The sequence below is a fragment of the Paenibacillus sp. FSL R5-0923 genome, assembly GCF_038009145.1.
Classification (GTDB): domain Bacteria; phylum Bacillota; class Bacilli; order Paenibacillales; family Paenibacillaceae; genus Paenibacillus_AQ.
Window position 1 is genome coordinate 5419537 of record NZ_JBBPAT010000001.1, and the last position, 57671, is coordinate 5477207.

General features: G+C 44.4%; 51 protein-coding genes and 1 tRNA gene (1 of these 52 running past the window's edge). 7 read left to right on the plus strand and 45 right to left on the minus strand.

All coding sequences use genetic code 11. The features are described from left to right. Window positions 1–8: 8 nt before the first annotated feature. The gene (locus tag MKX35_RS24440; RefSeq protein WP_076298556.1) at window positions 9–770 is read left to right on the plus strand and encodes a class I SAM-dependent methyltransferase; all 762 of its coding nucleotides are present in this window, start codon (window positions 9–11) and stop codon (window positions 768–770) included. 87 nt (window positions 771–857) lie between these two features. Here the strand turns inward: MKX35_RS24440 and MKX35_RS24445 are convergent, their stop codons facing one another. After that, window positions 858–2081, minus strand: a complete 1224-nt coding sequence (locus MKX35_RS24445; protein WP_076283203.1) for a CynX/NimT family MFS transporter — start codon at window positions 2079–2081, stop codon at window positions 858–860. Window positions 2082–2349: 268 nt separating this feature from the next. Between MKX35_RS24445 and MKX35_RS24450 the strand changes: the two genes are divergently transcribed. Further along, complete coding sequence (locus MKX35_RS24450; protein WP_076298557.1) at window positions 2350–4065, plus strand: ABC transporter ATP-binding protein; 1716 nt, start codon at window positions 2350–2352, stop codon at window positions 4063–4065. Window positions 4066–4772: 707 nt separating this feature from the next. Here the strand turns inward: MKX35_RS24450 and MKX35_RS24455 are convergent. From MKX35_RS24455 to MKX35_RS24470, 4 genes are all read right to left on the minus strand, one after another. Beyond that, window positions 4773–5198: a MarR family winged helix-turn-helix transcriptional regulator gene (locus MKX35_RS24455; protein ID WP_076298558.1), complete on the minus strand. Its 426-nt coding sequence runs from the start codon at window positions 5196–5198 to the stop codon at window positions 4773–4775. Window positions 5199–5204: 6 nt separating this feature from the next. Next, window positions 5205–6161: a quinone oxidoreductase family protein gene (locus MKX35_RS24460; protein ID WP_076298559.1), complete on the minus strand. Its 957-nt coding sequence runs from the start codon at window positions 6159–6161 to the stop codon at window positions 5205–5207. A 491-nt stretch (window positions 6162–6652) separates the two neighbouring features. Then, a complete protein-coding gene (locus MKX35_RS24465; RefSeq protein WP_076283207.1) occupies window positions 6653–7057 on the minus strand; it encodes a VOC family protein in 405 nt (134 codons plus the stop codon). A gap of 73 nt (window positions 7058–7130) precedes the next feature. Then, on the minus strand, window positions 7131–7415 hold the full coding sequence (locus MKX35_RS24470; protein WP_081382748.1) for a WYL domain-containing protein: 285 nt from the start codon (window positions 7413–7415) through the stop codon (window positions 7131–7133). A 208-nt stretch (window positions 7416–7623) separates the two neighbouring features. On the opposite strand from MKX35_RS24470, the gene MKX35_RS24475 reads away from it, so the two are divergent. Beyond that, on the plus strand, window positions 7624–8040 hold the full coding sequence (locus MKX35_RS24475; RefSeq protein ID WP_076298560.1) for a hypothetical protein: 417 nt from the start codon (window positions 7624–7626) through the stop codon (window positions 8038–8040). Window positions 8041–8191: 151 nt separating this feature from the next. Here MKX35_RS24475 and MKX35_RS24480 read toward each other — a convergent pair whose 3' ends face one another. The 4 genes from MKX35_RS24480 to MKX35_RS24495 all read right to left on the minus strand — a co-directional run bounded on the left by MKX35_RS24480 (window position 8192) and on the right by MKX35_RS24495 (window position 10831). After that, window positions 8192–9691: a stalk domain-containing protein gene (locus MKX35_RS24480; protein WP_076298561.1), complete on the minus strand. Its 1500-nt coding sequence runs from the start codon at window positions 9689–9691 to the stop codon at window positions 8192–8194. A gap of 1 nt (window position 9692) precedes the next feature. Then, window positions 9693–9860 (minus strand): hypothetical protein, encoded by a 168-nt coding sequence (locus MKX35_RS24485; protein ID WP_179086649.1) that lies wholly within the window; start codon window positions 9858–9860, stop codon window positions 9693–9695. Window positions 9861–10132: 272 nt separating this feature from the next. After that, window positions 10133–10393 carry a hypothetical protein gene (locus MKX35_RS24490; protein WP_076283210.1) on the minus strand — a complete coding sequence of 87 codons (261 nt, stop codon included), beginning with the start codon at window positions 10391–10393 and terminating at the stop codon, window positions 10133–10135. 114 nt (window positions 10394–10507) lie between these two features. Continuing rightward, complete coding sequence (locus tag MKX35_RS24495) at window positions 10508–10831, minus strand: DUF2834 domain-containing protein (RefSeq protein ID WP_076298562.1); 324 nt, start codon at window positions 10829–10831, stop codon at window positions 10508–10510. A gap of 460 nt (window positions 10832–11291) precedes the next feature. Here MKX35_RS24495 and MKX35_RS24500 point away from each other — a divergent pair. Further along, window positions 11292–11378 (plus strand) — tRNA-OTHER (locus tag MKX35_RS24500). A 387-nt stretch (window positions 11379–11765) separates the two neighbouring features. Next, window positions 11766–17711, plus strand: a complete 5946-nt coding sequence (locus MKX35_RS24505) for an endo-beta-N-acetylglucosaminidase (RefSeq protein WP_076298563.1) — start codon at window positions 11766–11768, stop codon at window positions 17709–17711. A gap of 262 nt (window positions 17712–17973) precedes the next feature. Here the strand turns inward: MKX35_RS24505 and MKX35_RS24510 are convergent, their stop codons facing one another. The 8 genes from MKX35_RS24510 to MKX35_RS24545 form a co-directional block, all read right to left on the minus strand. Then, window positions 17974–18414 (minus strand): GNAT family N-acetyltransferase, encoded by a 441-nt coding sequence (locus MKX35_RS24510; protein ID WP_076298564.1) that lies wholly within the window; start codon window positions 18412–18414, stop codon window positions 17974–17976. 773 nt (window positions 18415–19187) lie between these two features. After that, window positions 19188–19637 carry a hypothetical protein gene (locus tag MKX35_RS24515; RefSeq protein WP_076298565.1) on the minus strand — a complete coding sequence of 150 codons (450 nt, stop codon included), beginning with the start codon at window positions 19635–19637 and terminating at the stop codon, window positions 19188–19190. A 287-nt stretch (window positions 19638–19924) separates the two neighbouring features. Next, complete coding sequence (locus MKX35_RS24520; RefSeq protein WP_076283214.1) at window positions 19925–20365, minus strand: hypothetical protein; 441 nt, start codon at window positions 20363–20365, stop codon at window positions 19925–19927. Further along, entirely contained in the window at window positions 20365–20652 is a 288-nt protein-coding gene (locus MKX35_RS24525) for a hypothetical protein (protein WP_076298566.1), read from the minus strand. The genes MKX35_RS24520 and MKX35_RS24525 overlap by 1 nt, the downstream gene beginning before the upstream one ends. 5 nt (window positions 20653–20657) lie before the next feature. Beyond that, on the minus strand, window positions 20658–21131 hold the full coding sequence (locus tag MKX35_RS24530; protein ID WP_081382749.1) for a glycoside hydrolase family 73 protein: 474 nt from the start codon (window positions 21129–21131) through the stop codon (window positions 20658–20660). A gap of 386 nt (window positions 21132–21517) precedes the next feature. Then, window positions 21518–21955: a hypothetical protein gene (locus tag MKX35_RS24535; protein WP_076298568.1), complete on the minus strand. Its 438-nt coding sequence runs from the start codon at window positions 21953–21955 to the stop codon at window positions 21518–21520. Window positions 21956–22132: 177 nt separating this feature from the next. Next, window positions 22133–23578 (minus strand): DEAD/DEAH box helicase, encoded by a 1446-nt coding sequence (locus MKX35_RS24540; protein WP_076298569.1) that lies wholly within the window; start codon window positions 23576–23578, stop codon window positions 22133–22135. A gap of 85 nt (window positions 23579–23663) precedes the next feature. Beyond that, a complete protein-coding gene (locus tag MKX35_RS24545) occupies window positions 23664–24317 on the minus strand; it encodes an HD domain-containing protein (RefSeq protein WP_076283219.1) in 654 nt (217 codons plus the stop codon). A 353-nt stretch (window positions 24318–24670) separates the two neighbouring features. Here MKX35_RS24545 and MKX35_RS24550 point away from each other — a divergent pair, with 353 nt between their 5' ends. Further along, a complete protein-coding gene (locus MKX35_RS24550) occupies window positions 24671–25951 on the plus strand; it encodes a histidine--tRNA ligase (RefSeq protein ID WP_305953472.1) in 1281 nt (426 codons plus the stop codon). Window positions 25952–26102: 151 nt separating this feature from the next. Here MKX35_RS24550 and MKX35_RS24555 read toward each other — a convergent pair whose 3' ends face one another. The 4 genes from MKX35_RS24555 to MKX35_RS24570 all read right to left on the minus strand — a co-directional run bounded on the left by MKX35_RS24555 (window position 26103) and on the right by MKX35_RS24570 (window position 31186). Next, window positions 26103–28136 (minus strand): methyl-accepting chemotaxis protein, encoded by a 2034-nt coding sequence (locus MKX35_RS24555; RefSeq protein WP_076298571.1) that lies wholly within the window; start codon window positions 28134–28136, stop codon window positions 26103–26105. 215 nt (window positions 28137–28351) lie between these two features. Continuing rightward, complete coding sequence (locus tag MKX35_RS24560) at window positions 28352–29377, minus strand: bile acid:sodium symporter family protein (RefSeq protein WP_076298572.1); 1026 nt, start codon at window positions 29375–29377, stop codon at window positions 28352–28354. A gap of 175 nt (window positions 29378–29552) precedes the next feature. Beyond that, the gene (locus tag MKX35_RS24565; protein WP_076298573.1) at window positions 29553–30500 is read right to left on the minus strand and encodes a radical SAM protein; all 948 of its coding nucleotides are present in this window, start codon (window positions 30498–30500) and stop codon (window positions 29553–29555) included. 269 nt (window positions 30501–30769) lie between these two features. Further along, window positions 30770–31186, minus strand: a complete 417-nt coding sequence (locus MKX35_RS24570; RefSeq protein ID WP_076298574.1) for a hypothetical protein — start codon at window positions 31184–31186, stop codon at window positions 30770–30772. A 132-nt stretch (window positions 31187–31318) separates the two neighbouring features. Here MKX35_RS24570 and MKX35_RS24575 point away from each other — a divergent pair, with 132 nt between their 5' ends. Beyond that, entirely contained in the window at window positions 31319–31867 is a 549-nt protein-coding gene (locus MKX35_RS24575) for a hypothetical protein (protein WP_076298575.1), read from the plus strand. Window positions 31868–31922: 55 nt separating this feature from the next. On the opposite strand, the gene MKX35_RS24580 is transcribed toward MKX35_RS24575, so the two are convergent. The 24 genes from MKX35_RS24580 to MKX35_RS24695 all read right to left on the minus strand — a co-directional run. Next, window positions 31923–33176 (minus strand): stalk domain-containing protein, encoded by a 1254-nt coding sequence (locus MKX35_RS24580; RefSeq protein ID WP_081382750.1) that lies wholly within the window; start codon window positions 33174–33176, stop codon window positions 31923–31925. Window positions 33177–33337: 161 nt separating this feature from the next. Beyond that, on the minus strand, window positions 33338–34288 hold the full coding sequence (locus tag MKX35_RS24585) for a nucleoside hydrolase (RefSeq protein ID WP_076283227.1): 951 nt from the start codon (window positions 34286–34288) through the stop codon (window positions 33338–33340). Between the two features lie 42 nt (window positions 34289–34330). Further along, the gene (locus MKX35_RS24590; protein ID WP_076283228.1) at window positions 34331–34639 is read right to left on the minus strand and encodes a hypothetical protein; all 309 of its coding nucleotides are present in this window, start codon (window positions 34637–34639) and stop codon (window positions 34331–34333) included. 117 nt (window positions 34640–34756) lie between these two features. Continuing rightward, the gene (locus tag MKX35_RS24595) at window positions 34757–35938 is read right to left on the minus strand and encodes a MalY/PatB family protein (RefSeq protein ID WP_076298577.1); all 1182 of its coding nucleotides are present in this window, start codon (window positions 35936–35938) and stop codon (window positions 34757–34759) included. 125 nt (window positions 35939–36063) lie between these two features. Next, a complete protein-coding gene (locus MKX35_RS24600) occupies window positions 36064–37134 on the minus strand; it encodes a dihydrodipicolinate synthase family protein (RefSeq protein ID WP_076283230.1) in 1071 nt (356 codons plus the stop codon). Then, window positions 37134–38150, minus strand: a complete 1017-nt coding sequence (locus MKX35_RS24605; RefSeq protein ID WP_076298578.1) for an NAD-dependent epimerase/dehydratase family protein — start codon at window positions 38148–38150, stop codon at window positions 37134–37136. Before MKX35_RS24605 ends, MKX35_RS24600 begins: the two co-directional genes overlap by 1 nt. A gap of 579 nt (window positions 38151–38729) precedes the next feature. Then, a complete protein-coding gene (locus MKX35_RS24610; protein WP_143759322.1) occupies window positions 38730–38858 on the minus strand; it encodes a dihydroxy-acid dehydratase in 129 nt (42 codons plus the stop codon). A gap of 295 nt (window positions 38859–39153) precedes the next feature. Next, a complete protein-coding gene (locus MKX35_RS24615; RefSeq protein ID WP_076298579.1) occupies window positions 39154–40923 on the minus strand; it encodes an IlvD/Edd family dehydratase in 1770 nt (589 codons plus the stop codon). A 50-nt stretch (window positions 40924–40973) separates the two neighbouring features. Continuing rightward, complete coding sequence (locus tag MKX35_RS24620) at window positions 40974–41813, minus strand: amidohydrolase family protein (RefSeq protein WP_076298580.1); 840 nt, start codon at window positions 41811–41813, stop codon at window positions 40974–40976. 12 nt (window positions 41814–41825) lie between these two features. Then, window positions 41826–42725, minus strand: a complete 900-nt coding sequence (locus tag MKX35_RS24625; RefSeq protein WP_076298581.1) for a fumarylacetoacetate hydrolase family protein — start codon at window positions 42723–42725, stop codon at window positions 41826–41828. Between the two features lie 20 nt (window positions 42726–42745). Then, on the minus strand, window positions 42746–43516 hold the full coding sequence (locus MKX35_RS24630; RefSeq protein ID WP_076283235.1) for an SDR family NAD(P)-dependent oxidoreductase: 771 nt from the start codon (window positions 43514–43516) through the stop codon (window positions 42746–42748). Between the two features lie 17 nt (window positions 43517–43533). Next, on the minus strand, window positions 43534–44427 hold the full coding sequence (locus MKX35_RS24635) for an SMP-30/gluconolactonase/LRE family protein (RefSeq protein WP_081382751.1): 894 nt from the start codon (window positions 44425–44427) through the stop codon (window positions 43534–43536). A gap of 21 nt (window positions 44428–44448) precedes the next feature. Continuing rightward, entirely contained in the window at window positions 44449–45210 is a 762-nt protein-coding gene (locus MKX35_RS24640) for an SDR family NAD(P)-dependent oxidoreductase (RefSeq protein ID WP_076283236.1), read from the minus strand. 24 nt (window positions 45211–45234) lie between these two features. Next, the gene (locus MKX35_RS24645) at window positions 45235–45891 is read right to left on the minus strand and encodes an RraA family protein (RefSeq protein WP_052404229.1); all 657 of its coding nucleotides are present in this window, start codon (window positions 45889–45891) and stop codon (window positions 45235–45237) included. 42 nt (window positions 45892–45933) lie between these two features. Continuing rightward, the gene (locus tag MKX35_RS24650) at window positions 45934–46938 is read right to left on the minus strand and encodes a Gfo/Idh/MocA family protein (protein WP_076298583.1); all 1005 of its coding nucleotides are present in this window, start codon (window positions 46936–46938) and stop codon (window positions 45934–45936) included. Then, a complete protein-coding gene (locus tag MKX35_RS24655) occupies window positions 46938–47936 on the minus strand; it encodes a Gfo/Idh/MocA family protein (RefSeq protein WP_081382752.1) in 999 nt (332 codons plus the stop codon). The genes MKX35_RS24650 and MKX35_RS24655 overlap by 1 nt, the downstream gene beginning before the upstream one ends. 32 nt (window positions 47937–47968) lie before the next feature. Further along, window positions 47969–48874, minus strand: a complete 906-nt coding sequence (locus MKX35_RS24660) for a Gfo/Idh/MocA family protein (protein ID WP_076298584.1) — start codon at window positions 48872–48874, stop codon at window positions 47969–47971. Window positions 48875–48921: 47 nt separating this feature from the next. After that, complete coding sequence (locus MKX35_RS24665) at window positions 48922–49989, minus strand: glycosyltransferase family 4 protein (protein ID WP_081382753.1); 1068 nt, start codon at window positions 49987–49989, stop codon at window positions 48922–48924. A 31-nt stretch (window positions 49990–50020) separates the two neighbouring features. Beyond that, complete coding sequence (locus tag MKX35_RS24670; protein WP_076298586.1) at window positions 50021–51889, minus strand: hypothetical protein; 1869 nt, start codon at window positions 51887–51889, stop codon at window positions 50021–50023. Further along, window positions 51886–52950: a zinc-dependent alcohol dehydrogenase gene (locus MKX35_RS24675; RefSeq protein WP_076283241.1), complete on the minus strand. Its 1065-nt coding sequence runs from the start codon at window positions 52948–52950 to the stop codon at window positions 51886–51888. The genes MKX35_RS24670 and MKX35_RS24675 overlap by 4 nt, the downstream gene beginning before the upstream one ends. 64 nt (window positions 52951–53014) lie before the next feature. Next, complete coding sequence (locus MKX35_RS24680) at window positions 53015–53893, minus strand: carbohydrate ABC transporter permease (RefSeq protein WP_042126182.1); 879 nt, start codon at window positions 53891–53893, stop codon at window positions 53015–53017. Between the two features lie 48 nt (window positions 53894–53941). Then, window positions 53942–54907 carry an ABC transporter permease gene (locus MKX35_RS24685; RefSeq protein ID WP_081382754.1) on the minus strand — a complete coding sequence of 322 codons (966 nt, stop codon included), beginning with the start codon at window positions 54905–54907 and terminating at the stop codon, window positions 53942–53944. A 109-nt stretch (window positions 54908–55016) separates the two neighbouring features. Further along, on the minus strand, window positions 55017–56675 hold the full coding sequence (locus tag MKX35_RS24690; RefSeq protein WP_042186709.1) for an extracellular solute-binding protein: 1659 nt from the start codon (window positions 56673–56675) through the stop codon (window positions 55017–55019). A gap of 568 nt (window positions 56676–57243) precedes the next feature. Next, window positions 57244–57671: the final stretch of an extracellular solute-binding protein gene (locus MKX35_RS24695; protein ID WP_076298587.1), read on the minus strand. 982 nt of this gene lie beyond the right edge of the window; the window shows 428 of its 1410 coding nt (coding positions 983–1410); its start codon lies beyond the right edge, outside the window; the stop codon is at window positions 57244–57246.

A 57671-nucleotide genomic window follows, 5' to 3' on the forward strand; every position in this document is an offset into this window, starting at 1 on the left:
GAATACGTATGAACCAGCAGTGGAATACCGGAACCTATGATACTGATATGGCCTTTGTGTCTCAGTTTGGAGAGTCTTTGATTGAACTTCTTCGCCCCCAGCCTGGCGAACAAATTGTTGATTGGGGCTGCGGAACAGGTGATTTGGGAGAAGCCATCGCTGCTAGTGGTGCCACTGTAACAGGTATTGATGCTTCAGCCGAAATGATTCAGACTGCCCGTGACAAGCATCCCCAGCTAAACTTCATCTTAGCAGATGGGCAAAACTATGTGGCGGAACAGCCAGTCGATGCCGTGTTCAGCAACGCTGCTCTACACTGGTTGACCGACGCGAACGGAGCAGCTGCTTCTATCACAGCTAGCCTACGAACAGGCGGACGTTTTGTTGCCGAGTTCGGTGGGCAGGGCAATATCGCTTCTATCGTTACTGAGCTTCCAAATGCTTTTACCGCTATAGGGTGTAGTGATAAACTTCAATTACCTTGGTATTTCCCTAGCATCGGACAATATACAACACTACTAGAACAACATGGACTGACTGTTGACCTCGCCCTTTGTTTCGACCGTCCAACCCCACTAGAGGCTGGAGAGCAAGGGTTCCAGTCCTGGCTGAACACTTTTGCTAATGGAATCTTAAGTGTCCTAACACCATCTGAACGAGAAGAAGTCCTCTCTTATATGGAACAAAAACTTAGACCGACATTATTTCAGGATGGCCGCTGGGTGATGGATTATCGAAGAATCCGGGTCGTCGCTTACAAACGCGTCTAACAATGAAGGGCGTGGCTTCTTCCTATGCAACAAAAAAAAAGAGTGTACTGGCGCGTGTCCGCACCAATACACTCTTTTTATGACCATCTATCTTCTATCTCCCACATATCGATCGCTACCAGCACCAAGTCCGACAACCAGCAGCAATACGCTTGCACCCAGCAATAAAACAAGCGGCATCGTCCAGCTATTCGTTACATCATGAAGCCATCCGAATAATGCCGGGCCCATTGCTGCAAGCACGTAACCTACGGATTGGGCCATTCCCGACAGTTCCGCTGCTTCTTGAGTGCTTCTGGTCCGTAGACTGAAGAACATCATCACAAGTCCGAAGGCAAATCCTCCGGCAATCCCAAAACAGATCGCCCAGACAGCCATTAAAGCACTGCTTCCCAACCAAATGCCACCGATTCCGATGAAATACAAAATAGCCGTGATGATTACTAGAATACGTTGGTTCTTCATCCGACCTGCCCACAACGGCACGAAGAAAGTAAACGGCAGCTGGGCCATTTGCATTAGTGATAGTAACCAACCTGCATGGCTTGATGACATCCCTCGCTCACCAAGGAGAACAGAGAACCAAGCTATGAAGACATAATAGAGCAACGACTGTAAGCCCATAAAAATCGTTACCTTCCAAGCAAGCGAAGAACGCCACATATTTCCACTAGAGATCGACCCCTTGGCCCCAGTCCCTTGATCGAGCTTGCGCATTTGCGGAATCCAGAACAGGGTTGCTAGCGCAGCGATCATAAACCAAATCGCCAAAGTCCCTCTCCAGCCAAATCCAGCATGACTAGCTAGCGGTACACTAATACCTGAAGCGACGGCTGCACATAAATTCATCGAGACGGTGTAGACACCTGTCATTAACCCAATTTTGTGAGGAAACTTCCCTTTAATCAGACCCGGAAGCAATACATTACATACTGCAATAGAAAGCCCGAGTATCGCCGTACCTGTGAACAACAGTCCCGTTCCAGATCCCGACCGGATTAGAATCCCCATAGCAAGCATAACCATAGCAATTAATAACACATTAGCCAAGCCGAAACGGCGAGCTAGCTTTGGAGCAAACGGGGACAAAATGGCAAAAGCCAACAATGGTAGAGTAGTAATAGCTCCTGCTAAAGTGTTCGATAAGCCTAGATCATCCTGAATCATTTGTACCAGTGGACCGACGGATGTGAAAGGCGCTCTAAGTGCCGCTGCGATAAACACAATCCCCAACACTAGCAGCCAGCGATCATATTTGGTATCCGTTAAACCTCTATTCTGAATGTTTCCTTCTCGTTGCGATGCTTTCATCATGTATCCTCCTAAATTGCAACAAGCATAAACGCCTTTGACATTCCTGTAAGGACGGTGAGCGATTACGCCAGAAATATAAAAATGTTTATTACATGGCATTAAGACCTATCATCCACTATTATTATAAAAGTTACAAGCCTTAAGTAATTTTATAACCCTATTATTGACAAAATCGAATGACATCTTTAGTATCCATATAATCAAGACAATTGAGAATCAATTTCATTCGATCTCCTACATATTCTTATAGAAAAGAGTGAACAGAATGCTTCGAAGGTTTTTTTCCTACTATCGTCCGTATAAAAAACTATTTATATTGGACTTCTCCTGCGCTGTTTTTGCAGGTCTTCTAGAACTAGCTTTTCCGGTAGCTGTCAATAAATTTATTGATGATTTGCTTCCGGGTCAAGATTGGCCGCTAATTCTTATTGCGTGTGTCGCGCTCCTAGCTATTTACGCCTTGAATACAGTTATGCAGTATATCGTTACATACTGGGGGCATATGCTTGGCATTAATATCGAGACCGATATGCGTAAAAAAATGTTCGATCACATCCAGAAACTGTCCTTCCGATTCTTCGATAACAATAAAACAGGTCACCTCATCGGGCGAATCACCAACGATTTAAATGATATCGGCGAGGTGGCGCATCACGGTCCTGAGGATATATTTATCGCCATCATGACACTTGTCGGTGCTTTCCTCCTTATGGCTGATATTAATCTGAAGCTGGCCATTATTACTTTTATTATCGTTCCAATTATGGCTTGGGTGATCATCTACTTCGGACGCAACATGACTTCCACCTACCGCCAGCTTTTTGGAAATGTAGGTAGTTTCAATGCCCGTATCGAAGATAATGTCGGTGGTATCCGGGTTGTTCAATCTTTTGCCAATGAGCAGCATGAACAAGAGCTATTCGCAGTAGATAACCAAATGTTCCGTAAAACTAAGCTTCTCGCTTATAAAATCATGGCCAAAAGCTTATCCGTCAGCTATATGATGACCCGCCTCATTACGATCCTTGTGATGATCAGCGGCGCTTGGTTCTTCATCAATGGCGAGTTGCAAATCGGTGAGTTTGTGGCATTTATTCTGTTGTCCAATATCTTTTTCCGTCCGATCGAGAAGATCAATGCCGTTATCGAGAGTTATCCAAAAGGAATTGCCGGCTTTAAACGTTATCTAGAAATTATTGATACGGAGCCAGATATCAGCGATAAGCCGGATGCCGTAGAGGTAAATACTTTACACGGTGATATTACCTTCCAGAATGTCTTTTTCGGATACGACGAAGACCGTCCGGTTCTACAAAATATCAGCCTAAAAGTTAAGGCTGGCGAAACGATTGCCTTTGTTGGACCTTCTGGCGCAGGCAAAACAACTATTTGCAGCCTGCTCCCTCGTTTCTATGATGTCACAGGCGGGGCTATCACCATAGATGGCATCGATATCCGTGACATGAAGCTGGAGTCGTTACGTAAGCAGATCGGGATCGTACAGCAGGATGTATTCCTATTCTCCGGTACGATTCGTGAGAATATTGCCTACGGAAAGCTGGATGCGAAGCTGCCTGAAATCTGGGAAGCTGCTCGGCGTGCCCATCTGGAAGATCTCATTCAGAATCTTCCAGATGGCATGGATACGGTGATCGGCGAGCGCGGTGTGAAGCTGTCCGGTGGACAGAAGCAGCGCCTAGCGATCGCCCGCATGTTTCTGAAGAATCCGCCGATCCTGATTCTGGATGAAGCTACTTCCGCACTGGATACAGAAACGGAAGCAGCGATTCAGCAATCGCTGGCGGATCTGTCCGTGGGTAGAACCACACTCGTCATCGCCCACCGATTGACGACGATAAAGAATGCCGACCGGATCATGGTCGTGAACGAAGAAGGCATCGCCGAGCAAGGCCGCCATGAAGAGTTAGTCCATGCCGGTGGCATATACAGCCGGCTGCATCAGGCACAATATAACGCTTAGGGACGTTATCTGGAGCTTCTGTAGAATGATTGATTCAGCTGCTGAGATTTTCAAGAATAACAAGCCTAGTCTCCACGTTATTGGCGACTAGGCTTGTTTTTTCGTGCTTCTCATCTATTTCCAGCATGAGAGGCTGCACACCACATGAGTCGGGTCCAGTGACCTAGGTACCTACTATCATTTTTAACATCGCTGCTTCTACATTGACGTTCTTTCATGACCACGACCAAAATGTACATGCTCTAATGAGTGAAGTATCTGTGTCCCAATAATTATTATACACTCTATAAAAAAGTTCACCCGGATGTAGAATGAGCTTTTTTTAGTTTCAGGAGAGCTGAATATACGAATCTTCAAAACCCAACAAGACTTCATTACGCTGCCCCCAGCTAGCCTCTTCCCTTCCCAACTCCGAGACGTAACCGTACAGGCAATCGTCTCTTTGTACTAGACAGATACGGCCACTAGGCTTGCTGTAAACACAGGCTCCTGTGAGTTTTTCTTCAAAAAACTTGCCTCTACTTGTGATACGGTTCACCGTAACAGGGCTAACGGCGAAAAATGCGAAAGGAGCTGCCGTGGCAGCTCCTTTCTTGGTCGTAGAGAAACGTCTATTGAACTTATGAGTTTGGATGATTAAACAACACAACACAAGAGTCGCATTCGAACATGGAGAGAAAAAGTTGCAACAACAGTACTCAGTCGAACTATTGCAACGATTCGAATAAACGCTTTAAATTATTTAATAATGCGTTTTTTTCATCCCAAGTCCAATCAGCTAAAGCTTCATGCATATTGCGCTCACGGGCGAGGTTAATCATTGTATTGATTTCCTCCCCGTATTTTGTCAATTCAGACACACGAATTCGAGAGTCTGAACTTGATGGATAAGTATAAACCAACCCGGCGGTCTCTAACTTATCGATTTGCCGACTAACACTCGAATAGTTTTTCCCCATCATAGCAGCCAAATCACCAACACTAGTCGGTTGGAGATGCTCGATACCAACAAAGACGCGAAAGGCTGCTGCCTCCAAATTTACACCAGCATCAGCAATCATTTTCTTATCACGGTCTGGCCGATTGATAATGGAAACTAAATCAATTAGCGCTTTAAAAATTTCATTCTCCATTTCTTTTTATCGCACCTTTACTACTGGACGTGGTGTAAGCGGAGCATTCCAATCCTCTTCGATATTTTCTAGAGCAAACTCTGTTGTGTCAATCTTTATCTTCCCCTCGGCGGCCATCTCAAAAACACCTTGAACAGCGGATAACATATCAGCTTTAGAAACACTCTTATCTCCACTACCTACCAGTTCAATTGTTGATGAGCGTAAAATAGATGAAGGTAAATTTATGTTTTCTTGTCCAGATGAAGTCCCAATGCTTACAAAGCGGGTTACACGATCCGTATTATTCTTAGAAAGAGCTGCCATGATGGCAAATGCGCTATCACCCCAAAGGTAATCCAATATAACATCAACACCTTCAGCAATAACTGGCATTAGGCCGTTTTCAAACATTTTTTGTCCGTAGTCAGCTGTTATATCAAATGCAATGGCCTCATCGGCTCCAAGTGAATGTAGCTTCGATTCATTGCGTCCCGTTACAATGATTTTCTTGGCCCCAAGGCCCTTAGCAATCTGAACTGCTAAGCTACCGGATGCCCCAGTGGCGCCGTTAATCAAAACCGTTTGGCCGGATTTGAAGCCAGCCCGAAATACCAATGCAGCCCATGACGACATAGCTGGGTTGGCAATAGCGGCAGCAGTGAGATCATCAATACCATCTGGTAAACGGACAACTAGCTTCTCGTTGACAACGGTTTGCTCAGCCAAACTACCATACGGTGCCGTTGGCAGTGCAAAGTAAACTCGAGACCCATCTTCCAAAGTTCCAACACCGTCAATACCAGCTACAATTGGAAAATTAACTTCTGATGAGTAGTGCTTACCCATTGAACGGAACTTGCTAACTCGACTCAAGGCTGTTGCCGAAACGTTAATTATAACTTGCCCACCTGTCGCAACAGGGGAATCAAAATGACCCATTACGGGAATGGTCCCCTTCTTCTTCACTATTGCTGCCTTCATAGTTATTACACCCAGCTCTCATTCGAAATTATGTGCATCGCACAAATTATGTGCACAATGCACATTTTATTTCGAACCATTCCTTGATGAATATACTGAGGTCAAAGGGTTAGCTAAATTCGTGCTTCACCGTCGCCAATTGGACACGGTCTTTCAGCTGGACTATCCATATGCAAGGCAGGTCGGTCTTTCTGCATCCAGACTAATTAAGCAATAACTTGCCGTTACTTATGATACGGTTCACCGCGGCCGTCCAGTCGTTCCCTGTTGAACTGATTATGGAGGCAAAATCATGGAAGATAATCTCGTACACAACAGGTTGACCGTCAATGGCTGGAGCAGGTGCTGCGGCAGCAGAGCAAGTCTGTCTCCGATGGTTCTATGCCGTGAGAGGTACGCAAAATTAGTTATATTTTGACTACTATCAGGACCACATGACAAACCTATTAATTAGATACGACCTCGACATGACCCTCATGAAGATCAGTTAATCAATGCCTGCCACTAAACCGTTTAATCGCTTCCTCGGTCACCGGCTCGAAGAGGTTTACAAGGTTGCCGTCGGGATCACGGAACAGCATAGAACGGTTTCCCCACGGCATCGTGGTCGGTTCTTTTACCCAATCATAGACAATTGGCTTCAAGCGTGCATATTCGGCTTCGACATCGTCGACGCGGAACTCGATGATGACAGTGTGATTGCTCGCTGCCACTACGGAACCAGCGCCGAATAGCTGCGCCGTTTGGGAGTGGCCGATTGCCAGGGTACATGCTGGCATAACGAGTTCGGCAAAAACAGGCGCGGGGTGCACCGCCGAAACACCCAGAACTTTTTCATAGAACTCGACGAGACGATTCACATCGTCGGTAATGATGCGTACAGAAGCAAAATTCACAAAATACCATCCTTTCTATACTCCTTTATGTTTACATACCCGATAATAAAACAACGCTACTGACAGCGTTATGTCAGTAGCGTTCTGAAATTTTTCGGGCTTCCTCACGAATCTTATTCCGGAATGATTCAGGCTCCAATAAGATTACACCCGCTCCCCAGCCGAGTACCCATTGCAGTAATTCATCCAGTTGGCGTACGCGTAAAACCATATCTAATCCAGCTTGATGCTCTTTCATTTCTTCAATGTAATGATAGTTGGATTCCTTCACCTTATCTGCGAGATCATGATTAAATCGAAGATGAACTCGCAAGTGGCGATCATCCGGAGGGGTATACTCTCTTAAGTCAAAATGCACAGGAAGCTCGAATCGCGATTACGCCTGTTTCTTCATTTGAAACAAACGAGGGATAACGAAGCTGATTGACAAGCGGAAGGGGCTTTTCCTTTGTCAGAGAAAGCCCCGAAATTGAATCACAGGCTTACCTTCGTCATTTGATGTAATAAGCTACCCATATATTTCCGATACAATTTATATCTGAATATGAAAGGTTGGGTTGTTTTATATGGCGAACGGATCAAATGAAATAAAAACACTTGATGTTACACAAGTTCTTGACCTAGCTAGTAATAAACATATTATCGACGCATTTGTAACTGATGAGAACAATGAGCAAGAAGTGGTTGTAGCAATAGTTGCTAGGATACGGATTGCTGATATTAAAAACAAGCAAGGTTGGAATGCAACTGTTGTAGATGCAAAAAGAAGTCGCTTTTATGACAGTGTAGAAATTAATACAGAACCTACAAACCGCGTGGCATCAAACGCTGTAAATCTACACACATCTTCAGGAATTTTCTATGGTTCCTATAAAGGATATAATGTTAGAAAGCAACGAGACTATGTCAAGAAGAATGGTAAGAAATTGTTGGAACGATATCAACAGTTCTACTCTGAACCAGTCACCCCTAAAGATCAATAATTTGTTGTAGACAGTTGCTTAACTATCCTCGTTAAAGAGTCCTATTCAAAAATAGAGCCAGACATTCTACCAAAGAGAATGGCCCGACTCTATATCTGTTAAGATGTGTTTCTATTACCAAAGGTTCAACTTCACCTCATGCAACCTTGTATTAGGATAGCCGATGAATCGACCATACTATATCCGTACTGAAACCAAGGGTTAGACCGTCAGCTTCGTAATATAATCCAACTTCCTCACCTGCTTGCAGCTCTACATCACCGGATAGCGTCACCGTCGCACTACTTAGTACGGTCCTTATAGTTAAAATTAACGCTATATTGACGTCCAAGATAGGCATATAACCTTTTATTAAATCAGTGCTGCCATTCTTCTTTACGGTAAAAAATGGATCAATGCCACTTCCTAAGCTTATACTAACTGGAACGTTAGTCTTATAGTTAACAGTTGCATGTATAGCATACTTGCCAGTGGCCGGTGCCGTAAATATCCCTGTAGCAGGATTAAATGCAGGGCTTGCGTAATAAGGGGACGCCTCACTCCAATTCGTAAATAGCGTGCTACTAGCGATTGAGTATGTCGTACCCGTAACAGAAAATCCTTCCGAGGTAAAAGAAGTCCCCGCTGGCCCTGGATCTCCTTGTGGTCCCGCCGGTCCTGATGGGCCTTGTGCTCCCGCTGGCCCCGGATCTCCTTGTGATCCCGCCGGTCCTGCTGGGCCTTGTGCTCCCGCTGGCCCTGGATCTCCTTGTGGTCCCGCCGGTCCTGCTGGGCCTTGTTCTCCCGCTGGCCCTGGATCTCCTTGTGGTCCCGCCGGTCCTGCTGGGCCTTGTGCTCCCGCTGGCCCTGGATCTCCTTGTAGTCCCGCCGGTCCTGCTGGGCCTTGTGCTCCCGCTGGCCCCGGATCTCCTTGTGATCCCGCCGGTCCTGATGGGCCTTGTGCTCCCGCTGACCCTGGATCTCCTTGTGATCCCGCCGGTCCTGCTGGGCCTTGTGCTCCCGCTGGCCCCGGATCTCCTTGTGATCCCGCCGGTCCTGCTGGGCCTTGTGCTCCCGCTGACCCTGGACCTCCTTGTGATCCCGCCGGTCCTGATGGGCCTTGTGCTCCCGCTGGCCCAGTCGCTCCGGTATCGCCTTTATCACCCTTGACTCCATTGCCTTTAGAATTCTGCGATTCTTGGTCAACCGATGGCTGAGTACTGATGGTGATGGTTTTCATGGTGGAATTCCATACTACTTTTGCACCGAATAATTCGGCAATAAAACGTACCGGTACCATAACCCGGTTCTGAATGATCTTAGCAGGTTGATCGAGCGTGACCTTCTCCTCTACATCACCGACTTTAATGCTGGCGGTCGGGTCGCCTATAATCAGCGTACCCGATGCATCTCCTTTAAAAACCGCTATTGTTTGTGTAGAACTGTTCCAGTTAAGAGACACGCCGAGCGAGTCTTCAAGGACCCTCAAAGGCATAAGCGCGGTTCCTTTATGGACAACGGGTTCGACGTCACTCGGGATTACGCTATCATTAACGATAATAGAAATCTCGGCCACTTGGCCGACCGGAGCCGCCTGAGCAACAGGGACCACAAACAACGTCATTACAAGCACAAGTACAATAGATAATTGCAGTCTTTTTATTTTTATCACTTTACTTTCCCCCATATTTAGTCAATTCGAAGTAGATACCAGCACCTAAATAATTACGAACAGCATTCAATTGTTCGGCGGTTGCAATCTGATAGGGATCACCTTCAAGTCCCGTTCCTCCAGCAAAGCTCACTGCCGCATATGCCTTACCTTCATCTGTCGCGAACAATCCGGGTATACCACTTAGCACCACTAGCTAGATCTATTATAATGGAACTAATTGTATTTAATAGTGACCGCTGTCATCAGTATTGTCACATGACAAATTAATTTAGTAGTCATTTACCGAAGCCGACAACGGAGATTGTGCGAAGATTCATACTCAAAAGCATAATAATTCGCCCTACTTATGATAAGGTCCTCCACTCAGTCTGTTCCGGCAAGCTTTCATACTAAAACAGATTATAGTGGACAACCCTTCAATTCATTTGCAGGAAGCCTTTAGCCTGGTACCGCTGGTACGTCAACTTCAACATCAGGCCCATCGTTTACGATGTACACTACTAAAGAACCATTAAGTTCTATTGTCGGACGTTTCGTTTCCCAATCTTCTAAACGCAGCTTTAATTCTGTTGATGACTCTGAAAAAAGTGTAAGGGGAGATGCCTCAATCTGAGCAAGCAAACGCCCCACGCTATCTGTTTCAATAATGAATTGAAAGGTGATCATGTGTTGGAGAACGTTTTGAAGTCTACGATCCATGCCTCTGCATCCGAGATTACATTCTTTGCTGCGTCGATGGAAGTATGACGTTCAAGAAATGCCGAACATTTTAAACTGATTCGTTTAACCATGTTTCCGTTCCCATCTTTGATGCTATTTTAGAATGTTTTTCTCCAAGTGTAATTGTCGAAGAAACAAAAACAAGGGAAGACCCAGTGAAGGACCTACCAGTAGCGTACCTGCAATCGGCAGACATAAATATTTCATTTTCTTTCTGGTGCCTTCTAATAGAATAAATCCCATAAGCACGATCGCGGTAACTAAAACATCCATCCATGCAAAAGCTCCGATACGCGTACTGGTTATGGCTTCAAATAGGAGAGACAAATCGAGGCCGTTGCGCACGACCCAAGGGATGAATTGCGAATAGGGCAAGACGAGTCCCAAAAAAGATAATACTCCGTAAAAGTACTTCATTTATAACCCTCCATTATTTTGTAATTTGCAACTCCAAAAAGCTCGCAAAAGTCCGTTTGCTCCATCTTCGCTGCTGCGCGTGACCGCTCTTCAACCCATATCCTTCAAGGCTCCGTTCCAAGCCCTCAGCGCGATTTTCCAAAAAAACTTGCCCCTACTTATGGTACGGTTCACCGTGCTGTCTGTAACGGCAAGTTTTAGGGCCATTACTCTGGCAACCAGCGCAACTGACTTAGAGACGTATAAGCGAAAGAACTATTGAAAACTTTGGTCAACCCTATAGTTTTTTGACTACTTTCTATTGTTTGTACAGTAGTCTTAAAATCCACGTATTTGCTAGAATGTAACTAATGAATTTTTGAAACCGCTTTCATTTGGCGTGATGGGCAAGATGTATGTGCAATGGTTTAGTGCCTTCAGTTGCTCTCGCGAGTTCAAATCTTGTTTTGTCCTCCATTATGGGTGAAGTGGCAGAGTGGTTGATTGCAGAGGGGAATCCCTTGTGGTACGGCAGTATCACCGAGAGTTCGAATCTCTCCTTTACCCAACTTAATAAGGTAAGGTGACAGAGTGGTCTAGAGTACTTGCTTGGAACGCATCTGTGGCTGTGAAGAGCCGCTTGAGGATTCGAACCTCTCGCCCTTCACCATAGCTTACTAGTTTGGTTCAGAGACCGAATGATTTGCTTATGTACAGATATTCTAAGGTTTATTGCACTCGAAGCCCACTAGATAATATCTCATAAAGGGGTTGATACAAACACTCAGAAGGCGGTACTAGGTAAGATGTTGGGATATGAATACGTCCCACGAAGTCTAGTCATTTGCTTTGATTAGCGTATAGGATGAAGAATTAAATAGTGTCTCTCAACTCCTAATAGGAGTAAATAGCAGCACGAAATCTTCAAAAAATACACAAAGTAGGAGATAATCAGATGAAAAAACCTCTTATTAAGAAAGCGTTGAGCTGTGTTCTTGTTGGCTCCACTCTTTCTACTGTTTTGATTACAGGGCAACCAGTACAAGCTGCCTTGGGGTATTGGCCTGAACCATTGCCGATATCAAATGAGTACTATTTGCATAATGAAACATTGCAGCCTTATGGGGCAGCATTCCAAATCGACGAATTGAAAAATTGGACTCCTGATAATGACCCCGATGCCCGATATAATCGGAGTGCTGTTCCTCTGGCAAAAAGGTGGATGGGACCATCCGTCAATCCTAATGCATCACGCGATGCAAGAATAATCCCTCTTAGTGGTACAAGTGCACGTGCAAGCCAATCACCGTCACAGGGTGGCGATGGCGCTTACACATATGCAATGACAAATTTCCAATACGTTGATATCAACAATTATTGGGGAGGCTCGTCAGCTGAGGGGCCAATTGCTATACCGACACCAGAGCATATAGACTCTGCACATAGAAACGGTGTAAAGGCAACTGGAACTATTTTCATCCCTTGGGGTGACAGTGCATATGGTGGTAAGTTTATTGATCAGTTGGTGGAACAGGACGCTAAAGGTAATTTTGTTGCTGCCGATAAATTAGTTGAAATTGCTCAGTATTATGGATTTGATGGTTTTACCATTAATCAAGAATCAAGTTCAAGTCCAGAGAGCATGGCAAAACTTAAAGAGATGCTCGCATATATTCAGGAGAAGAAGCCAGATAACTTTACTATGGCTTGGTATAACGGGAAAGGTCAATTAGGTGAATCTGACGTTAAAAATTGGATGCAAGATGGGGATACACGCTTAAATAACGACTGGTGGCTTGACATGAGCTGGAGAAATATTAATGCTTCAATTAAGTCAGTCGTAGACGCTGGTAGAAGCCCTTTTGATATCCATGCGACATGGGAGAACTTCCCTTATACCGACAAAGGTGCTGATGTTACTAATCTAATTGGTCCCGATGGGAAATTAAAAACATCTCTCGGTATTCTAGGGCCTAACGCAACACTCATTAGCTCTAAGAGTATCGATGATTTTATGAACCATGAAGACCTACGTTTGTGGACAGGTCCAGCATTCGATCCTAGAGATAAAACACGTACTCTCGGTGTTTTTCCTGGATTTTCAAATCTTGTTGCAGACCAAACACCAATTATAGGAAATGAATTTGCAACAAATTTCACAGTTGGTAACGGTAAGAAATTCTATGAAGACGGTATTGTTACTGGTAAGGAAAAGGGTTGGTATAACCGTTCACTAACGGATATAACACCAACTTGGCGTTGGATTGTTGATAGTAAAGGTTCTAAGCTAGCTCCTAATTTTGATTATGAAGATGCTTGGTGGGGAGGATCATCGTTAAAGTTATCAGGTAATCTAGACGCAAATCAAGCAAATCACATAAAGCTATACAGCTCACAGTTAGAGATCACTGATAATAGTAAGATAAGCATCACATATAAAACACCTGCTTCAGATGTCGATGTGTATGTTGGTTTATGCTTTGGCGATACTTATGACGATAGTAATTTCGAATTCTACCCTGTTCCAGCTGGTACAGAGAAGAATGGTTGGACAACCTCTACTATCGACCTATCAAAACACGATAAAAAAGCAATTGCGATATCATTGAAAATAAATGCAAATGAGGATGTTAAGGACTATTCTATAAATATCGGAAGACTTGCATTTACAACAAATGAAGCTGCTCCTGCAGCAACATCTGCAATTACACTTGATGATTCAATATATGTAAATGATACAACAGCAGAAGCAAGAATATATTGGGATAAATCTGCCAATGCGTCACTATACACCATCCATCGCGTATACGCTGATGGGACAAAAGAATTCATTGGCGCAACACCAAGTGATGCTTTTTATTTAGGTAGATTTGTAAGAGACAATGAAGAAGCACAGACTACTTTCGAAATTACATCATACAGCGCTAATGGAACAGTTGGCGGGGTAAAAACATTCAATTTCAACTGGCCAGCTGTTACGGGTGGTTTCGAAGTAGCGCAAGTAGAAGGTACTAATATTGCGTTGAACGTCCCGGTCGTTGATGATGGCTCTTTTGACCCTGGGGGCAAGGTTGACAAAATTAACGATGGTGTTATTCCAAACAGTAAATGGGCTTCAGGTAAAACAATTGCATCTGCTTACTTCGACTTGGGCAAAGATATGGATATTAGCCGTTGGGTTGTTAAGCATGCTAACGTTGCCGGTGCAGGTGAGGGCGTAGATTTTAATACCGACACGTTTGATTTACAGTATGCGAAAGATGATAGACAACCTATTTTAGATCCTAATGACCCTACTAGTAAGCAGAGAGTTATAAAATTAAATTACACAAAAGTCGATGAGGTAATCGGAAACCGTCAAGACGTTACCGACCGTGTACTTGATACTCCTATTACAGCACGTTATATTAGGCTTCACGTTACAAAAAGTGATAACTGTCCTTGGCATGCAATTCGTATCTATGAATTTGAATTGTATGAGAATCCTTATGTCCCTCATTCCACAGCCTTGCTAGACCGCAATGTAACAGTGAAAAATAATGTTGGAGCAACTGATTCTGTAGTTTTAGACAATGTTGCAATGCCTATCGGATCAGGGGGAACGGTTGCAGATGATACAGGTATCGTGAAAATCTATGACAGCCTGAAGTCTGACCAACCAATTGCAGAGGTAAAAGCTACACAACCAAACAATAAATACAAGCAGCTTAATCGTGGAGTGGCTTCTTTTGAGAATTTAACATTAATTCCTGAAGGCGGCAGATTGTATTACACAACTAATGTAAATGGAGTGGTGAGCTTACGTTCTAGTATTGAATATGCGCCTGAAGTTGGAACGGAAATTAAGCTACCAACATCAATTAAGCTGGAGCATTCTTTAATGGGTAACCAAACACGTAGTAAGTACGGTGTGTTTACCTTAGAAGGATTAGATGTTGGGACTTCTATGAAGATTTATGAAACTGCTGATTCACAATCACCTATTTTACATTCACAGCAAGTAGAAGAAGGCCAAGATTTCATTAGGCAGGCAAGAGTTCCGTTGTCCAAAGATGGTGGCACGCTGTATTATGAACTGAAACAATATGGGAAACCTAACTCAGGACGACTAGAATATACTTATGATCCTACTAATGAGCTTTATGTTGACCAAGCTTCTTTGAAGGATTTAGTCAATCGTTATAGTAATTTGCATGAAGCCAATTATGTTCCCGCTACATGGGGGCCATTCTCAATAGCTTTAAACGCTATTAAAGCAGCACTATCAACAGCAGTTACAGCGAGTGACGCAGAAGGATATAGAGCTGCATTAGAAGAATCGGCCTTAGCACTTCGTAGTATTGGAAATATTCAAAGACTTAAAGAAGTCTGTAACGAATATGAAAAAACATACACTGAAGATCAATATACAGCTGATAGCTTTAAACTCTTTAGTGATGTTTTAGAAAAAACTAAAGGTATTATCAGTGGAGTAGAATCTTCTACAATAGCTGTAACAAAGACTGAACTTGAAAAGTTAAGGTTTGATCTTGATAATGTGGTAAGTCGTTTGGTAGAGGGTGGAGACCACGTAGTTGATTCTGTAACCATAACCCCTAACGATGTGGATGGAAAGATCGGAACTACACTAACATTTAAAGCTAAAGTCGCAGGTAATGCTGGTGATACCGTTATTTGGGATGTGTACGGTAACTCAAGTCAATATACTACCATCAGTGACGGGGTACTCCGTGTTGCTGCTGACGAAGAAATTGGTGGTGTACTGACAGTTAAAGCAACTTCAACGTTTGATACAACAAAATCAGGAATAGCACAAGTGTTAGTAGTAAATGAACTACTTCCAAAAGTAATCAGTGTTACAATCCCTGACCAAGTTGACTTCGTTGAGGCTGGTAAGATTCAGCAATTCACTGCTAATGTGGCAGTAAAAAATGACGCATCAACATCCGTTACATGGGCTGTTTATGGTGCTGAAAATGTCGATACTAAAATTTTCAACGGATTGCTGATGGTTAACGAAAATGAAACAGCAGATCAGCTTACAATTAGAGCAACATCTGAAGTTGATTCGACGAAGTTTGCTGATAAAACGATTAGAGTAGTAAAAGATACAGATGAACCTTACACGATTACAGTTGGTGTTATGACTAATGGTTCAGTAACATCAGATCTATCGACAGCAAAACCAAGTCAAACTGTAAAATTGACAGTAACACCTGATGCTGGATATCAACTAAAAACAGGTTCTCTGAAAGTAAATGGCAATGTGATACTCGAAGATACATTTACAATGCCAGCTGAAGATGTAATAATTACTGCTGAATTTGAGAAGATTCCTGGAATAGAGCTTGTAAGCATTCAAGCACCGACAGCGATAACCGGATTGCCTAACGGAACTCTAAAGACAATCGCTGATCTTAAGCTACCTGCTACCGTTGTATTAGTAACTAATAACGGAAAAATGAATGCAGTTGTAGCTTGGGATGTGAATTCTGCTGATTACGATCCTTCAGTCAAGACAGAACAAACGTTTACAGTAAATGGCGAAGTAATATTGCCTTCTGACTTGGTAAATACCAATAGTATTTCATTGAAAGTAAGTATCGGAGTTACCGTATTAAAGAAACAAGTGGTTTCACCTCCAGTTGTCCAACCTCCATCAGGTGGTGGTGAAGTTACAACAAAGCCCGTTCCCGTTTATGAGACAACTGTTTCTCAAGGCAAGGTAACAACTGTAACTTCTGTGAAAACTACAGATGAAAATGGAATAGCAGTTACTACAGTACCTGGCAAACTGATTGATGATGCTATCACAACAGCTGTATCAAAAGCTGCTGATCAAGGTGTAAATACTGAAGTAGCAATTAAACTGGATGTGGACGCTCCATCAAATGCTAAAGCAGTCAAAGTTACATTATCAAATGAATCCTTGATGAAATTCACATCTAATACGGCGGTTACCTTAACAATATCTACGCCAATCGGAACAATGACATTTGGTCGAAATGCGATATCAAGCATCTCCGATCAAGCAACAGGAACTGTTACCATTACTGCTACGAAGATGGAACCATCAACATTAGATGCTGATTATCAGCACAAAGTTGGAGATAGACCCGTTGTGAATTTCGATATTACTAGCGGTGACAAGACGATATCGGAGTTTAGTGGAAACATAACAGTAACAATACCTTATGCACTTAAGTCCGATGAGAAGCCAATTGCAGTTGTAGCTTACCATATCAATACTGCTGGCCAACTTAATGTGGTGAAAAATGGTGTGTATGATGTGACAACCCAAACACTAACATTCAGTGTACCTCATTTCTCGCAATATGCTGTAGGGTACAACAATATTGAATTTACCGATGTTGCAGCCAACGCTTGGTACAATGATGCCGTAAGCTATTTAGCAGCAAGAGACATAACCAATGGATTAGGTAATGGGAACTTTGGTCCTGAAACAAAAGTTTCCCGCGCACAATCTCTGGTAATGATAATGAAAGCTTTTGGTATCAATCCAGATCAAAACTCTGAAAACAACTTCGGTGACGCTGGAAACACGTACTATACTGGGTATCTAGCAGCGGCAAAGCGGTTGGGTATAACAGATGGTGCGGGCAATAACATGTTTGCACCTGAAAAAGAAGTTACACGACAGGAAATGTTTGTATTGACATATAATACGCTTAAGAGCATTAATGCATTGCCGACCGGAACTACTCCAAATGAACTGAAAAACTTTAAAGATAGTGATACAGTATCTGCTTATGCAACTGCTGCCATGACATACTTTGTGAATAATGGAGTTATATCTGGATTAAACGGTAACCTCTTACCAGTAGATAAAGCAACCAGAGCGGAATTTGCTCAGACACTCTACAATATTATGACAAAGTAAATTGCAATGACTAACAGAATAGACTAATACAAGCTATGACAAGCACACCTAATCTTAATTGTGAAGGTGTGCTTGTTTTCGTTTGCTAGTACTTGACGCTAACGTATATACGGGGTCTCTCTCTAAAACCTTATGTAATCTCTTAATTACTAGCTTTTTCATAAATTTCGACATTACTTGTGATAGGGTTCTCCGCGCTAGCTGAAACTGCAAGTTTTAGGGCCATCCCTTGCGGAATGGCCCTTTGCTAGATAGCAGCACGTTACGCCAAGTGCATAAAAATAGTCTCCATTGCCCCCCAAGGTGCCTCTTTCTCATCTACCTTCTTGAAACCATATTTTTCGTACAAATTAACATGATCACTGACAAGGTATACTTTATCGAATTCAAGTTCCTTAGCGTATGCCAAGGCAGATAAAATCAACTTTTCACTTAATCGATCGCCTCTGTACTGCTCTCCCACAAACACAAACCCGATATAAGGTGTATAGGAAACATCAGGTATGCAGTCTGTTTTTGCTAAAGTGCAATAGCCAGCAATACGATCACCATCTAATGCTGCAAAAACTCTTTCCCAGTCTGAAAAATGGAATTCTTTCATTTGTTTAGCTAAAGTAGTTCCTGCTTTCCATGAACAATTCAGCGCATACTCAGCAACGACTTGCCATAACTTATCGCTAGAATTAAGCGATTCTATTTGCATAAATACTCCCTTTCTTATAGGCAACTAGTCGCTAAATTACCTTTTTTCTTTTATTTTACTAGTCGCTCTCCGTTATCCAAACAAGCGTTCCGTTCTTATTCATAACTGTACAGTATAACACTTGATATGAACTAACATGGTAAAATATGATTATATTTAAACACAACTTCCTGTAAGCCTAAAACTGATTCAAGCAAACTTTAATACATATAGGGAGCCAGATGACTCATCCTTCTGTGAACCAAAAAAGCTCTCAACAGCCTGTTGTTTCCGACTTGCCTAATACGTAGCCAATCCCAAACCCATACCCTGCAAAGCGCCCTACCAAGCCTACTTCCAGATTTCCCGATAAAACTTGCAGTCACTTATGGTACGGTTCACCCTGATTTATCTTCACCGCGGTACATCTGTTCCAAGCTCTAAGTGAATGAACCATAACATAATTCACATCAGTTGTATGGTTGTTATTAAGCAGATTGCGGGGACCATTTATACAGCACGTTCTCTCATACACTTTCGTCCTGCATAATAACCATAAATAAATATCATTACAAAGACGAGGATGCCTCTGAACCATGCGTCAGTAAAAACCATCAATGATGGCATCCCAAGTGCAAATATTAACAATAAAATCCAGTTTATATAGGAGCGTTGGAATCGTCTTTTAAGAAAACCTTCAGAAATAATATTATATAGAACCATAAGGTAGGACAATGAAGCGAAAATCAAGGAAATCAAGAAAATTTGTTCCGTTACTGTCGCGGCGCTATCAATTAAAGCGATGAGCAGTATAAGTAATAACAAAAATACAAAATTAAGTAGGTATAAATAAAAGGAATTCCAAAAGGTGCAATCTTCGTTTTTATGTAGTATTCAACACTTGCGGCTATATTTTTATCACTCTTGAATGTTACTGGATCAACTTGTTTAAATTTCAAACTATAGATTTCCTTTTCTATATCTTTATGTAATTCAAGCAACATCTCCCTTTTTAAAGACTCATTAGTTGTCTGTTTAAACTTAATGAATAATTTTAGTAAATCATAAGGAAGGAGCGAAGAGGCTTTAGATATCTTTTCAGCTACTGTAAAAAGGTCACTTTTTTCATTGAGGTATTTATATATTCCAAATTCAATGTCAGAGTAGATATCAAGAGCCTTATCTACCCGTTGTTGATTAGATTTACTGTTTTCAAGAAAGTTGCTTCTTAGCTCCTTATACATCCAAAAAAACTAATACTGTAACTATAATTGATATTGCAGCGGGTGTTGAATCAGGAAATAAGGTTCTTAAAAACTCGATAAAATAACTCATTAAATCACTCCTTTTATTTACAATTACGCTTGATATATCATTTAGTTCCGTTGATACCATACCGACTAAAAGAGCGTATTTTAATATTCCACTATTTTATTGAAAGGTATCGACTAACAAAAAAAGCCTTCTTTCGAAGGCGGTGTAATTAAATTCTTTCTGCTATTAGGATTAAACGCTATTTCAAATTGCTACACTACGCGGAAGCGGAACTGCCCCACTTCACATCAAACAGATGATGTAGCGTAGGATATAACGGTGTATCAGCTTGACGGTCTTCCTGCAAGAGTAAGTAAAGGTCCAGCTTCGTATTATCTTCACCATTAAGTGTGCGACTGTTCATCATGCGAAGCAATAACTGATGCACGCAGTTCATTGTTGCTGGATGTTCCGGATCCGTCCAGTTGCGATTGGTTTGAAAGAAAACATCCTCGTATCTGTGTAGGATAATCCAGCACAACTCGGTCTGTTGGTCCGAATCTAATGATTCTGGGAATAACAAAGCTCGAAAAAGGGATGCATCATCCATGTTGTGGCCGGCCATAGACAACCAGGATTGAATTTCTTGGAAAGTAATCTCGAAATTGACCATGAGGTAAGTATCACTGAACTGCAGATTAACCAATTGTGTATTCATTAATAGGTCCCCTTTATATAGTCTACGTTCATCACATAAAATTCTCGTTCATTGGGTGCATAAATGGTTACTCTAATTGCTTCTGGGATGTCTTTTATCTCAATGATTGGAGCTTGCGCTTCAGATGAGAGTACCACACGATCGTAATTTTCAAAATTAATTATTGGGTTTCCGGTTGTGGGATCGTTTATGGTTTCATAAACGGTATAATACTTACCGTCCATACGTTTTTCTTGATGGGTTTTAACTGCCGGCCCACCATAATATTGACTAATCCCAAAGGTCACAGTAATTAAACTACCAGCCCCACCGTCCCCACTGCCTCCTCCAACAAATCCGATATCAGTAAAGGGTTGGCCGTTGCGGGGTCAATCCCTTGATTCATATCTAGCGAAGCTAAGTTTTGTTTTCGGATAATCGATTTCAGTTTGTTGGCATACTGACTATCCGTCGCATAACCAGCTCTTTGGAGTTCGTTAGCAAACTCATAAGGATTTTCTTTGGATAATGCGAAACGATAACGGCTGTTTTTAAGTAGGAAATCCGAATGGTCAGCAAAAGATCCTGCTACGCTAGAGTAGCTCCAGAATTTTGAAGTCGTGGGCACACGTACGCCATCCACTTCTTCATGTGTTCTTGCCAAGCAATAATCACCTTTATATGATTTATTCGCTTTAATACCAAACAAATTATAATTGCATACTGCGTTTTTTCCTATGGATTCGTGGGAATGAAATTTAGGGAAATCCTCCCCAATTTCATCGATATTACGGTCCTGATTTCAACAATTAGGGGATTTCTCCCTTTAAATTCACCTAATTAGCTCATAACAGCGGATTTCAGGCGATTTATAGGGAGAAATTCCCTAAAAAGCTTAAAATCCAGCGAAAATCAGTAATTTATAGGGAGGTTTTCCCTATAAATCAAACAAAAACACAATCTAAACACTCGCTCAAGCACAAACTTTTTTCATCTACACCCAATTCGATAATTACTCCTCCCAAAACTAAGTTTCTTTACGATAGAGCCTCACCGTTTCCTTCAGGGTATCAAACGACCAACCTCATCCAGCCCTTAGCATAATTAGAAACTTTTCCATGGTTGTGATGGACGAAAAGAGAATCTCGTATTTCCATTCTTTATGTACAGATGTTAATCAATTACTGGTTTTTCCTTCGAAAATATCATTATCAACATTAAAAATATTAAAATTAGTTGGATACCCAAGTAACTAACAGGAAATAGATAAATAAGCTCTATCTGAGGAATATCAAATTCAATGAAACCAGGATTTGCAGATTTTTTCCCTTGATATTCTTTTAAGTAAAATAGAATTCTCATGCTAGGTAAAGTACTGATAACTAACCATGCAATATTGTACCTTAGCTTCCTCGTCTTTAAAGCCCTCATGCAAGAAATATATGTAAGAAATATTGGTACTGAATACATTAAGAACATCTGGTTTACTATTTCTTCATCCCAATCTTCAGTTTTCAGCTTCAAAAAATAGATAGTTATAAAATGCAAAAATACAACAATTAGAACTTGCAGAATCGCTTTAATCCTAATGTTCTTAAATTCACTTTTCACTATACCACCTCTTTATTTAGTAACAGTTCTGAATACCGATAGATTAATCCTCTATTTTCAATCTGTAAAAAACAAATAAAAAAGGAGCCGCGTAAAGAACACGACTCCCTCTTAATTAAACCGCATCAATAGCGGCACTTATGAATGGTGATTAGCGATAAACTGCTGTTCACGTACTTATTTCTTCGCAATATGCACTTTAAGCTGCTTGCCCTTCACCGTCGTCTCTCTCATCGCTTGCAGTACCATTGCACCTTTACCGTTCAAAATATCCACGTAGGTCACATTGTCCTGAATCGAGATAATACCGATATCTTCTGCAGATATACCCTCAAGCTTTGCGATTGTGCCGACAAAGTCCACGGCTCTTAGCTTCTTTTTCTTGCCGCCGTTGAAGTACAGCTTCATGATCTCTTTGTTCAAGCTTTCGCTTTTGTCCTTCTTGCGGACAGGCTGCTTGTTAATCTTCTGCTCGAAAGCTTCCTTCGCGTAAGCAACGGCATCATCCGAAGGAGCTTTCATGTTCGGGATGCTAAAGCCAATATAGCCTTCAATGTCCTTCACCCACTTTTGCTCATTTGGAGTGACAAAAGTGATCGCTTTGCCTGTCTTACCTGCACGAGCAGTTCTGCCTGTACGGTGCACGTAGCTTTCTTTTTCCAGTGGAATATCGTAATTAATCACGTGAGTGATGTTCTCGATATCAATGCCTCTTGCCGCTACATCGGTAGCGATTAGATAACGGAACTGCCCTCTTTTAAAAGCATTCATGACCTCAAAACGCTCGTCCTGCTCCATTCCCCCGTGGATCTTATCACAGGGATATTCCAAATCAGCCAGCCCTCTAAATACCGCATTCACCTGTTCTTGTGTACGGCAAAAGATAATGCAGCTATCCGGATTCTCCACCTTAATAATATCGCTCAGTAGCGAGAACTTAGCAGCTTGTCTCACTTCGATCAACGCATGTTCAATTGTAGCGGTTGTAATTCCACTTGCTTGAATCTCAATTTCCGTTGGATCGCTCATATATTTCCGGCACAAATTCTTAATCACTTCCGGTAATGTAGCGGAGAAAACACAAGTCACTCGTTCTTTTGGCAGCTGCTTAATGATCTTTTCGATCTGTTCAATGAACCCCATGCTCAGCATTTCGTCTGCTTCATCGATGATCAAATACTTGATCCGATTTAGCGGAAGCGTACCTCTTTCAATATGGTCGAACACACGTCCAGGCGTACCTACGACAACATGTGTTTTTTGAGTAAGCTCAATTTTTTGTGGAGCAAAAGGCTGCTTACCGAAAAGAGCCACGGCCTTAACCCGTTTAAATCGTCCAATGTTGGTGATATCCTCTTTCACTTGCATGGCAAGCTCCCGAGTAGGCGTTAGAATCAAAGCCTGCGGCTTATTCTCCACCCAATCCACCAAATCACAGACGGGGATTCCGTAAGCTGCCGTCTTTCCGCTACCCGTTTGCGATTTAACGATCAGATCCTTTTGCTGAAGAGCTACAGGGATCACTTTACTTTGAACTTCTGTTGGCGTCTCATATTTCAGGACATCCAGCGCTTTAATAATGTCTTCGTTTAACTCATAATCTCTAAATTGCAATTCACTCATCGTTCAACCTCTTCTATGCCGATTGTTCTGGTTAAAGCGGAAACTCCGCGATCCTTCATCTTGTGCATACTTATCATTATAACAGCTATTGGCTCCCTTGATTCCATTCCTTATAGAACTGGTCCAGATAATTAAGCATAAAATCATGCCGTTCTTCTGCTAACTTGCGTCCATAGGTTGTATTCATCAGGAATTTTAATTTTAATAACTTCTCATAAAAATGATTGATAGCCGTTCCTTTGCTGTAATCCCTGTACTCCTTTTGAAGCGATTCATCTCTTGGAGACACTTCTGGATCATAAGCTGGACGACCTTTCGCCCCTGAGAAAATAAAGGTTCTGGCAATGCCAATCGCACCAAGCGCATCAAGTCGATCGGCATCTTGAACCACTTGGCCTTCAAGCGTATGCATCGGTTCTCCCCCGCCACCACTAAAGGACATCGTCTCAATAATCATCATAATATGATTAATTTGTTGCTCATCTGTAAGGTTTGAAGAAAGCCAAGTACGTACTTTAAGCAAACCTTCTTCTTTAGACGGATTAAGCTTCTCGTCAGCAACATCATGCAGCAAGGCGGCCATCGTGCAAACAAATACATCTGCGCTCTCGATCTGGGCAATTTCAGCGGCGGTGTTGCGCACTCTATCGCAATGCCACCAGTCATGACCCGTAGTATCTTGTCCAAGTTGTTCTTTAACAAAATCTTCGGTTCGAGCTATAATTAAAGATTCATTCATCGTAGAAAAACTCCCTTTCCTTAAGGAATATCGAAGCCCTATTATAGCTGATAACTTGTCTATTCGCCCACAAGAAATCGAACAAATTATAAATTCTTGCTTGCACGACTCCAAATGATCGGCTATAATCGGCAGTAATCAAAATTTCGAAGGGAATTGGTTCTGATGAATACAAATACAATCATGCTGAATCAACTTCATTATTATCACAAACAGCGTTAGCACTCCTGAATTTTTTCAGGGAGGCTAACGCTACTCGCGTTGGCCTCCCTGCGGCATAGATCACGCGCAGGACCAAGAGGTCCTGCGCGTTTTTTTATTTTCTAAACTATGCCAATTCAAAGGAGCTACTAATGATGCAAAACATTAAAGGAACTTATGATTACTTCGGTCAAGAGCAAGCGCTCAGAAAGAACATTCAAAATACGCTGCAGGACTTGTTCGAGCTCTATGATTTTGAATCGATGGATACGACGTTATTAAATGAATTGGAGTTATTAACTTCAAAATATGCAGGCGGGGACGAAATTCTTAAGGAAATGTACCAACTTACAGATCAAGGCAACCGCAAGGTAGGGTTACGCTATGATCTGACCATCCCTTTTGCCAAAGTGATCGCTTTAAATCCAGGGATAGAGTTTCCCTTTAAGCGGTATGAGATCGGAAAAGTGTTCCGAGATGGACCCGTAAAACGTGGGCGTCTGCGTGAATTCCTGCAATGTGATGTCGATGTGGTCGGCATTTCCGGCCCTGAGGCTGAAGCTGAGCTAATGCAACTGGCTACCGAAGCGTTCCGCAAGCTAGACATTCCTATCATCCTAAAATGGAACAATCGACGTTTTCTCGGTGAGATTCTAGAATCCATCGGCGTACCTGCGGAAGAGCAACTATCCGTTATGCTTACCCTTGATAAACTTGAGAAAATCAACATTAGTGGAGTGGAGAACGAGTTCATTAGCAAGGGGCTAGAACGTGCAACCATCGCAGCGATTCTAGCGCTTATCGAAATGGACAATCCAAGCTTTGAGCAGTTATGCGACAAATACAATCTCACAACACAACCGGGTGCGTCAGAGGTTCTCATCCTACAAAATCTAATCCAAGACATTGGACTACAGGAGACTTGCCGCTTCGATCCTTTCTTATCCCGAGGTCTTTCATTCTACACAGGAACAGTTTACGAGATCTTTGATGCATCTGGTTCCTTTGCCTCAAGCTTGGGTGGCGGAGGCAGATACGACGCGATTATCGGACAGCTAGTGGGCAGAGAAGATATTCAATATCCTACGGTGGGGTTGTCTTTTGGTATGGAGTCAATCATGGCACTCCTAGCAGAACGACCTATCCAAGAAAATAAAGCAGCAAATGTTATGGTCATTCCCATTGGTGAGACACTACCACAAGCTTTGATTGCAGCAGCCGAGCTGCGTGCCTGTTCTATAAGAACGACTCTCGTATCCGGTAAAAGAAAATTAAAAAAGCAGCTCGCCACAGCTTCATCCAAAAACATCCGTTACGTTATACTGATCGGTGAAAGCGAATCAAGTGTTGATAAGGTACGTTTGAAAGATATGGTGGAACAAACAGAGGTTATCGTTCCGCTGGATGAAGCTATTTACCTCATCACTGGCTAAGCTGGTATTCGCTTAAAAAGATTCACATAAAAAAAAGACCCCGCCGACGGCCGGCGGGGCAAAGTTTATATTTAAGGGAGCTTATATATGTACTATAACCTTGCAAGCTTAATATTTTATGAATGACGGATAAAGATTCCCTTAATCCTACTTAGATCTTAAACCGATCTACCAGCCCTTGTAGCTCCTTGGCACTTTGGGTATTCTCGTCAGCCACCGTAACTTCATGGAATGTCTTCTCAACGATATCAGACGTCTTCACCGCAATATCCTGAATCCCAATAGCCCCCTCATTTACTGTAGCAGCCACTTCATTGACCGCTATAGAAATACTAGATACAGCCATACTTAGATGATCGGCCGCAGTCTCAAATTGATTCATCAGCAAATTCACTGTAGTAGCATCTCTGTTATATTGCTGACTTACCTCCGTTAACCGCTCATAGTCTCCAAGAACATTCTGGTCAATAAAAGCTAGTAACGCCTCTGAATTTTCCTTCATTAGTTCAACAGAAGCATAAACTCCTGAAACGACCCCTTGAATCCCAGCCGCAGTCTCTGACGATTTCTCAGCCAACTTGCGGATTTCACCAGCTACAACAGCAAATCCTCTACCTGCCTCACCTGCTCTAGCCGCTTCGATCGCTGCATTCAAAGCAAGCAGATTGGTCTGACTAGTAATCGATAGAATCGTATCCGCCAGTACATTAATCTCTGAGATCGCATTCGACTGTTCAATTGCTTTTTCCATATCGATACGAACAGATTCATACACTCGCTTCGCATTATCCGTAGACTCTATCGCCTCATCTTGTAACACCATCGCCCGCTCACTGATCTGCTTGGAAACTTCAGCGCCTTCCTTCACATTACTGGAGATCTCGGACACATTAATATCAATTTCAGTTATCGCTGCCGTCATCTCTTGTGTTGAAGCTGCTGTCTCCTCCATCCCTGCCGAAAGCTGCTGTGTAGTTGCCGAATTATCATGAGCATTCTCCCGTACATCTATAGACAGCTTTTCAAGAGTCTCCGCATTATCAAGCACCTTGGTCGAGATCATGATTAGACTACCCGCCATATCACGAAGAATAACCCGTGTTCGGAGCATCGCTATGGCTATCGTACCTGTTTCATCTTTGTTTTTCGTCAGATACTCGTACTGGGAGTCATACGTCAAATTCAGCTCTGCCGTTCTATTTATCAACTCTGTCAGTTTAGCAATCGGTGAAGAGATTTTTTGGGCAAAATATAAAGCAATCAACAATGCAATAATCAAACTTCCTGCACCCAGAAACAGATTAAAGCTTCTCATCTCATTCACAGGTTTTACAATTTCATCTAAATTTGCGGTTATCCCAAGCAACCAGTGGGTCTCAGGCATAACGGTATAGGCTGATTTTTTATCCACATCATTATATGTATAGCTAAGCAGGCTATCTTCTACTTTTTCACCAGATTTCACACGCTTCACCACAGCCATGATCTGATCATTGGCAACAGGTTGTCCTACTTGCTTCTTATCCGGATGATACAGTGTATTCCCATTCTCATCGAGAAGATAAGCATACGAAGTCGTTGTATTTACTACTTTTGCATCTGCTAAATACTTAATCATACTATCTGCGGAAACCGCTGAAGCTACATATCCAATCATCTTCCCGTTACTCTTAACCGGATGTACAAATCCTACCACATAAGCCCCAGTAGATTTCGATTTCAGCGTTTCGCTAATTACCGGCGCCGCAGTCTCCATTACTTTCTTCGTATAATTTCTATCACTGAAATCCGTACCTATAAGCTTAATATCACTGTCAGCCACAGCGATGCCATTCATATCACTGACAAAAGCATGTTCGAGGTTCCCAGCATCCTTCACAATTCCCTGAAGGCTGATATTTACCTCATTCTGTAGCTTACTCCCCTTGGCGACGCCACCATTCCCTGCTTGGAGTAATAATTCGACAATTTCCGACCTTCCCGCAATAAGTTCAATACTTCTCTGCTCCTTCGAAATCATAGCCGATATGGTCTGAGCTTTATTCGTATTGACCTGCTTCATAGAATTCTCAGTAAGGCTCACAATGGCCTGAGTTGACCTTAAATATGTAAAAACCCCCATTACTGCAATACATAATAGGGTCACACCTATCATCATAAGTGATAGTTTAAGACGAATCTTCATTTTCCCTCATCCTTCCGACTACTGTTCATTAGAGAACAATGCAATTGTAAATAATACAACTACTATCGGATATGATGATAAATTAGTGAATATTGACGAAGCGAAAATACGGAAAATATCAAAAAATGTCGAATTTTTGCATATAAATGCAGAAAAAACTAGTTCTACTAGTTCGGTCATCTTCTTTTTACTAGTTATTAAGACCTGTTTTATTTCTAAGATGAAATAGGCGGTTCTGACTGGGATGCTGAGGAAACTTGCGTAATTGCACCATCTGTTAAAGGGTGTTTAGTTCTGCTACGTAAAAACAGACCAGACATTGCAGCGAGAATTTGCTGGAATAACATTCCTGAAATCACAGGGAGTGCAACAGCCGGAGGAAAATATTTTACTGCGAGCACAGCTCCCGCGCTTAAATTACGCATGCCGGAATTAAATTGTACGGCCACAGAATCTTCGTAGCTAAAGCGGAAACGGCGCGATACCAATGCTCCGATTACATATCCGAGAACTACGGTTACGAAGGTTACGCCAATAATAATCGCTAATTTACTATCCGGGTGTTTCAGATAACGGGCAATGCTAGCACCATTAATAGAAACAACCATGAACAACCCAACCTTTACAAATGGGGAAAGCGGAGGTCCACATACCGTATTCACCTTGCCTTTTGTCCATTGATTCAGAAGCATCCCGACTACCGAAGGAATGACAACCATCCATAGGAGCCCTTTCATCATTTCCCCAAGCTGAATCTCCACACTCGCTCCCATGAGCAAATACAAGGTACCCGGAACGACAATCGGTGACAAGAGCGTATCGATCAGAATAAGTGCCAAAGTTAGTGCAATGTTCCCGCCGTATATAGATACCCACACCACGCTAACGACACCCGTTGGGATCGCAAACAACAGTACAAATCCTGTCACTGTGTAAGGATCTCCCGGAAAAACAGCACTTGCAACGAGCCAGCCAATGAGCGGCATCACGATATGAAGAATAATCATCAACACGATCAACTTCTGTGGTTTCAGCAGTACGCCCAGCAGATCCTTGAGATTGGATTTCAAGCTTCCGATCAATGTCATAAAAGCGAATATCCATGGGACGAGACCTGTGAATGGTAGCAGTCTGCTTTCATTAAGCACACCAACCACGATGGCAGTAGGTGTTAATAGTGGCATGATTTTTTCGAGAACAACATTGGATTTGATGAGTCCATTTCTTATATTCGTAAGCATGTGTCGCATACCTTATGTATGGATGTCATACATTCCTTATCCGCAAATTTAAGTTATAGCAGTCTCTATAAGCTTACAGAAATCATACAGGACTTTCCATTAATCTACTACACAAAAAAGGAACCAATTCATTAAATTGGCTCCATGTCGTAATTTTATAGCAATGCTTAACGATTTAAACCCCTTGCGGAAACAATGCGTCCAGTGCTGGGCATGGCAGTTTATCCAGGAACTGAGCCAAAGGCGCTGGCATGTTACTATATAAGTCCTTCAGTGAGGTTCCCTGATAAATGTTGCCAATAATAACGGGATGACATAATTCAGAGATCAGGATGTCACCATTGCCATGTAGATGAAGCTGTTTCTTGCCCTCTATGCAGTGTGGAAAATAAACGCCCGGTTGCTCCTCGAACCCAAGCGCATCCATAAACCGGTCCATACAAGTAAAATACAGGGTCGTATCCTCTTCCTTCATAGCGATCAGTTCACTCACAGCATTCTTTAATTGTTCACGGGCAGCTATAGACTTCCAACCCGTATGATCCATGATAATACTGTTCTGAATCTCATGTGTTCTAACACCCATCGCATATACGTGATCACTAATTTCCTTCATATTATCCTGAGTTTCGCTGAACAACAGCGTTTCCAGCACCGTATCTACACTAGTTGCCGCGAACATAGTAATGTTCTCTCTAATTTTCTCGTAGATGCTTGGATGAATATTATAATAACGAGAGAATGCGTCCGCTGTAGTAAAATTGAAGGAAATATGTATCGTCGTTAATCCTGCCGCGACCAATTGATCAATCCGTTCAGCATTTAAAAGACTGCCGTTCGAATTGAGCTGTGTCTGAATCCCTCTGGATGAGCAGTAGTTTACAATCTCCACACAGTCATCGAACTTTAATGTGACCTCGCCACCTGACAAGCGTACTCTTTTCAGACCAGGAAGCTCTTCAAGAATTCGGATAACCTCTTTAGCCTTGATGCTTTGTCCATCATTTCTATTATACGCACAACAATAATCGCAGCGAAAATTACAGTTCGAGGTAACTCCTATTTCTAAGCCTTCCAGCTCATAAGTAAGCGGTTTGTCTAGTTCCAATGCTTTATATATCATTCTCTAAAGTCCTCCTGAAAAATAATGATTTGATTCAAGGGTTCAATCTTAGAGATTATAAAGGTTTATGGCTTAGGTTAATGTGAGGTATATAACAGTCGAAGTGTGTTTGAGAAATCCAGGTCAGCAGCTTCAGTCGTAACTACGGGAATGTTTGGACTTCCGGAGACAGCCTATGCTTACGAAGTGAGCTTTCCTACGGAAAGATTTCGGGCGGTCGCTATCGCTCCTACAGCTCCAAACTTCCCTTCGTCACTACTCAGCTGATCTCATTTTTCGTAATGCTTTCCTTCTTCGAAAGAGTTGCCACCTGATGGTACCCAAACACTCTGGTGAATTTTCTTCTCATTTACGACTGAATAAATATAAATCCATCCTTCTTCGTTTTTAAATCTAACTTGTAAATGATAAGGATTATATTGTCTACCTGCTTGTCGACTAATTTCCCATTCTTGATTAGGGTATTTCTCCTCCAAATAGTGATTGAGTTTTTCTGTTTTTCGAGATACTTGATAATCAATCCAGTAGGGGCGAATAGCGAAGGATAGAAGCAAAAGTACAGTTATTGAAGATACTATAATTAAACCAGACCTCCTAATCTTACGGGGTAAAAACAAGGCTACTCCAAATATAATGAGGACAAAAACAACCGAAAATATGATTTCTATTGCTGTAATTGGATGCAATATAACCCTCCTCTGAATCAGGGTTCTTTCGAAGTCCATGATCCATTTACTGGTCTGAACCATTAATTTCCAGTATAATGCTTTATTGTAAGCAAACACAACTCATGCAGAACGCTTGAAAGGAGCCAAAAGATGAGGAATATCATCCTAAATTCACTCATTATACTAATATTCATATTTGTTACAGGCTGTACATCTAATGCCGATACGGTTGATACACCGCTGTACTCAGGGAAAAGCTTATTTATAGGTGTTGTTGGCGAGGTCCCTAAAATAAGAGAAGAACATGTGCACTTCACAAGTATTTCTTTTGAGGAGTTAGAAGATTATTCAAAGCTCTCTTCTAATTATGATGCTGTAGTTATTACGAAAGAGCATCTGAAAGAAGCGGACGACAACAAGTATGTTAAAGTATACACAAATGCAGGCGTTCCTTTCTTCTTTATTGGAGCTACGAAATCATTTATGCCGTTTGTTCTTGAAGACGTATCGTATGAGCACTATTCTTTAACAAATTTTAATAATGATATGTATGTCACAGGCTATTTCCATAATGGTGAAAAATTTAGATCTTGGGAATACGGGCTTTACAACGGCAAAGTAAATGAACCCAACATTAAAAATGTATATTCAGGGATGTTCACTACCATCGAGTCCATCAAGAATGGTACGTATGAATAAAAAAAGGGCTGCCAAATGGCAGCCCTTTTCTTTTGATAACGTATCATAATCCCGCCTACAACTCCACAGACTTGCCCATCTCATTCCAGACAGGCTGTCCAATCAAGCCCACACGCCAAATTGCAATCCCTTTAAGACCATAACGTTTAGCAAGTCCAACCTTGGAATTTACTGATGTTTCATTCTCACTGTATACGGAAATACCGAGAATCAGCTTATCCTTACTCACTTGCTGAAGTGCAAGCCGGATGCCTTCATCAACTAAACTCATCGGCTCTGGAATTTTTTTCTCTTGCAAATAATCATAAGCCATAATGACCAAATCGTCTGCGAGGCTTCCCAGCGTCTTGTAATCATAACCTTTATAAGAGCTGTTTAATGGATGAAGAATAACCGTGAGCTTAAGACCTGCTGCATGTGCTTTTTGAGACAAATTCTTCACAAAAGCATTGTAATCGGCTTGCACCTTTGCTTTATCTCCCGTTAGACCCAGTCCTTCGAGATCCAGCGTGATGCCTTGGAATCCCTTTTGTGTAGCCAGTTCAATGATTCCTGTAATCGTCTGCTCTTGAAGCACTTTATCTTCCAGATTCTTCGTGAGCTCCGCTGCAGTGTCACCAGAAAAGACCATCAGATAAGGCGCTGTGCCACCTGCTGCTGCATTCGAGATAATAGACTCTGGGGTTACATCCCCAGCTGCTTGAGGCCATCTAAAGTCAGTGCCTGTCGTGGTGAATTGTCCACTTTTATCAATCCCGCTCCACCCAAAAGCTACAGCATCAAAGCTAGGAAGTAACGAAATTTCACTGTATGAGCTAAGCGCATAAAAGCCCAGCTTATACATATCCGTCTTTGGTGAAGTGATCGATACCGTTTTGGTTGCTTGATCCCAAGCTACGCCCGCACCAAACTGCTGGCCGAAAAAGCTGAGTGGAATCATCGTGTTATTACGGATCGTTTGCGGGGCAACCCCTAGCTTCACAACTTCGCCGTTTACGCCTGCATTTTTACTACCAAGGGTCAACGTTACCACTTTAGTACCCGCTGTATCCGTCTTGGTCGCGGTAATTTTCTTAAGCGCTTGATTCCACTCTACGTTGATCCCCAGCGCTTCTGATATCGCCCGGAATGGAACCATCGTCGTTCCGTTCATCACAACAGGCTCTACTGGAAACGGCAGTGCATAACCATCCAGCACAATACTAACTCCACCTGCGGGTGCTGCTTGTGTAGTGTTTTGGAATAATGCCGTGGTGCCGCCTAGCGAAATCGCCAGACATAAAACCAATTTGCCAATCCGTTTGTTCATGACTGTTAAGTCTCCCATCTTCCATAATATGAAGTGTAATCTCTTAAACTCTTTATATGTCTTCTACCATTTTACCAAAGATTATCCAATTGTAAAATTAATAGATTGTCATTTATGAGTTTCGAAATTATTATTTTTCATATTAGTAGAGGTCGACAAAATTACATAAACACGCTCAAAAAGGTTCCCACTGCTCGTTCAACATCTACATCCACAGCAACTTGTATGGGTTTACCCACTTTTGGCAGAGCCCGCAAATCCGCTACGACCATTCCCGATGTAAACTCACCTTTGTGCTCCACACGAACATTCATTTCTTTATAGGTTACTAGATCTGGTTGCAGCGCAACCATAAGCGCGAGCGGATCATGCAGCGGTGCACTGTTAATCAAAAAGTTCGCTTCACGATAGAAATTAAAATAATGAGTGAGCGATTGTTCCATAAACGAAATGATCTCTTTATTCTCTTCACGTCCAAAACGGTTTAATAAATCGATATGCTCTTGGGTAATCCGCGTCTTAAGCGTAACGTCTAAACCCACCATCATTACGGGAAGTCCAGATGTAAATACATGATCTGCAGCTTCAGGGTCTCCAGCAATATTCGCTTCTGCAACCGGTGTTCTATTGCCGGGATTGAAGATCGTACCGCCCATCACCACTACTTTTTTCAAAGTATTCTTAATACCAGGATCCATATCAAGCGCCATCGAAAGGTTGGTTAGATGTGCCAGTGTAACTAATACAATTTCTCCGGGATTCTCATTAGCCATCCGGACAATAAACTCTGATGCAGTTTCGCTAATGGGACGCTGGCTGGATGGAGCAATTTCCACATTACCAATACCGTTCTCACCATGCACATGAGTGGCGTAGCCTGAGTGCTCACGAACAAGTGCCTTGGATGCTCCGATAGCTACAGGAATCTCATAACCAGGCTTAGCAAGCTCAATCAGTCGCAGTGAATTGTCCGCCGCCTTGTCGACATCAATATTTCCAAAAACGGTTGTAATTCCTTCTACAATTACGTTTGGAGCGCGTAATGCATATAGAATTGCCAGTGCGTCATCAATACCTGTGTCTGCATCAATAATAATTCGTGTTTTGCTCATTTATGTTCTCTCCCACCCTGCAATGTCGTATGGATTATCATATCACGGCCTACCAGTACGCTCAATTTTATTCATTTGCTGTTCTTTAAAAGTATGAATAAAGCTTTCAGGATCACACTCTACCAAATAAGTATATACACCCTTACTCGTGTACAGATAGAACATCCCCTCTGAACCTCCCATTGAGCGATAGGACATATCTAAAATATCTTTTATTGGAAATTCACGATGACGAGTCACGACTCTATCTTTGTACAAATACATTAAGCGATTGCATGTAATACTTCGTTGTTCTCCATCCTTAATTTCTCGCTGTATCTTATAATACGGAAGCTGAGCTACCCATTTCATTTGAAGTCCTCCTGCTTGACGTAATGGACTCCATTTTATTATTCTTTTTACCTTTTTGCAAAATAAAGAAGCTCGACGATCCCCTTAGAAGGAATCATCAAGCTTCAGGAATACCTTTTATTTCGCAGTATAAGCTACAGCTGCTCGGCAAAAGCGTTCCAGCGCTTCAACTAGAATAGATCTAGGACAAGCTAGATTGATCCGCAGATGACCTTGTCCCTCAGTTCCAAAGACAGAGCCTTCATTAAAAGCAACTTTAGCCTCTTTGTACATCAGCTGTTTAAGTCCATCTATATCCAGATTCAGACCGCGGCAGTCAACCCATAGCAGGTATGTGCCTTGCGGATGCATCACTTGGACCTGCGGCAAATGCTCCGACAGATAGCTAATCGCATAGTCCACATTGCCTGACACGTACTCTAAAAGCTCATCCAACCATTCTTCACCATCATTATAGGCAGCTTCTACTGCACCTTGGGCGAAGTAGCTAGCCATATGTAAACTCAAGGCTTTCATTTTTCGATCAAATTTAAGCTTCAATTCCGGATTGGAAGACACGATAAAAGAAGATTGTAACCCCGGTAGATTGAAGGTTTTGGTCGCGGCAAGTGTGGTTAGTGTAATATTCGCAATTTCCTCAGATAAGGATGCAAAAGGGATATGCTCATAACCTGGAAGCGCCAAGTCACAATGAATCTCATCAGAGATTACGGTCACTCCATAACGCAGACAGAGCTCACCAAGCTTCAGCAGCTCTTCTCTTTCCCATACTCTACCACCCGGATTATGCGGACTGCATAAAAGCAGCAGCTTGGCTCCACCTTGCATCAGCCCTTCCAATTGCTCATAATCCATCTCGAAGCGTCCATTACGAATAACAAGCGGATTCTTGGCGACCTTGCGATCATTCATTTGGATGACGTCATAGAAGGGATAATAGACTGGCGACTGTAAAATAACCTCGTCCCCTGGCTCGGTAAACAGCTCTACAGCAAAACTTAAGGAGGTTACGATTCCGGGAGAATCCGAAATCCATTCCGGTTTAATTTCCCAATCATGCCGTCTTCTGAACCACGACGTGATAGCTTCTTTATAAGAGTCACTAGGTACACTGTATCCGTAAACCCCTTGTTCTGCGCGGCGCAGAATCGCTTCCTTCACTGCAGGAGGACTTTCAAAATCCATGTCTGCCACCCAAAGTGGCATAATATCCTTCTCACCAAACAACTTCTCGGACTGGTCCCACTTGTAAGAACGTGTATTACGGCGGTCAATTACGCGATCGAAATCATACTTCAATTAAAGTCACCTCATCCTTATAAACTTGTCCCTTATTGTATCATGAGGCGGAGGATATCGCACTCTGGATAAGAAAGAACGCACTTGTCGAAAGTGCGCCCTCCTTAACTCTTATATACTACGTGTTATTGCAGCCAATCTTCCAAATGCGATGCCACAAATCCATCATCCACTAGATGGGGATAGTCTCTGCGCACTCTGTTGATTTCCTCCACTTGCCCCGGGGATAATTGTTCCTCCGGATTTAGACACCATAAGCCTTCAAGCAATCCTTGATGGCGAAGCACTTCATGAATACCCGGGATACAGCCATGAAAATGATGCGCGGGATCAAATATCGCCGCATTGCTATCCGTCACTTCAGCCCCAAGCGTCAACCAATTGGATGCCAACGAGGGTTCATTTCTGACCTTTTTAATCTCATTAAGCAGCTGTACTGCTTTGCTCGTCCAGACCGCCCAGTGGCCAAGAAGGCCACCGACTATTTTTTTCTCAACGGGCTTGCCGTTCACCATAAATCGGAAGGTCGTGAGCAGATCGCTGACAATATTATCATCATTTCCGGTGTACAGAGCAATTTCTTCGCTACGGCTGGATTCAAGCACAGCTCTGACTACATCCAGCGTCTGATAACGATTGAACGGCGCCATTTTGATGGCGATTACGCCTTCTATTTCAGCGAATGCCTTCCAAAAATCAAAGCTTAAAATCCGTCCTCCCACCGACGGCTGAAGGTAGAAACCAAACACCGGAATCACATCTGCCACTCTGCGTGTTCGTTCTAGCAATTCTTCCTCACTCAAGGTTTGCAGGCCTCCCATGCTAAGCAGTCCCGCTTCATACCCAAAGCTTGCGGCAAGGCGCGCTTCAAGAACTGCCTGCTCCGTCCCACCGCAAATACCCGCTACTTTCATGAATGGCCGATTTAGCTGGGCAAGTTCCACCTCTTCCGCAGCTAGACGTAACACAGGTTCCAGCAGCCCTACTTCTGGATCCCTGATCTCGAATTGAGTGGAATGCACGGCAACCGCGACTCCACCCGCCCCGGAAGCAACATAATAACGGGTAAGTGCCCGTTGACGTCGCTCATCCAGCTTGCGCTCTTTAGTTAAGGCGAGAGGATGTGCGGGAATAGCCAACCCATCATGAAGCGCGGCATGTAATTCTGAAGTCAAAGGTACTCTTGTCAGTGTCATTAATATTTGCCCTCCCGCTCCTGAAAATGCGTGGGTTTATTCCAGGTTTCTCCGCCTTGCCCTACCCAATCGCCAATCCAGTCGATCATTTCGGCCAGCGATACCCGCGGATAGCCAAAGTTGGCAGCGGCTTTCGCTGCATTACTTAGCAGTGCAGTAGGTGCTTCTGCACCTGTAAAAATCGGCTCAATGCCTAACCTTCGGCCGAATTCATTCGCAGCCCAGCGCAGGGACAATGTCTCAGGCCCAGTAATGTTCATGACATTAGGCGGCGAACTGCAACGTAGCAGTGCTCGCAATGCGATTTCATTCGCATCCCCTTGCCAGATCACATTGGCATGACCCATTGTGATATCAATGGGAAGTCCCTCCCTAACCGATCGAGCAAGCTCCAGTAACACACCATACCGAAGATCAATGGCGTAATTCAGCCGATAAATGAACATCGGCGTTCCATTTTTATGAGAGAAATGTTCAAATATACGCTCCCGGCCCAGACAGGATTGCCCATACTCCCCGTTCGCGTTCGGAGAAGTTCTTTCCGTTGCGCCTCCTAGGCTGACCGGAGTAAAAGGGTAAACGTTGCCTGTCGAGAATACAACCATTCGTGAATTACGGAAACGTTCCGCAACGCGGCCCGGCAGATAGGCATTCATCATCCAAGTGAAATGCTCATTCCCGGTCGTGCCGAATTTATTCCCGGCCATATAGAGAATATTTTGGGTTTCAGGGAGTGCCTGCAGCGCCTTATCGTCAGACAAATCGGCGGAGATAATCTCGACCCCGGCCTCTTCAAGCTCTCGTCTCAGCTCCTTATTCGAGAAGCGGGAAACGCCGATAACTTTCTTGTCTAGCCCCGCTTGGCGAATTGCATTCACCGCTAGCCTTGCGAGACTGGGTCCCATCTTGCCCCCCACGCCTAGTAGCATAATATCTCCATCGAGCTGGCTAAGTTCCTCAATCAGTGCTGCCGATGGACTTGCCAAGCGCTCCTCCAACTCTTGAACGGTTCGCATCATTGAACTCTCCTCTCCATTGACTCAAGTTTGTTGCTTTTACCACAAATGACCTCAAAGCTTGGTGTAATCGGACACGATGCTAGTTGTAATTGGGAACTAGGCTAGCTGAGATTAGAAACTAGCTTGTTGTGATCGGAAACCAAGCTAACTACAATCGAAAGCTAACTAGCTACATTCACAAACCAGCTTGCTACAATCGAAAACTAACTCCCTGATTGCAGAATGTGCAATAGAATTTCCAAATTCATCGCTAAAAAATGAATCTATTGCACTTCATACATCAGATTCCCGCTATAAGCTCGTTTAGTGGTGATTATCTGAAATTTCATTGCACAAAATGCAATAGAATCAAAGTCCAGCCTCTCTAGATCGGAATCTATTGCATAAAATGCAATCATTCAAAGCAAAGCAATCATCACATTCAAATCATTCAAATCATTCAAAGCAATAAACCAAATTCAGTCCAGCCTATCCAGTTCAGTCAAACAATCTAGTAAACTCATACTAACTTTTGTCTTAGTGTAGCTTAGGCGCTTACCTTGTAATCCGACGCTTGGTCTCATTCTCTTCCAACACCTACAGCCCTAAGCGCCTCGCGGAAATATCCAACTCAATTTCGTCGCCATCCTGCACAAGGGTCGCAATTCCTCCGATAGCCACTTCCGGAGCCGCAAATACGTACGATTCGTGCGATATTTGCGACATGCGCGACACTTGCGATTCGTGCAATGCGTGCGATACGTGCGATACGTACAATTCGTACAATTCGTGCGATATAAGTGTATTTCGTACACTTATATCAACTCCTGTTCCCGCAGATGGCAATTTAGTTGTACTATCTGCAATTAATAATCCAAAATGAGGCTAAAAACAGCGATTTGATTAGATTTAACTGTATGAAGTGCAGTTAAAGTCCAAATGAGACGATTACGATATACTGTAGTTGTATAAAGTGCAGCTATTTTATCTTCACAAGCATTAGATTATTCAGTCTCGGCTATTATTTGATGTGCACCGATTCCCTCTCGCTCAGCAACTCTTCTCTAAGCTCAACAGGGAGAAGAAAGTCAAAGTCACAACCGAGGTTCGCTTGAAGCACACGCTCATGAAACAGCAAGCCATACCCTCTGTCGTAGTGCGGCTTGGGCGCTTGCCATGAGACCCTACGTCGTGCCAATTCTTCATCCGACACCTTCAGCTCCAGGCGCCTCGCGGAAATATCCAGCTCAATTTCGTCGCCATCCTGCACAAGCGCCAGCGTACCACCAACAGCAGCTTCCGGAGCCGCATGTACAATTAATGCGCCATAGGAAGTACCGCTAATCCGCGCGTCAGAGATGCGGACCATGTCGCGTATGCCCTGCTTCAGCAGCTTTTGCGGAATCGGGATTTGCCCGATCTCCGGCATCGCTGGAGCACCCTTCGGACCTGCGTTTTTAAGCACTAGCACACTGTTCTCATCCACGACCAGATCAGGATCATCGATCCGCTTATTTAGATCGGCCGGGCTCTCGAACACTACTGCGCGTCCGATATGCTTTTTGAGATGACCGGATACAGCGGTTTGCTTGATCAGCGCCCCATCCGGCGCCAGATTCCCGCGCAACACAGCAATTCCACCTTGGCTGTCGAGTGGCTCCTCCAAGGTACGAATCACATCTCCGTCAAGTGTTGCCGCCTGAACCAGATTTTCTGTAACCGTTCTGCCTGTTACAGTCAAACAATCCCCATGCAGCAGCGGCTCCAGCTCCTTCATCAGCGCGGGTACACCACCTGCCTCGAAATACTCCTCCATCTGATATTTGCCCGAAGGACGCAGGTTCAAAATAAACGGGGTCTGACTACTGATCCGGTCAAATGTCTCTAAAGGCAGCTTCATCCCTAGCCGCTGGGAGATCGCTATAAGATGGATGATAGCGTTCGTCGATCCGCCGCTCGCCATCGTAACTGTGATCGCATTCTCTATCGCCGCTGCAGTCATGATGTCGCGGGGACGAATGCCCTGGCGAACCAGCTCTACGATCTGCTTGCCCGTTCGCTCAGACATATGCCTGCGTCTGCTGTCCGGCGCCGGAATAGCCGCACAGCCCGGTAACGCCATGCCGATCGCTTCGGCGATCGAGGCCATCGTGCTTGCTGTGCCCATCACCATGCAGTGACCGTCACTACGGCAAATTGCATTCTCTGCAACAGCCAGCTCTTCGTCACTTATATTTCCGGCTTTATGCTCCAGCGTAAAGCCATAACAATCCGTGCACGCTCCAAGGCTACGGCCGCCCAGTCGACCGTTTAGCATAGGGCCACCTGTCAGCACAATGGCTGGAATATTGGCACTAGCGGCTGCCATCAGCTGAGCGGGTACCGTTTTATCGCAACCCCCAAGCAGCACTACCCCGTCAATGGGATGCCCCTTCATCATTTCTTCCGTATCCATCGCCATCAAATTACGCAACAGCATCGTTGTAGGCTTCACATAAGGCTCACCAATCGAGATCGTCGGGAATTCCATCGGCACTCCCCCTGCCTGCCAAACACCACGCTTCACATAATCCACCAATTCATTAAAATGGGAATGGCATTTATTCAGCTCACTGAACGTGTTGCAAATGCCGATCACTGGCTTGCGGAGATCTTCTTCGGTGTACCCCATAGACTTCGTGAAGGAACGATGGATAAATCCCCATAAATCTTTTTCCTGAAAATAGGCCTCGCTCTTCAACTTATCACCGGATTCAGCCACACTCTCCTCGCTGTCCCTGCACTCCGCCATGACCCCATCTCCTTTTAACAACCTCGCTTATAGACCAAGCACTTAATCCCTCAGATAAAACCAAGAATTTCCGGTGTTAGACGATGTATTATGTCCTCAATATATTTTTGCGGTATTTGTGGCAGCTTCGTTCCCTCCGCCAGATCATTGATATGGTACAGAGCATCCAGCATCTTCTGTGTCCCAAAGAACGGATAATCCGACCCAAACAATATTTTATCTTGAACCCCATATTCCATCGCAGACACCAGTGCATTGTAAAATTGCCAAGGTCTACTTCCTAAAGCAGAAACATCCATATACAGATTAGGATGCTTGCGCACCAATGAAATACATTCATCAATCCAGGGATGACCCATATGCGCTACAATCATCTTCAGCTTCGGAAAAGCACGGGCAATCGGGTCCAGCATCGCCGGCCTTGATGCATCCAGATAACCCTCCGGTACAAAAGAGGTTCCTTGATGCCAAAGAATAGGTACATCCAGCTGTTCTGCTTTGGCATAGAGGGCATAATGCCTGGGATCATCAGGATAAAAGTTCTGATAGATAGGCGCAAGCTTCAGCCCTTTTAATCCCATCTCACGGATCGCAGTCTCAAATTCAGCAACACAATCCAGATGATTGGGATCTACACTTGCAAAACCGAATAATCGATCCGGATCCGTGCGACAGTAATCTGCGACATAAGCATTCGGCACAACCAGTCCCGTTGCATGCGCTGCCATGGCCAATACGATAGCACCAGAGAATCCTTCCAAATTACTACGATGTTGCTCGGGGGTTGCTTCGATATTCATATCCGGTCCCCAAGCCCGTTTGATCGCCTCATCCGTAGGTCCCGAAACCATTCCCGGTCCAAACAAATGGGTATGACAATCGAAGATCATCCCTACTCCCTCCTATTCGCTAACCATCGTATTTGTAATGGCACCAAGCTTCTCAATCTGCACCGTGACCACATCACCAGCTTGCAAATAGACCTGATCCTCTGGAGGGTAACCCATCACTACGCCTTCTGGTGTTCCAGTCAGGATAATATCCCCCGGCGAAAGCGTCATACACTGGGATACATAGCTGACAATCTGCTTGCAATTAAAAATCATGTCCGAAGTGTTGGAGTTCTGACGCAGTTCACCATTCACCGTGCACTGAATATCGAGCTGATTGGGATCGCCTACTTCATCCGCAGTGACTAAGTAAGGCCCAATGGGTGAAAATTTATCGCAAGACTTTCCCGCTAGCCATTGACTCGTCCGCATCTGTAAATCTCGCGCCGACAAATCATTAGCCGTACAATACCCGAAGACATAATCCAGTGCATCTTCCTCCGTCACATATTTCGCGGTTCGTCCGATGACGATGCCAAGCTCTGCCTCATAGTCCACCTTCTGGCTGTTCCTCGGAAGCGGAACTTCTGAGCCATGTCCAGTTAGTGTATTGTTAAATTTATTGAACAAGATGGGATATTCCGGAATGGCCATCCCAGTCTCTTCCGCATGCCGGCGATAATTAAGGCCAATACAGATGATTTTTCCAGGATCAGTAACACAGGGACCGAATGCTAATTCATCTTCCTGCTTCAGCCAGGATGGATTCACTTCTCCTTCAGGCAGCTCATTCACAAAAATCCTCAGTTGGTTAAGTGCATCCTCCCCACCATCAAGCAATTGCTTAACCGTTACTGGAACCTCCTTCCGAGTGGATAATGCAGTCTGTGCCGCCTCAATATCCACCACACCATGGTCGGTTAGAACGCCCATATGATCATCTTCTTTTTGCAAAAAGGTAACTAGCCTCATCTATAACACTCTCCTTCACTTTATGCATTTTTTCCGAAGACAAGGCCACCATCCACATATAGCGGCGAACCCATTACAAACCCGGACTCATCGGAAGCTAGAAATAGTGCAGCTCGTGCCACATCCTCAGGTTTGCCAAGCTCACCGCTAAGCTGTCTACGCTTAATGGCCGCAACCGAAGCCTCTGGATCCAGAGAAGTCTTCAAATAACCTTCTACAAACGGAGTCATAATCGTACCTGGTAGCAGCGCATTTACACGAATGCCGTAAGGTGCATAATCAACCTGCATCGCTTTAGTTAAAGATAGAACAGCTCCCTTAGAAGCACTGTAGGAAGCTCGCTCTGCGACTCCGATTTCGGCGATGCCAGAGGACATATTAATGATAGAACCCTTCTTGGTCTTCATCATATAAGGGAGGACAGCCTTGCAGGTTAAGAACACACCCGTCACATTAACCCGCATGACCCTCTCCCATACTTCCTCGGAAACCTCATGTACCGCACCCACGCCACTGATTCCTGCATTATTAAAGAGCACATCGATACGTCCAAAAGTATTAAAGACTTGATCAGCCATCACGGTAGTACTGCTAGCATCGGTTACATCACAGGGTATGAACATCGCATTTCCACCCGTCGCCTCTATTTCAGTGACAGCGGCTTTTCCTGAATCCTCTTGGACATCGGCAATGATTACTGTCGCTCCTTCTGAAGCGAATAAAGCAGCCGTGCTTTTTCCAATTCCCGAGCCAGCTCCGGTTATTATGATGATCTTATCTTTGAGTCGCATCGCTTTGCCTCCTCTTCCTACTCCTTAGCCTGAAAGTTTCCCGGCAACAAGCCAGTCATCCCGGGCTTAGCCATAAACAAACCGCCTGCAAACGGATAATCACGTAACTCTTTCTCGTGCATCCCTATCCTTGCAGTTGTAATGTAGAGTTCCGTTAGATCACTGCCTCCAAAAGTACACGAGGTCACCAGTGGTGCTGGAACTCGAATGAGTCCAAGCTGCTCACCCGTCTCCGGGTTCCATCGTGATACACAGCCGCCGCCCCAGTGGGCGACCCAAAGCATGCCTTCACTATCTATTGTCATTCCGTCCGGATAGCCAGTTGTTGTAGGAATTCGGAACGCTACTCTTCGGTTACTTATCCTTCCAGACTTTTCCTCGTAATCAAATACATCCACCTGCCTAGTCGGCGTATCAATATAATACATCTTGCTCCGGGAATAGTCCCAAGCCATTCCGTTCGAGCAGCCGACGCCGGATAACAATTGGTGTGTGAAACCATCAGGCTCCACGACGTAGAAACCTCCGGAATCCGGCGCATCATTGTTCAAGCTTATCGTTCCCACCCACAGTCGGCCTTGTCGATCACATTTGGCATCATTTAATCGGTTGAGTGGTAGCTCTGCTTCTATCGAAGTCAATAAGACAGGAGAATTCTCAGCTTGAGAGAGATAGACCCCATCCTCCATGGCCAATGCAAGTCCTCCCACAGTGGTTGGAATCACTGCGCTGATCATCCGGTCGAAGGAGCGGACTACTTCATTACCCGTGATCCGGTTGTATATTCTAAGCTTCCTTCTCGTAACATCCACCCAGTACAACTGTTTGGATTCGGCATCCCAATGCGGCCCTTCACCAAGCTCAGCCTGAGCATCAATCATCAACTCTGCCTGAATTTCTGTAATTTCCAAAACGTTCACTCCTTCTTCTATTTACAGCTCACTACCATTAGCCAAATGTCCACCATCCACACGAATGGTTTCTCCCGTTACATAGGAGGCTTCATCAGAAGCCAGAAAAAGAAATACATTGGCAGCTTCTCTTATCGTTGCCGCCCGCTTCATCGGTGTATGCTCCGAATAAGCCGGGAGCTTCGAAGCTTCGCGCAGCTTGCGGTCGAGGGGTGTATCCACAAATCCCGGTGCTACTGCGTTTACCCGGATCCCATAAGCCGCCAGCTCCACTGCCATCGATTCGGTTAGCAGTATAACAGCAGCCTTAGAAGCATTGTAATGCGCGAGCTCCGAGCTTGCTGATAGACCATTTTTGGAACTCATATTTATAATGGCGCCTCCGCCACCCTGAGAAATCATTTGTCTCGCTGCAAGCTGACCTATTAAATAAACCGCCCTTACGTTGATATCAAATACTGCATCCCAATGCTCAACCGAGATGTCAAGAAAGTGTTCACGAAAGGCGATTCCGGCATTGTTCACTACAATATCTATCCCACCGAACCTTTCAAAGGCTTGGGCAACAGATTGTTCTAACTGTGAGACATCGCGAAGATCACATATCTCTACTGCAGCTTTTTCACCATAATCCTTCAAGGTTTCAAGTGCAATAAGAAGCTCACCCTCACTTCGGTCCAGCAACACCACCTGAGCGCCTTCTTCCAGAAATCGATGGGCGATTCCCAGTCCAATTCCTCTTGCTGCACCTGTGATTAGCGCTCTTTTGCCAGCCAGCCTCATGTATATCACTCCCTCGAATCTTGTTCAGAGCACCCCGTATTTATCGTAGACCTGCCGCAAGGTATATCCTTCGAGCAGTTCATCCCGTGTATGATTCTCGCGAGTCACCTTATCCATGGCTAATTGGAACACTTCATCGATGATGGCGCCCGGAATCACAACGATACCATCACGATCACCAAAGATTACATCTCCGGGATGGACCATTACGCCACCGCATAGCACCGGAATGTCATAGTCGATAACAATTCCACGCCCTTGAGAATCAACAGGTTTGGTCCCGGTAGCAAAGACAGGAAAACCAAGCTCCAAAATTTTAGCAGTATCACGGATTAGTCCATCTACAATGGCTCCGCGGCCACCTCTCATTTTGGAAGCCGTAGACAATAGCTCTCCCCACAGTCCGTTCTGCCGCGATTCATTCGTACAGCCGATGACAATCTCACCGGGCTTAACGCTGTCCACCGCCTCAATCTCCTTCGTGTACGGATCTTCCGGCAAATGATGAATATCCACAGACAGAATGGTCTTTGCTCTTCCGGCAACGATCCAGGTAGGATCTATCGGGTTAATATTTTCACGCATCACCTGATTACGATAGCCCAATTGATCCAACGTATCAGAGATTACCGCAGAGTAGAGCTTTTCACACATACTATCGAACAATTCCTGATCCTTCATAGGCGATTCCATCCTCCTCAAAGTTTTGTGCTTACAGCATCCTCATTTATTTAAACGCACCGGTTGGCCTGCATGAGCAGATTGATAAGCGGTAAGTGCAACCTCTGTGGATCGGAGCCCATCTATTCCCGAAATCGGTACCTCCACCCCTTCTAGAAGCGCCTGTACAAAAGCCTTCAGCATCAGTTCATTCATGTCATCTCCCCAGAAGGACCAGTTCCCTTTGCCAGATGCTCTTCCGTATACATTGTTTTTTTGGTTAAAAGCATCTATGGAGATAACACCTTTAGTTCCAATGATTTCTAGGGTCACATCCCCCCATGTGGGGAAGCCGGGATTGCGTGACCAGCTAGGATCCAGCACTCCGAACACACCATTCTCAAAAGTTACATGCACCATTCCAGCATCATCGATCGTCCGCTTGCGCTCTGAATCAAATAAGGTATCCGCATAGGCATACACCTGTTCTACAGAAGAACCGGAGAACCAGTTCATCAGATCCATCACATGCACAGTGTGATCTAGAACTGCACCGCCTCCCGATAGGGCTTCATCAGAGAACCATCTAGGTCCCGGAAAAGAACCTCTGTTAGTTCCTTTAAAAGCGATAATTTCACCAATATCGCCGCGATCTAGTGATTCCTTAGCCCGTACAACCGGAGTGAGGAAGCGGCAAGGAAAGGCTGTCATAAGCTGTACTCCCTCTTCAGAGCAGACCGAAATCATGCGTTGCATTTCTTCTACTGACAGACCTAGCGGCTTCTCGCACAGTACATGCTTGCCCGCTCGGGCTGAAGCGATGGTTAGCTCAGCATGATAGACATTTTCCGAGCAAATAATTACGGCATCTATATTCGCATCTTCCAGAAGTTCCTTGTAGTTAGCATAATAGGGAATCGTATGACGTTCTGCGAGCGCCTGTGTGCGCTCCGGCACCTCATCAGCAATTCCACTGACCGTCACTTCAGACATGTGCAGTAAACTTGCCAAATAGTCAAAAGCATGCGCATGCGCGAAACTGATCATGCCAATATTCAAACGGCTCATTAAATATCCCCCTTCACTTCAAGCTTCACCGGTTGATGGGTCATTGCCGATTGCTGAGCGGCTTCAGCCCAGCGTACAGCTTCCAGCGCATCCTGCGCAGTGACTATCGGTTCTTCCCCACTTGTTAGACAGCTTAGAAAATGCTCCAGTTCCAAATAATACGGATCCTTCAGCAACACACTCGAAGGCGTCTCCACAAATCCCGATGTAGAGCCCGTCGTTATCGACTTGCGAATATGCAGACTTTCGCCATCCCCGGTCCCGCCTGAGATGATTCCTTCCGCATCCGCATATTCAAAAGAGGAATGGAACGGCCCTGGATACCCCCAAAATGCTTCAAGTTGTGCAATGGTTCCATTCTTGAACCGGAAAGTGGCTGAAGCATAATTTATGTCTTCCGACTGGTGCTGGAACGCATATACTTCACGGGCTTCACCAAAAGCCCCACGAATGTAGTCAATGTCGTGAATCATTAAATCCATAATGACGCCACCGCTAAGAAATGGATCCCGAAACCACGCTTGCACGTTTCCGGGATGTGAACCCGCCCGTTTAGCATGGTATATTCCGCCTTGAACACTGCTAAGCTGCGTTATTCCCTCCGCAAGCTGTCTGTAAGAAGGAAAGAAACGAACGACATGGCCCACAAACAAACGTACACCGCGCTCGTTGCAGTAACGAATTGCTTCTTCCGCTTCCTGCGAAGTGAGTGCGAGCGGCTTCTCACAGATCACATGCGCACCATGGTCAGCCGCAATCCGTACCAGTTCTACATACAAATAGGTCGGCACAGCAATACTGACCACCTCTGGCTTTACCTGCTCGAGCATTTCTTGTACAGATGTAAAATAGCTAACGCCCACTAAATTTCCTAGCACCTCAGCGGCTTTTTCAACGATGTCACATACGGCTACAAGCTCAGCTTCGGGCATGGACTTGTAGCGATCCGCATGAACAGTCCCCATGCCACCGCATCCAATCACTGCTGTCCTAATCAATAAACTACACTCCTTTCAGATTGTGCTTTCCTTTACAGACGAACATCAGCACCGCTTACCCGGCTTTCGTTGGCCGCTTCGATGAAGCGAATCAACTCTAGTGTTAGGGAAGATCGTACTGGTGGACAGTCCCCTCGCGCCATAGCTATAAATTTCTTCAGTAATTGCTGATGTCCTGCGTTGTAATTTGCTCCGAGCGCGTTAATTCCGTTACTCCCCCGTTGACGGTGCAATACGATATAGAAATCAGAGCCGCCTGTACGGTTTCCGCGGATCGTCCCGATTCGCCCGTCCTTCCACTGGCCGACTACCCATTCTTGCGTATCGTTACTGACGGCACGTACCGAATGGCAACCTTCTCCAAGGGCGGCATATAACATCTCAGCAGCGTGTATACCATACCAGAATAACCCCGGTTGTGTCGGCTGAAGATCGAGTGGTCCAGTGCAATCCGCACCTAGAATAGCACCTGCACTTTCATCCTCTAAGAGGGCTACCAGCGGTCCACCGAAACGTAGCATAGAGCTGGAGAAAAATGGCGTTCCATACCTCTCCGCCAATTCCACAATCACCTTCGCATCTTCAGAAGAAACCGCTAACGGCTTGTCAATGAATACTGGCTTTCCGTAAGGAGCCAGCACCGCAAATTGTTCCTTGTGCACTCTCCCATCTACAGAAGTCAATAGAATCGCATGGGATCTCTCCGCAACTTCTTCTATAGAATCGAGCAATTCAACCCCATAGCGCTCCTGCAATTCACTGCTAATCGGTCTCACACGTGAATAGCTTAGCTCGAAATCAAGAGAACCCCCCGGATAACCGCAGTGTAACCTGCCACCCGGAATATAAAGCGGATGAGATTCATCATTTAGCAGCGCCGCGAAAATCCTGCTATGCGAAGTGTCCATTCCTACCATACCGATCTGCAGCTTTTCCATTTCAACAACACCTCTTATTCGGTTGACAGCCCCATGGAGTGATCCACTTATTTAAGAATTAAACGTTCTTCCCTGAAACGTTCAAGTAGTTCCATGTATTCTTTTCCCACTTGTTCGATGCTGTAAGCAGTTCTAGCTTTCTGTTCTCCCAATGACTTCAAGCCTTCCCTCAGACTATTCTGCTCCAGCAGTGCGCTCAATCTGTCCACACACTCCTCTTCATTGCCTGATTCGTATAGGGAAACACTTAACGGACCATCCAATAATTCCGGCAACGCCCCTACACTCGGAACCACTACCGGACACCTGCAGGCCATCGCCTCCAGTACGGTCATCCCAAAAGATTCATTGGTCGTGGTACTAATATATAACCCACCATTCTGCGCAACCGATGAATAATAGCGATGCATCTCATCGTAATCCACTTTGGGAATCCACTTGAAATGCTTAATCCCCTGCTGTTCTACCTTTACCATCAGCTGTTTCTTGATCTCGTCGGGAGCAGTATATCCCCCAACAAGCATAAATTGCAGCTCTGGCATCTTGGCATTCAGCTTTCCAGCAATGTTCAAATAGGACGACCAGTTCTTGTGATCATCCAGTTTACCCACCCACAAAATAGTGGCAGGCTCCTGCTCAATACCCGCTTCATATCGGAACAAATCGGTATCCAGGCAATTATTAATATGATAAGCACCCGCTATGCCGATACCGTCCAAATAATCCTTCATGTAAGCGGAGGGAGTGATCACATAGTGAAAAGGCAAACTATCTTTCGTTGCGGCCAACTTCTGCAGGGGTTCGGAATAGGTGGTATGTACCTCATGAATAATAACCTTCCCCTCTTGTACAGGCCCAAGCGCTTCATACAGCTCGTAAGTATCAATAGTAATAATGACATCGAAATCATAGACTTCCATGTAGCTCTTAATCTCTTCAACCGTCCCCAGAATTCGGACATGCTCGTATCCATCAAAAGCGCTTGCCCCGCCGTAATCTTCCAAAAAAGCAAAATGCACTTCCGAGTGGTGCCGCAAAAATTTAAGTCTATTTGCAAGTTGAGTGGTTACCCCACCTAGAATACAGAATTTATAAAAATATAAGATTCTCATCATCCCTCACCCTTCGCCAAGGATAGTGCAGACCTTACTTGTGCATCCGATACAATGCTGTAGTTCTTGCAAAAAATAGATCACCCTCACGGTCCATTGCCAGCAGCCGCGCATCGTCATCCAACACCTCAAGCTCCTCATTCCGCATATTAAACTTGAACAAGCGATTCATCGACACGCCGTACAACATGCCTTCCTTATAAAGCAGTTCATTACCACTGCGCCAAAAATGAGTCACTACATTCCAGTCCATGGGGAACAATGAGTAAGTCTTTATAGTTTGCTTCAGCTGTGGATCGAACCGAAATAACAGTCCCGCCGTCAAACCCCAAAGATGCCCTGCATCATCTAGAACCAAAGCAGAAATAGCCCTTTCCCCTTGCACCGGTACACCTTCCCATACTTTGCAGCGCTTCTCTATATCCCAAATCATTAGAGAGGCATCCGCACGCTGAGGAGCAATCCCAAGTCCACCCCAGACGGACCCTCCAGCAAACAACAGCTGATCTCTACAGGTCAAGGACACCACACTCTGCAGCGGCAAAAGATTTCTGAACACCTCACGTGCACCGCTCGCAGGATTGTACAGTGTCAACGCTCCTCCATGCCGACCATAGGAAGGAACTGTTCCAATTGCGATCTCTTCTCCTGCCCAAGCCCAAGCAAAAGGGCGGTCCTGCTCCTCTTTCTGTAAGGAAAATAGCAGCTCTGGATTCTCTCCCGGCTTCCAATCTTCATTCGGGTCATATTTGAAAATATTCGCTCGCGGATATACACCTAGATAAAGACAATCGCTCCCAGCAAGCATGCCTTCCGTCTGACCAATGCCCCGATATGAAATGATCTCGTCGGCTGCCTTATCGAATCTGGCCAGTCCACCTGCGAAATACCCTCCGATATAGAGAGCATCATCAGGTCCATAGGTCATAGACTGCAAATGGACCGATTGACCTTGCAGGCCGATGTCCTTGACCGTATACCGATCCGTCGCCGGATCGTAAATCCAGCAACTCCCGTCCCTGTATACACCCGTTAAGCAGCGCTCTTTCCGATTTAGAGCATGGTTATTCAGCCAGCCATAATCACCTGCAGGCTCCGGCATAGCTAGTGAAGTAACGAACAGGCTTCCAGTCCGGACATCATAACGCTGCAAATAGTCATCTTTAATGAAATACACATTTCCCAGCTCATCCGGCGGCGAAACACTAAGTCCACTCACATGATCCAAAGTGTCTCCCCACTCCTGCAGTTCCAGATCATAAATGTACAACCGTGCAGACGGTGTAATTCGAGCAAAAAGCTTGCCCTGAACGATGTTCAAGTCATACACCAGTTGCTCGCCTTTACATTCATCTGGTAGCCTGATTTCCGAGCGTTCTCCCGTCTCCGTATCCAGTACAACAATATGCGGGGTTTGTGTACCAACTCCCACATAGAGCTTACCGTTCCATGCTTCCATAGAACGCGCATACTGTTCTCCTGCAACCATAGCACCGTAATCCCTAAACACTGCTGTCGCTGGGTCATATTGGAACACTTTCCCCCCAGGATAACATCCCCCATAGATCCTGCCTTGCGTATCTGCTGCCAACCGCCACGTATAGAATTCACCGGGAATCATCTCACCCAGGTTCTCCACACCATTCTCATGAGTGTACCTGTACAAAATGCCACTTCCCCCGATATACACTCCGCTGGTTGTTAAGACTACACCCCAGCAATGATCCGAGCCTTCCAGCGCATACCGTTTCACCGCTTGTTCACCGCTCGGGTCTAGAACAAATAAGATACAAGGACTTCCGGAAGAAACAGCGTAGATCCGGTCTGCCCCTTGCCATGTTCCATAAGCTGAGGCCCAAACCGCCAGACCATTCAGTGGTTCACCGATCCGCAGCGCCTTCATCTGCTCCCGCCTTCTTTCGTCAGTTGTTCCTTCACCTTCGTTTCACATCCAGAGACTGCTGCAGGATAAGCTAAGACCGCTCCCAACAGATCCACGGGGTCCTCTGCATAACGCCGAAAGGCTTCTTCACAGCGTTCAACCGGGAATATCGCGCTAATCAACGGCTTCACCTGAATGTCCCCTTCAGAGATTAACCGAATATATTCAGCCATATTACGACCTTCCGTCCATCGCACGTAGCCGTAAGGATAGTCGATCCCCTTCCGCTCATAGATAGGATCATATCGCCCGGGACCTCCGGCTCTAGAAATCAGCACTTGGGCTTCCTTACCGAACATCAGATCACGAGAGAAATCAGGCTTAACATCTCCAACCAACAGTACCTTGCCGCGATCCCGTACCCACTCTAGCGCTTGATCAATAAGGTCTCCGGTTTTACCGCCGGCGCATACAATGACTGCATCTGCTCCCATGCCCTCCGTCAGGTTAGCAAGATGTTCCTTAACCTTCTCCGGGCTAGTAGCAATATGTCTAATTCCAAGGCGCTCAGCCATCTCACAGCGCTCTGTAAGCAAATCATAGACGATCACTCGGCATCCTGCCGCCTTAGCAATCTGAGCAATCAACTGCCCAAGAATTCCGGCACCGATCAGAACAAGTGTCTCCCCAAACTGCGGTGCAACCTGCCTTACTGCATGTACTGCAATGGCTCCAAGTCCTACTGTTGATGCTTCCTCCGAACTAACATGGTCAGGAATGGGCACCATCAGATGCTGAGGCATTAGCAGCCATTCTGCATGCTTTGCATAAGGTCCGCCGTAACAAGCTACACGAAGACCCTCTGGCCAGTGTTCCATTCCTTTCCCACGTGTTCGGATTACACCCGCTGCACTGTATCCAAGTACAATTTGTTGCGTACGGTGCAGGCCATTCATCATTATTTCCGTTCCGGGGCTAATCGCCGAATATTCAGTCTGGACTAGTACAAATCCATCTTCAATGACTGGTGTCAGAACATCCGACATGCGAATCTGTCCTTCCTGAGATATTACCGCCTTCATATGTCTTCTCCTCCCGACTGCTTCAGAAACGATTCCGTCACATGCAGCATCTTTTCTATCGCTGTTACTCCTTCAACGCACCGATCATTACGCCTTTTACAAAATATTTCTGCAAAAATGGATAGATCATTAGAATGGGAACGGTAGCAATGATAATCGTAGCGAATTTAATAGATTCACTAATACGAAACACCTCATCTTGGGTAACGCCGGCCAGCATATTTTGCGCAGAGGATTGAATCAGGATTTCCCTCAATATCAATTGAAGCGGGAACAAATTCCGATCCTGTAAATAAATCATGGCCGAGAACCAACTGTTCCAGTGGCCTACCGCATAGAAGAGGGTCATCACCGCTAGAACCGGCATGGAGAGCGGAAGTACGATCCGCAGTAAAATTCTGAAATCGTGGGCGCCGTCTATCTTGGCAGACTCTATCAAACTATCAGGGATAGACTGAAAAAAGGTCCGCATCACTATCAAATTGAAGGCACTAACCGCTCCAGGCAACAGCAGCGCCCACCGCGTATCATACAAGCCAAGCTCACGGACATTCAGATACGCAGGAATTAGACCACCACTGAAAAACATCGTGAACACTATGAAAGCCATAATGACATTTCTCCCCTCCAGATTCTTTCTGGACAGAGGATAAGCACCAAGTGTAGTTAGTACCAGATTAATTAACGTACCGACAATTACATAAAAGAAAGTATTTCCGTAAGCCGTCCATACTCGCGTATCCTCAAATACCAGCTTGTAAGCATCCAGATTAAAGCCGATCGGAAAGAAGCTTACCTTCCCCGCAGCAATAGCATGAGCATCGCTGAATGAGGAGACCAGCACGTACCACATCGGGTACAGGAACAGGAAAGAACACAAGATTAGAAACAGCACATTGCAGCTGTCGAAAATGATTTCACCCATACTCCGTTTCACAACCATTGTCTACCCTCCTAAAAATCGTACAAAACTCGTATCGGAAGCTTATGCTCACCATAGGCTGCTCTCAGTTGTTTTCCGGCTGATACGGTTGGCTAGAACGAGTAATGTGAAGTTAATTATGGAATTGAATAATCCTACTGCGGCAGAAAAACTGTAATTTGCCTCCATCACACCTCGTCTATAAACAAATGTTGAAATAACATCCGCAGTTACGTACGTTCCAGGATTGTAAAGCAATATAATTTTGTCCCAGCCCACATTCAGCAGGGTACCCACATTCAGAATCAAGAGGATTAACACCGTAGGCAGAATCCCAGGCAGCGTTATATTCGTTAGCTGCTTCCATCGCCCTGCACCATCTACAACTGCAGCCTCGTACAGGCTCGGATTGATGCCAGATAAAGCAGCTAAATAGATAATTGAGTTCCAGCCCAGGCTCTGCCACATGCCAGAACCTACATAGATCGTTCGAAACCATTCCGGCAGAATCAGGAACTGAATAGGCTCCGAGATCAGGCCGATGCCAAGCAACAGGCTGTTAATAATGCCTCCGGGCTTGGTGAAATCAATAATCATCCCGCAGATAACGATTAGCGAAATAAAATGCGGCAAATAAGACACGGTCTGCAGAAAGGACTTCAGCTTTTTGAGCCGCAGCTCATTGAGCAGCAGTGCAAAAGCAAGTGAAGCAGGAAAAATGAAGATGAGTGAGTAGAAACTCATTAAGAAGGTATTTTTAAGCAGTCTGAGAAAATAATAGCTTTCGAAAAACTTTTCGAAATTCTTGAAGCCCACCCAAGGACTATCCGTGATCCCCAAGTAGGGGTTGAAATTCTTAAAGGCAATGATCGCTCCATACATGGGCTTGTATTCAAAAATCAGAAAATACAAAACCGTAGGAAGGAGCATGAAATAAAGATAGCGATTGGAGGCTATCCGCTTCCAGGGAATCGGACTCCTCTTGACCGGAAGCTTCCTGCTTTCAACTTTAGCGACTTTTACAGGTACAGCCATATAGTTCTCCTCTCCCGGACACTGGCGTTAGTCATAGCTGTCATGTGGCGAGCGGTCACAAAGCACTCTCTGAACCGCTCGGCCCACGACAACCTCCTCACAAGTTGAATCATTTCCCTTTAAATCGCTCGTATGCAACCTGATACTCTTTTAACACATCGTTAATTCCCATCTTCTCAAGTTGCTTCATTACTTTGTCATAGTCCTCAATCTTTTGGCGCCCCATGATCATGGCATTGATTGTTTCGGCTACATAGGTCTGAATATCGGCCATCAAAGGAACAACTACATCGTTTTCCTCTGTTGTGAATTGGACTGGAGGCAACTTGCTATCAAAATCGATATAGTCACTATATAACTCGAGCGGATTCTCCGTTTGCCCGTTAGCTTCTCGGATTTGTTCAGCATATCTGGTATCCGCTACCGTAGCCCAGCTTCCGCCCCCGATCGTATGGTTCAGCAGCTCTTGCGTATTCGTGAGGCCATTGGTCGGATGAGTTACTTCTTTCTTATAAATCGGTTCTCCGTTTACCAGATCATATGACTTGCCTTCAACCCCAAAGTTGTTCAGCAGAATGCCTTCTTCTGAGTATTGATAATCCAGCCATTTCATCACTTCCTCAGGATGTTCCGTCCGCGAGGAAACCGCTAATCCGTGTGCTGCTGCCTGCCAGCGGAAGGAGACATGACGTTGATCACCGTTCGGTCCTTTAGGTGGAATGGCTGGTGCAATTTTGAAGGTTGGATGTTTGCCCTCCATTAGGGTAGTAAAGTTCCCCATGTAGGAGCCAGACCAACCAAACCATGCCCCTGCCACATCGGTAGTCACCTTCTCAGTCAGGGTCTGGAATGTAGTATCTACCAGATAGTTCGGGTCAAGCAATTGTTCATCGTAAAGACGATGCAGATAGGTTACGACATCCTTGAATTTAGGATCATTCGGGCCATATTTTACTTGACCATTATCCACGAAGAATCCGTAATCGACGCCAAAGGCAGGCGCGAATAACATCATGATATTTTCCAAGTTGACTGTGACTAGTGGAATTTCATCCTTCTTGCCGTTTCCGTTGGCATCCTGCTCCCTAAAAGCCTTGAGCATGTTATACCAATCTTCGGTAGTTTCCGGCATAGACAGACCCAGCTTATCGATCCAGTCTTTCCGTACTTGTGGGAACATTTGAGTGAGATCCTGTGAATCAAGAACGAGATTAGGCAGGTAAAAAATGTGGCCTTCAGGCGAAGTAATTTGTCCCCGGATATCCGGGTTGTCGTCGAGGATTTTCTTGAAGTTTGGCGCGTTTTTCTCAATTAAATCTTCCAGAGGAAGCAGCGCGCCTTGTGTACCATATTTTCCGGAATCCGTGCCCCATAGATCATTGTAGATAATGTCCGGTAGCTTACCAGATGACATCAATAGGCTAAAGGCTTCCGCACTGGCTTCCGTACTATGCTGAAAGTCAATATGAATGTTAGTGTTCTCTTCCATTTGCTGAAAGGATAATTTCTCATTAAAATTAGTTCCTCTGAAATTGCCGCCGCTGGGTGACCAAAGTGACAGTTCAAGCTTATCTGAAACAATCGGGAGCTGCAGACCACCTACTGTTTTACCTTCCTTAGCGGGAGCTTGCGTAGCCTTCTGAACTTCCGCAGTAGGATCTGCGGTATTGCCTGTCTTAGTATTCGAACCGCCACAAGCAGATACGAGTGTAACTAATGACAACAGGACAGGCAGCAGCAGAACTAATTTCCTTTTAGCAACATTCATAATTCAACCCCCTATTAATAACTAAAAAATAAGATAATCATTATGATATATTCACTAACATCAATCAGAAGGAATCAACGATACATCAATAAATTTTTAAATGAGTCATCACTCTGAAAATTACCTTTTATAGGGGATATCCTCCTTTCAACTGCCTCTTTTCTACTTTAATTAGACGAAAACATCTGTTCTGACTTCTTTTTGATTTACATTTCAGAGTATCAGATCTATTATTTCACTAATCTGATATATATCTGATGTATTTCATTATATTTTCCAGCCTACATGATGTCAATATAATAATAAGAAATATCTCTAATAAGTGTGATCTTATATAACATGTACCTGTCGCAAAATGTTGAAATCCCTCAAATTTAATAGAAAACGCTTACAAATCTACTCGTATTTAACTGCTTTAAATAAACCATCTCTGATCTCATACAGATTAGGCACCATATACAACTTCTGCTTGCTTTTATTTAAAAAAATGCGTAATAATGGCCCACCAGCACCATTATCACGCTTTACTGATATTCTAAAGAGAACAGCCTTCGCAGAAAAACACCTTTTAAACCTTTTGATCGGCAGCATCCTGTTCCGAGATTAAGAGACTCAATTCCTCATGAAGCGTTTCCTCATCAATCATCTTTGACCAATAAGCGTTCAACAATTTACGAAAGCTTTTTAGAACGGCTATGGGAAGTCCTAAATCTTTAAGGTAGGAGAAGGTTGGGAATAACTCTCTGTACATCAGATATCTCGAAGGACGATTCAAATGATCCGCCGTACTCATCTCAGCGATCCGCTTTCGAGCTGGAATACTTACTGTGCGTTCCCGAATAATTTTCTGCGCTTCTACGGAAGCAAGGAAGTTAACGAATTGACGAGCCGCTTCCTTTTGTCTCGAATTTCCGACCACAGCTGCTCCGATCGTGACCAGTAATGTCTTCTGCGGATCTTTTGTTTTCAGCCTAGGTAACGGTGCAAGATCATAAT

Coding starts and splice junctions, on each gene's coding strand:
- MKX35_RS24690 (WP_042186709.1), bottom strand. CDS start 56,675: ATGAATGTTGCTAAAAGGAAATTAGTTCTGCTGCTGCCTGTCCTGTTG.
- MKX35_RS24650 (WP_076298583.1), bottom strand. CDS start 46,938: ATGAGCCGTTTGAATATTGGCATGATCAGTTTCGCGCATGCGCATGCT.
- MKX35_RS24460 (WP_076298559.1), bottom strand. CDS start 6,161: ATGAAGGCAGCAATAGTGAAGAAGAAGGGGACCATTCCCGTAATGGGT.
- MKX35_RS24640 (WP_076283236.1), bottom strand. CDS start 45,210: ATGAGGCTGGCTGGCAAAAGAGCGCTAATCACAGGTGCAGCAAGAGGA.
- MKX35_RS24585 (WP_076283227.1), bottom strand. CDS start 34,288: ATGAGCAAAACACGAATTATTATTGATGCAGACACAGGTATTGATGAC.
- MKX35_RS24620 (WP_076298580.1), bottom strand. CDS start 41,813: ATGATCTTCGATTGTCATACCCATTTGTTTGGACCGGGAATGGTTTCG.
- MKX35_RS24540 (WP_076298569.1), bottom strand. CDS start 23,578: ATGAGTGAATTGCAATTTAGAGATTATGAGTTAAACGAAGACATTATT.
- MKX35_RS24625 (WP_076298581.1), bottom strand. CDS start 42,725: ATGAGGCTAGTTACCTTTTTGCAAAAAGAAGATGATCATATGGGCGTT.
- MKX35_RS24440 (WP_076298556.1), top strand. CDS start 9: ATGAACCAGCAGTGGAATACCGGAACCTATGATACTGATATGGCCTTT.
- MKX35_RS24550 (WP_305953472.1), top strand. CDS start 24,671: ATGATGCAAAACATTAAAGGAACTTATGATTACTTCGGTCAAGAGCAA.
- MKX35_RS24665 (WP_081382753.1), bottom strand. CDS start 49,989: ATGATGAGAATCTTATATTTTTATAAATTCTGTATTCTAGGTGGGGTA.
- MKX35_RS24575 (WP_076298575.1), top strand. CDS start 31,319: ATGAGGAATATCATCCTAAATTCACTCATTATACTAATATTCATATTT.
- MKX35_RS24680 (WP_042126182.1), bottom strand. CDS start 53,893: ATGGTTGTGAAACGGAGTATGGGTGAAATCATTTTCGACAGCTGCAAT.
- MKX35_RS24495 (WP_076298562.1), bottom strand. CDS start 10,831: ATGAAGTACTTTTACGGAGTATTATCTTTTTTGGGACTCGTCTTGCCC.
- MKX35_RS24450 (WP_076298557.1), top strand. CDS start 2,350: ATGCTTCGAAGGTTTTTTTCCTACTATCGTCCGTATAAAAAACTATTT.
- MKX35_RS24475 (WP_076298560.1), top strand. CDS start 7,624: ATGGCGAACGGATCAAATGAAATAAAAACACTTGATGTTACACAAGTT.
- MKX35_RS24605 (WP_076298578.1), bottom strand. CDS start 38,150: ATGCGAACCGTTCAAGAGTTGGAGGAGCGCTTGGCAAGTCCATCGGCA.
- MKX35_RS24670 (WP_076298586.1), bottom strand. CDS start 51,889: ATGAAGGCGCTGCGGATCGGTGAACCACTGAATGGTCTGGCGGTTTGG.
- MKX35_RS24510 (WP_076298564.1), bottom strand. CDS start 18,414: ATGCAAATAGAATCGCTTAATTCTAGCGATAAGTTATGGCAAGTCGTT.
- MKX35_RS24520 (WP_076283214.1), bottom strand. CDS start 20,365: ATGAATACACAATTGGTTAATCTGCAGTTCAGTGATACTTACCTCATG.
- MKX35_RS24630 (WP_076283235.1), bottom strand. CDS start 43,516: ATGCGACTCAAAGATAAGATCATCATAATAACCGGAGCTGGCTCGGGA.
- MKX35_RS24505 (WP_076298563.1), top strand. CDS start 11,766: ATGAAAAAACCTCTTATTAAGAAAGCGTTGAGCTGTGTTCTTGTTGGC.
- MKX35_RS24590 (WP_076283228.1), bottom strand. CDS start 34,639: ATGAAATGGGTAGCTCAGCTTCCGTATTATAAGATACAGCGAGAAATT.
- MKX35_RS24445 (WP_076283203.1), bottom strand. CDS start 2,081: ATGAAAGCATCGCAACGAGAAGGAAACATTCAGAATAGAGGTTTAACG.
- MKX35_RS24610 (WP_143759322.1), bottom strand. CDS start 38,858: ATGTCGCAAATATCGCACGAATCGTACGTATTTGCGGCTCCGGAAGTG.
- MKX35_RS24675 (WP_076283241.1), bottom strand. CDS start 52,950: ATGAAGGCGGTAATATCTCAGGAAGGACAGATTCGCATGTCGGATGTT.
- MKX35_RS24600 (WP_076283230.1), bottom strand. CDS start 37,134: ATGACACTGACAAGAGTACCTTTGACTTCAGAATTACATGCCGCGCTT.
- MKX35_RS24560 (WP_076298572.1), bottom strand. CDS start 29,377: ATGCTTACGAATATAAGAAATGGACTCATCAAATCCAATGTTGTTCTC.
- MKX35_RS24645 (WP_052404229.1), bottom strand. CDS start 45,891: ATGAAGGATCAGGAATTGTTCGATAGTATGTGTGAAAAGCTCTACTCT.
- MKX35_RS24555 (WP_076298571.1), bottom strand. CDS start 28,136: ATGAAGATTCGTCTTAAACTATCACTTATGATGATAGGTGTGACCCTA.
- MKX35_RS24455 (WP_076298558.1), bottom strand. CDS start 5,198: ATGGAGAATGAAATTTTTAAAGCGCTAATTGATTTAGTTTCCATTATC.
- MKX35_RS24490 (WP_076283210.1), bottom strand. CDS start 10,393: ATGGATCGTAGACTTCAAAACGTTCTCCAACACATGATCACCTTTCAA.
- MKX35_RS24615 (WP_076298579.1), bottom strand. CDS start 40,923: ATGGCGGAGTGCAGGGACAGCGAGGAGAGTGTGGCTGAATCCGGTGAT.
- MKX35_RS24685 (WP_081382754.1), bottom strand. CDS start 54,907: ATGGCTGTACCTGTAAAAGTCGCTAAAGTTGAAAGCAGGAAGCTTCCG.
- MKX35_RS24515 (WP_076298565.1), bottom strand. CDS start 19,637: ATGTATAAGGAGCTAAGAAGCAACTTTCTTGAAAACAGTAAATCTAAT.
- MKX35_RS24545 (WP_076283219.1), bottom strand. CDS start 24,317: ATGAATGAATCTTTAATTATAGCTCGAACCGAAGATTTTGTTAAAGAA.
- MKX35_RS24660 (WP_076298584.1), bottom strand. CDS start 48,874: ATGGAAAAGCTGCAGATCGGTATGGTAGGAATGGACACTTCGCATAGC.
- MKX35_RS24565 (WP_076298573.1), bottom strand. CDS start 30,500: ATGATATATAAAGCATTGGAACTAGACAAACCGCTTACTTATGAGCTG.
- MKX35_RS24580 (WP_081382750.1), bottom strand. CDS start 33,176: ATGAACAAACGGATTGGCAAATTGGTTTTATGTCTGGCGATTTCGCTA.